40 protein-coding genes and 1 tRNA gene (1 of these 41 running past the window's edge) are annotated in these 50,550 nt (G+C 43.3%); 18 read left to right on the forward strand and 23 right to left on the reverse strand.

Annotation, left to right across the window (positions count from 1 at the left end; genetic code table 11):
• The 7 genes from MR764_RS07685 to MR764_RS07715 form a co-directional block, all read left to right on the forward strand.
• Positions 1-1,012, forward strand: partial view of a putative phage abortive infection protein gene (locus MR764_RS07685; protein ID WP_247978825.1) — the 3' portion only. 308 nt of this gene lie to the left of the window's left edge; 1,012 of the gene's 1,320 nt are visible here — the last part of the coding sequence; its start codon lies beyond the left edge, outside the window; its stop codon occupies positions 1,010-1,012.
• Positions 1,013-1,043: 31 nt separating this feature from the next.
• A complete protein-coding gene (locus tag MR764_RS07690; protein ID WP_247978826.1) occupies positions 1,044-1,913 on the forward strand; it encodes an agmatine deiminase family protein in 870 nt (289 codons plus the stop codon).
• 10 nt (positions 1,914-1,923) lie between these two features.
• Positions 1,924-3,405: a class I SAM-dependent DNA methyltransferase gene (locus tag MR764_RS07695; protein WP_247978827.1), complete on the forward strand. Its 1,482-nt coding sequence runs from the start codon at positions 1,924-1,926 to the stop codon at positions 3,403-3,405.
• Positions 3,406-3,505: 100 nt separating this feature from the next.
• Positions 3,506-3,760 (forward strand): hypothetical protein, encoded by a 255-nt coding sequence (locus MR764_RS07700; protein ID WP_247978828.1) that lies wholly within the window; start codon positions 3,506-3,508, stop codon positions 3,758-3,760.
• Positions 3,761-3,790: 30 nt separating this feature from the next.
• Positions 3,791-4,324, forward strand: coding sequence for a hypothetical protein (locus MR764_RS07705; RefSeq protein WP_247978829.1), 534 nt, complete (start codon positions 3,791-3,793; stop codon positions 4,322-4,324).
• 36 nt (positions 4,325-4,360) lie between these two features.
• A complete protein-coding gene (locus MR764_RS07710; protein WP_247978830.1) occupies positions 4,361-5,242 on the forward strand; it encodes a hypothetical protein in 882 nt (293 codons plus the stop codon).
• Positions 5,229-5,465 carry a hypothetical protein gene (locus tag MR764_RS07715; RefSeq protein ID WP_247978831.1) on the forward strand — a complete coding sequence of 79 codons (237 nt, stop codon included), beginning with the start codon at positions 5,229-5,231 and terminating at the stop codon, positions 5,463-5,465. The genes MR764_RS07710 and MR764_RS07715 overlap by 14 nt, the downstream gene beginning before the upstream one ends.
• Before the next feature lie 118 nt (positions 5,466-5,583).
• Here MR764_RS07715 and MR764_RS07720 read toward each other — a convergent pair.
• Positions 5,584-5,658 (reverse strand) — tRNA-Ile (locus MR764_RS07720).
• A gap of 141 nt (positions 5,659-5,799) precedes the next feature.
• The gene (locus MR764_RS07725) at positions 5,800-7,308 is read right to left on the reverse strand and encodes a Gfo/Idh/MocA family oxidoreductase (protein WP_247978832.1); all 1,509 of its coding nucleotides are present in this window, start codon (positions 7,306-7,308) and stop codon (positions 5,800-5,802) included.
• 324 nt (positions 7,309-7,632) lie between these two features.
• Between MR764_RS07725 and MR764_RS07730 the strand changes: the two genes are divergently transcribed.
• Positions 7,633-8,058, forward strand: a complete 426-nt coding sequence (locus tag MR764_RS07730) for an OsmC family peroxiredoxin (RefSeq protein ID WP_247978833.1) — start codon at positions 7,633-7,635, stop codon at positions 8,056-8,058.
• A gap of 57 nt (positions 8,059-8,115) precedes the next feature.
• Here MR764_RS07730 and MR764_RS07735 read toward each other — a convergent pair whose 3' ends face one another.
• The 4 genes from MR764_RS07735 to MR764_RS07750 all read right to left on the reverse strand — a co-directional run bounded on the left by MR764_RS07735 (position 8,116) and on the right by MR764_RS07750 (position 12,732).
• A complete protein-coding gene (locus MR764_RS07735; protein WP_247978834.1) occupies positions 8,116-8,868 on the reverse strand; it encodes a LytTR family DNA-binding domain-containing protein in 753 nt (250 codons plus the stop codon).
• A complete protein-coding gene (locus MR764_RS07740; RefSeq protein ID WP_247978835.1) occupies positions 8,865-9,917 on the reverse strand; it encodes a histidine kinase in 1,053 nt (350 codons plus the stop codon). Before MR764_RS07740 ends, MR764_RS07735 begins: the two co-directional genes overlap by 4 nt.
• Before the next feature lie 127 nt (positions 9,918-10,044).
• On the reverse strand, positions 10,045-10,863 hold the full coding sequence (locus MR764_RS07745) for a hypothetical protein (RefSeq protein WP_247978836.1): 819 nt from the start codon (positions 10,861-10,863) through the stop codon (positions 10,045-10,047).
• Positions 10,864-11,046: 183 nt separating this feature from the next.
• Positions 11,047-12,732, reverse strand: a complete 1,686-nt coding sequence (locus tag MR764_RS07750; protein WP_247978837.1) for a DEAD/DEAH box helicase — start codon at positions 12,730-12,732, stop codon at positions 11,047-11,049.
• Between the two features lie 217 nt (positions 12,733-12,949).
• Between MR764_RS07750 and MR764_RS07755 the strand changes: the two genes are divergently transcribed.
• From MR764_RS07755 to MR764_RS07780, 6 genes are all read left to right on the forward strand, one after another.
• The gene (locus MR764_RS07755) at positions 12,950-13,780 is read left to right on the forward strand and encodes an outer membrane beta-barrel protein (RefSeq protein WP_247978838.1); all 831 of its coding nucleotides are present in this window, start codon (positions 12,950-12,952) and stop codon (positions 13,778-13,780) included.
• Positions 13,781-13,800: 20 nt separating this feature from the next.
• Positions 13,801-14,565: a creatininase family protein gene (locus tag MR764_RS07760; protein WP_247978839.1), complete on the forward strand. Its 765-nt coding sequence runs from the start codon at positions 13,801-13,803 to the stop codon at positions 14,563-14,565.
• A gap of 228 nt (positions 14,566-14,793) precedes the next feature.
• Complete coding sequence (locus MR764_RS07765; protein ID WP_247978840.1) at positions 14,794-16,950, forward strand: S46 family peptidase; 2,157 nt, start codon at positions 14,794-14,796, stop codon at positions 16,948-16,950.
• 125 nt (positions 16,951-17,075) lie between these two features.
• Positions 17,076-17,537, forward strand: a complete 462-nt coding sequence (gene rnhA / locus MR764_RS07770) for a ribonuclease HI (protein ID WP_247978841.1) — start codon at positions 17,076-17,078, stop codon at positions 17,535-17,537.
• A gap of 79 nt (positions 17,538-17,616) precedes the next feature.
• Positions 17,617-18,510, forward strand: a complete 894-nt coding sequence (locus MR764_RS07775; protein WP_247978842.1) for a phosphatidylserine decarboxylase — start codon at positions 17,617-17,619, stop codon at positions 18,508-18,510.
• A gap of 89 nt (positions 18,511-18,599) precedes the next feature.
• Positions 18,600-20,492 carry a glycoside hydrolase family 97 protein gene (locus MR764_RS07780; RefSeq protein WP_247978843.1) on the forward strand — a complete coding sequence of 631 codons (1,893 nt, stop codon included), beginning with the start codon at positions 18,600-18,602 and terminating at the stop codon, positions 20,490-20,492.
• Between the two features lie 274 nt (positions 20,493-20,766).
• Here the strand turns inward: MR764_RS07780 and MR764_RS07785 are convergent, their stop codons facing one another.
• Together MR764_RS07785 and MR764_RS07790 are read right to left on the reverse strand one after the other, a co-directional pair.
• Complete coding sequence (locus MR764_RS07785; RefSeq protein ID WP_247978844.1) at positions 20,767-21,378, reverse strand: ribonuclease HII; 612 nt, start codon at positions 21,376-21,378, stop codon at positions 20,767-20,769.
• A 481-nt stretch (positions 21,379-21,859) separates the two neighbouring features.
• Positions 21,860-22,984 carry a glycosyltransferase family 1 protein gene (locus MR764_RS07790; protein WP_247978845.1) on the reverse strand — a complete coding sequence of 375 codons (1,125 nt, stop codon included), beginning with the start codon at positions 22,982-22,984 and terminating at the stop codon, positions 21,860-21,862.
• A 124-nt stretch (positions 22,985-23,108) separates the two neighbouring features.
• On the opposite strand from MR764_RS07790, the gene MR764_RS07795 reads away from it, so the two are divergent.
• Positions 23,109-24,551 carry an oligosaccharide flippase family protein gene (locus MR764_RS07795; protein WP_247978846.1) on the forward strand — a complete coding sequence of 481 codons (1,443 nt, stop codon included), beginning with the start codon at positions 23,109-23,111 and terminating at the stop codon, positions 24,549-24,551.
• Positions 24,552-24,553: 2 nt separating this feature from the next.
• The gene (locus MR764_RS07800; RefSeq protein ID WP_247978847.1) at positions 24,554-25,195 is read left to right on the forward strand and encodes a DUF3267 domain-containing protein; all 642 of its coding nucleotides are present in this window, start codon (positions 24,554-24,556) and stop codon (positions 25,193-25,195) included.
• Positions 25,196-25,286: 91 nt separating this feature from the next.
• Here the strand turns inward: MR764_RS07800 and frr are convergent, their stop codons facing one another.
• The 10 genes from frr to MR764_RS07850 all read right to left on the reverse strand — a co-directional run bounded on the left by frr (position 25,287) and on the right by MR764_RS07850 (position 40,029).
• Positions 25,287-25,850 carry a ribosome recycling factor gene (gene frr / locus MR764_RS07805; RefSeq protein ID WP_247978848.1) on the reverse strand — a complete coding sequence of 188 codons (564 nt, stop codon included), beginning with the start codon at positions 25,848-25,850 and terminating at the stop codon, positions 25,287-25,289.
• Between the two features lie 107 nt (positions 25,851-25,957).
• Positions 25,958-26,668: a UMP kinase gene (pyrH, locus tag MR764_RS07810; RefSeq protein ID WP_247978849.1), complete on the reverse strand. Its 711-nt coding sequence runs from the start codon at positions 26,666-26,668 to the stop codon at positions 25,958-25,960.
• A gap of 304 nt (positions 26,669-26,972) precedes the next feature.
• Positions 26,973-28,625, reverse strand: a complete 1,653-nt coding sequence (locus MR764_RS07815) for an AMP-binding protein (RefSeq protein ID WP_247978850.1) — start codon at positions 28,623-28,625, stop codon at positions 26,973-26,975.
• A 19-nt stretch (positions 28,626-28,644) separates the two neighbouring features.
• Complete coding sequence (locus MR764_RS07820; RefSeq protein ID WP_247978851.1) at positions 28,645-29,220, reverse strand: XRE family transcriptional regulator; 576 nt, start codon at positions 29,218-29,220, stop codon at positions 28,645-28,647.
• A 219-nt stretch (positions 29,221-29,439) separates the two neighbouring features.
• The gene (glgP, locus tag MR764_RS07825; protein WP_247978852.1) at positions 29,440-32,016 is read right to left on the reverse strand and encodes an alpha-glucan family phosphorylase; all 2,577 of its coding nucleotides are present in this window, start codon (positions 32,014-32,016) and stop codon (positions 29,440-29,442) included.
• Between the two features lie 61 nt (positions 32,017-32,077).
• Positions 32,078-33,400, reverse strand: coding sequence for a glycoside hydrolase family 57 protein (locus tag MR764_RS07830; protein WP_247978853.1), 1,323 nt, complete (start codon positions 33,398-33,400; stop codon positions 32,078-32,080).
• 111 nt (positions 33,401-33,511) lie between these two features.
• Positions 33,512-34,804: a glycosyltransferase family 4 protein gene (locus tag MR764_RS07835; protein WP_247978854.1), complete on the reverse strand. Its 1,293-nt coding sequence runs from the start codon at positions 34,802-34,804 to the stop codon at positions 33,512-33,514.
• Between the two features lie 145 nt (positions 34,805-34,949).
• On the reverse strand, positions 34,950-36,899 hold the full coding sequence (locus MR764_RS07840; protein WP_247978855.1) for an amylo-alpha-1,6-glucosidase: 1,950 nt from the start codon (positions 36,897-36,899) through the stop codon (positions 34,950-34,952).
• Positions 36,900-36,993: 94 nt separating this feature from the next.
• Positions 36,994-38,010 (reverse strand): GSCFA domain-containing protein, encoded by a 1,017-nt coding sequence (locus MR764_RS07845; protein WP_247978856.1) that lies wholly within the window; start codon positions 38,008-38,010, stop codon positions 36,994-36,996.
• Positions 38,011-40,029 (reverse strand): alpha amylase C-terminal domain-containing protein, encoded by a 2,019-nt coding sequence (locus tag MR764_RS07850; protein ID WP_247978857.1) that lies wholly within the window; start codon positions 40,027-40,029, stop codon positions 38,011-38,013.
• 734 nt (positions 40,030-40,763) lie between these two features.
• Here MR764_RS07850 and MR764_RS20250 point away from each other — a divergent pair.
• The gene (locus MR764_RS20250) at positions 40,764-40,886 is read left to right on the forward strand and encodes a hypothetical protein (RefSeq protein WP_282189161.1); all 123 of its coding nucleotides are present in this window, start codon (positions 40,764-40,766) and stop codon (positions 40,884-40,886) included.
• A gap of 220 nt (positions 40,887-41,106) precedes the next feature.
• Positions 41,107-42,342, forward strand: coding sequence for a PLP-dependent transferase (locus MR764_RS07855; protein WP_247978858.1), 1,236 nt, complete (start codon positions 41,107-41,109; stop codon positions 42,340-42,342).
• A gap of 415 nt (positions 42,343-42,757) precedes the next feature.
• Here MR764_RS07855 and MR764_RS07860 read toward each other — a convergent pair whose 3' ends face one another.
• The 5 genes from MR764_RS07860 to MR764_RS07880 form a co-directional block, all read right to left on the reverse strand.
• On the reverse strand, positions 42,758-44,959 hold the full coding sequence (locus MR764_RS07860) for an Ig-like domain-containing protein (RefSeq protein ID WP_247978859.1): 2,202 nt from the start codon (positions 44,957-44,959) through the stop codon (positions 42,758-42,760).
• 442 nt (positions 44,960-45,401) lie between these two features.
• Positions 45,402-46,130, reverse strand: coding sequence for a hypothetical protein (locus tag MR764_RS07865; protein WP_247978860.1), 729 nt, complete (start codon positions 46,128-46,130; stop codon positions 45,402-45,404).
• Between the two features lie 1,151 nt (positions 46,131-47,281).
• Positions 47,282-48,703: a hypothetical protein gene (locus MR764_RS07870; RefSeq protein ID WP_247978861.1), complete on the reverse strand. Its 1,422-nt coding sequence runs from the start codon at positions 48,701-48,703 to the stop codon at positions 47,282-47,284.
• Between the two features lie 96 nt (positions 48,704-48,799).
• Positions 48,800-49,531: a hypothetical protein gene (locus tag MR764_RS07875; protein WP_247978862.1), complete on the reverse strand. Its 732-nt coding sequence runs from the start codon at positions 49,529-49,531 to the stop codon at positions 48,800-48,802.
• 358 nt (positions 49,532-49,889) lie between these two features.
• Entirely contained in the window at positions 49,890-50,270 is a 381-nt protein-coding gene (locus MR764_RS07880) for an endonuclease domain-containing protein (protein WP_247978863.1), read from the reverse strand.
• Between the last annotated feature and the right edge of the window lie 280 nt (positions 50,271-50,550).

Genomic DNA, 50,550 nt, shown 5'->3' on the forward strand with positions numbered 1-50,550 from the left:
ATTAGTTAAACTTCATAGAGATAACGTTTCTGAATTAACATACAGCCCTTTTAAAAGAGTGCATATTGAAGCCAGTGATGAAGATATTATAAAAGAAGAAAAATTTGAAGGAAGGAAGGTATTTAGAGCTATCGATAAAGAATTCAAGAGTTTGTTTGCAGAGTTAAAACATTTTTTTCAAAACACAAATGAAATAAATATATATGAGGAATATTATTTAAATCAACTAAAGAAAAACAATGAAATTAATTTAAGAAATATAGATTTTGTCACGTTTGCCCAAATTGATATTTTATACAGTATCATTTATTTTGGATTAAGTTTTGAAGGGCAAAAAACGTTAGGGGATTTCTTTAAGGGGAGGTACAAACAATCTTTTTTTGAAAGCATTATTCAATTTGCATCCCTTAAACCCAAAGAGGATTCTGGCTTTTGGAATAAATGGCATTCAATGAATTCTAAAACAACAACAAGAATAAAACATTTTAACCGCCTTATTCAAGATTGGAATAAAAATGTACAAAAAATAGAAGAGCTTAGAGATGAATGGCAGGTGGATGAAGAATTAGAGTATAAATATAAGTACTATAAAAAAGGTAATTACACAAAATACTATGGAGGTCATCAATTCAGATTAGGTCATTACTTTAGGAATCTCTATCAAACAATTACACTTATCAATGATGATAAACGGATAGATTTTGTTCAGAAATATTCAAATATCAAGATATTAAGAGGGCAATTATCAACCTTTGAGCAAACAATCATTTTTTTAAATTCTCTTTCATCTTTAGGGCGTGTTTGGGAGTTTGAGAGCAGAAACAATCCTGAAAAAGCAATTGAAAAGGATAATCAACTAATCACAAAATATAATTTCATTAAGAACATCTTGAATGATGAAATTATTGAAGGTGTGTATGTTTCTCACTTTTATCCATTGGTTGAATTTGAATCTGGAATTAACGAAGAGAAGAAAAAACAAAGAGAATTATTAGAAAAACAATATTCGTAATGAGGAAAATTGACAACCTAAAATGCACAAGATGAGAGTCTATATTTCAGAATATCTCAAAAATACTATCCGGGGTAAGTTGATTACTAATACTCTCAAAGAAATTTTAGGCAAAAAGTTGTCTGAAATTCCCCAAAATAAAAATGAATGGTGTAGGGATTATATGCCTGTCAAGGGTTATGGTGGTCATTTGGTACTGTTTAAATACAGTCCATCCTACATTGTAGGAAGAACTACACTTGAAAAAACTATTCCTGAACAAAAACAAATATGTAATAATCTTGGACTTGAATACACAGAGTCTTCTGTAATTCTGGATGGTGGTGCAATTGATATTTTTGAAGATATTGGAATTGTTTCTGACCGTGTAATTTTTGATAATTGCAGTAGCTGGATGAACCAAGAACCATCAGTTTTAAAAGATATTAAAGAGAGACTGAAACTAAATAAGTTAGTTGTTGTTCCATCTGACCCATGGGATTTTACTGGTCATGTTGATGGAATGGTCAGGTTTATCAATAATAATAAGGTGCTAATAAATGACAGTTCAACTATAGATAATGCAATAAAACTATGCACTAAGAAGGAGCAGGAGAAATACGAAATGTGGAAAAACAACCTTCATCTTTCATTGAAAAATGCTGGATTAGAAATTGAAGTATTACCATGTGCTGTTAGCTCAAATGAAGATGATTCAGATACTGATGCTACTGGCATCTATCTCAATTTTCTTTTACTTGAAGATAAAATTATCATGCCATCTTTTGAGCAATATCCTGATTATAATAAAGCAGCAAAGAAAAAATTGAAAAACCTATATAATAGAGAGGTACTGCCTGTTGAAGCAGGTTTGTTGGCACAGCATGGAGGAATAATTAATTGCGTTACATGGAATTTCTGAAATTTAAAAAATGAATACAAACTCAATAGTATCAAAAGTATGGTCATTCTGCAATCCCCTGCGTGATGTAGGAGTAGGTTATGGTGACTATCTGGAACAACTTACCTATCTGCTGTTTTTAAAAATGGCAGATGAATATAGCAAACCACCACATAATCGTAATCTGAACATTCCCTTAGATTACAATTGGGAAAGTTTGACTGACAAAAAAGGAGCAGAACTTGAAATTCATTATGCCAATCTTTTGCGTGAGCTTAGTTCTCAAAAAGGAATACTTGGTCAGATATTCACCAAAAGCCAGAATAAAATTCAAGACCCTGCCATGCTTGGAAAAGTAATTGAAATGATTGGTTCAGAAAAATGGCTGGTTTTAGGCTCTGATGTAAAAGGAGATATTTATGAAGGATTGCTGGAAAAAAATGCAGAAGATGTTAAAAGTGGAGCAGGGCAATATTTTACACCAAGAGCTTTAATTAAAGCAATGGTTGAATGTGTTCAACCTCAGCCAATGCATACCATTGCAGACCCTGCATGTGGCACAGGTGGCTTCTTTTTGGCTGCTTATGATTATCTGGTATCAAACAACAAACTGGATAAAGAACAAAACAAATTCCTCAAACTTGAAACCTTTTACGGGAATGAAATTGTTGCAGGGACAAGGCGTTTAGCTTTAATGAACATGTTCCTTCACAACATTGGTAACATTGACAGTGATAACTTTATTTCTCCTGCTGATGCCTTGATTGCAGCATCACCAACAACCTATGATTATGTGCTGGCAAATCCACCATTTGGCAAAAAGAGTTCACAGACTTTCACCAATGAAGAAGGAGAATTGGAGAAAGATGATTTAACCTATAACCGTCAGGATTTTTGGGCAACCACAAGCAATAAACAATTAAATTTTGTACAACATATCAGAACCATGCTTAAAACAACAGGCTCAGCAGCAGTTGTTGTGCCAGATAATGTGTTATTTGAAGGTGGTGCTGGTGAAACAGTCAGAAAGAAATTACTGGAAACAACAGATTTGCATACCATTCTGCGTCTGCCAACAGGTATTTTCTATGCTCAGGGCGTAAAAGCCAATGTGATTTTCTTTGATAACAAACCAGCAAGCAAAGACCCATGGACTAAAGAAATATGGGTGTATGATTACCGTACAAATATTCACCATACTTTAAAAAAGAATCCTTTAAAACTGGATGATTTAAAAGATTTTATTTCCTGTTATAATCCTTCAAACAGGTTTAAAAGGAAAGAAACTTACAATGCAGAAACAAATCCTGAAGGAAATTGGAGAAAATTCAGCTACGAAGAAATTATTGCAAGAGATAAAACCAGTCTGGATATTACATGGCTAAAAGATAAGTCATTGGCTGACCTTGATAATCTGCCAGACCCAGAAACCATTGCAGAAGATATTATTGAGAACCTTGAAGCAGGATTAGAAAGCTTTAGGGAGATTATGGTAAAGTTGAATGCCAAATAAAATCAGCCAGCAGCAGAATGAAATGTTATTGCAGCACGGATTGAGAGAGGCTTTAGAACCGGGAAAATCAATCAAATAACAATATCCATAAACACAAACTATGGACGAGAAGAAATTATTTAATGCTTATGAGGGACTAAAAGGATTTGACCCCACAGCAAAAGGGAGTGGTCCAAGACCAATAGATGTACCTATGGATGAATGTATAACACAGACTGAATGGGATGGCTACACCAAGGCAAAGGAAGCATGTGAAAAAAGAGGTGGAAATTGGCAACGTGAAAGAAATGAAAGACACGATAAAATTGCAAGGATGTATGCAACAGGATGTAGAATCGTAGATGATATGTGTTGATGCTTTTGTGGTCAATTAAATCTAAATATTATGGCTAAACTAACCGATTTCCAGTTTTTAGAGAATGTACTTATTTACAGTTCAAGAATTGCAGTCTACACTGAGAAGCTTGATGAAGGAAATTTTCTCAATGACAGAAAAACTGTTGATGCAGTGTTATACTGTGTGCTACAATTTGGTAAAAACGTATCCTCAATATCTGACGGTTTTAAGAAAAATCATACTGAAATTATGGGGATGGATTGGGCAATGTTAGCAATTTTATATTCGGATGACCATTTTGATGAGGAAGAACTTTGGGATATTGTCTATGGAGATGATGTTGGTATTCTGAAATTCTACCCTGTTATTGAATCAATGTATTTGAGAGAAAGGCAGAAACTAGGGAACAGTGAAATTGCAAGAATACCAGCAAGAGCGTTTAAAACAGAAGATACTCTACCTCTAAGAAAAGGGAAGGTGCAAAGTTTTAAGTTTGACGCTTCCATAGATAAAAAGAGAGGTTTTAATCCCATGAATCATATTACATCACATAGTTCAATTTGGACTGTAAAAAAGAGATAAAATAATATCTGTTTAAAAAGTGACAAAACTAAACTAATGAGTACAGATTTAAAGATTAAATATCAAGGACAAGCACACGAAATTGATGCTAATGTCTTTATAAATAGCCTTCTTCACACTACAACATTAATTCAGGAGATTAATAGGGAATTAAATACAGGAGCTAAGATTGAAGTCAAAATAAAAGCTCTTGAAAAGGGTAGTTTTTTAGTTCACATCCAACTGATTGAGACAGTCATAGATTCACTTAAAAACATCTTTACTGCTGAAAACATTGCTGTTGGAGGGACTATAATAGGTGGACTAGTAGGATTAGTTGAATTAAAGAAGTTTTTAAAAGGTGATAAGCCTGAAGTTATAAAAAGAGAGGGAGAAGATGTAACAATAAAAAACGGGAAAGGAGATATTACTGTTTTTAAGAATTTTACCGTAAACATGTATCAAACAAACCAAGTTGCAAGAGATAGTCTTGAACAAGGTTTTGAAACATTAAACAATGATCCCTCTATTGATGGTATTGAGTTCACTGATGTTAATGAAAAACCACTTCTTACTGTAAATAGGGATGATTTTGGTGATTTGATAACAAGAAGTGAGGAAATATTGAATGGAGATAAAATAACCACCAAAAGTGCAAAGTTGAATATTGTACGATTATCATTTGATGAAAATCTCAATTGGGAATTTTATTATCATGGGAATAAGATTGGTGCAAGAATAAAAGACCCAAGTTTTTTTGAAAAAATTAATAACGGAGAAACCTTTGCCAAAGGTGACACTCTTGAAGTTGAACTACAAATCAGACAGAAATTTGATTCAACAGTAAACACATATATAAATAAGTCATATCAAGTCAATCGTATAATAAATCATTTTCCAAGGGATGAGCAACAGAAATTGGATTTTGAACGAAATTGAAAGAAAATATGTTTTTTCTTTTGGCTTTTCACTTCAAAAGGTTAATCAACAAGACACAACACCTAAAAAAGTATTTGTCCTTGGAGTCTATGCCAGTGCTGTTCATGCTAAGTGGATAGATGCAGCAGGCAAAGTAAAGGTCAATGCCTTAGCAGTAACTAGTGAGCCAGAGATATTCTGGAAAGGAGAAGGTGCTCAGCAGATTATTGATGAAATCATTTGACAAGATAGTCTTCTTTTAGTTGCTCTCTGTTACTATTTATCTCTTAATTTGTATGTATCTGGTATGTATCAAATAAAAAAAGCAGCTAAGAAATGTTCTTAACTGCTTGATTTTTAAGTGGGCCCAACTGGGCTTGAACCAGTGACCCCCTGATTATGAGTCAGGTGCTGCTAACCAACTGAGCTATGGGCCCTAAATGAAAATCGAATGTTACTTATGATTTTCGGAGTGCAAGTTTACAACTTTGCCCGAAAATACGCAAGTTTTTTTACCTTTTTAAAGATAAGAAAAGGGTGTCTTCTACAGACACCCTTCGCTATCCAAAAATCTTTTATTATGCAGGCATATCTGGCAAGCTCCAAGGCTTACGATAAGTATGCTTAATCAATTCAGCTGCAAATTCTTTCGCCGGAACCGGATCTGTCCATGTTTTGTGGAATGTTGGGTGACCGTCGTGAATTTCAAAACCATCTTTGATAACTGTTTTGATTTTTTCGTCATCAGTAAGGTTCGTGAATTCCATTTTTTCACCATCCCAATCCAGTTCTTTATTCAACGACTGCAAACGAACACCTAAAACACCCATTACAACCATTTCGTTGAATGGACCAGCTTCGCTAAAGTCAGAAGCAGTTTTTACACGGTTTTCAGGACTTTCTTTACAAGCGCGTACCCAATCCATTTCGTGGCTGGTTTCTACCCTGCGACGGAATTTAGGAGCATCAGGTTTACGACCTGAAAGCAACCATGGATTAACGCCATAGCAACCACAAATCAGTTTGTCTTTTGTTCCGTGGAAAATTACACCACCGCCGCTATCATTTGGATTTTTACCATCTGGCCATCCTTCCGGTAACATCGGCTTAATACCACCATCATACCAATACACATCAACCTGAGGAAGCGTGTTTTTCTTCAAGCCTTTCCATGGTTTCTCGGCATTTGCCTTACGGGCCGGATAAGTCAGTTTTACCGATTGAGCGGTTGGGGCACAATCTTGTAAAAGAAGGGTTGAATTACCCTGAGTATGAATTGGGTAACCCAAATCGAGACCAACAAATACCGGATGAAGAATATGACAAGCCATATCGCCAAGAGCACCTGTACCGTAGTCCCACCAGCCACGCCAGTTCCATGGGTGATACACCTGGTTAAACGGACGCATTTTTGCAGGACCTGTAAATAAATCCCAGTCTAATGTTTCCGGAACCCAGTCTCCTCTTTCAGGAGTGTTCAAACCTTGCGGCCAAATTGGACGGTCGGTGAAAGCTTCCACTTTTGTAACTTCACCAATTTCGCCATTTGCCAACCATTCAGTGGTCAGGTTTACACCTTCGCCAGAAGAACCCTGGTTACCCATCTGAGTGGCCACTTTGTATTTGGCGGCGAGTTTTGTTAATAAACGTGATTCATAAACGGTGTGAGTCAAAGGCTTTTGAACATACACATGTTTGCCCATTGCAATCGCGTGGGCAGCAATAATAGCATGCGTATGGTCGGCAGTTGCCACAACAACGCCATCAATGTTCTTGCCTAATTCATCGTACATCTTACGCCAGTCTTTGTACATTTTGGCGTTCGGATGCGCTTTGAACACCGGATCAGCGTATTTCCAGTCAACGTCGCAAAGTGCATAGATGTTCTCAGAAGCAAGATTTTTAATGTTAGCGTTACCCATTCCACCAATACCTACGGCAGCAATATTGAGCTTGTCGCTGGGGGCTTTATGCCCCAATCCGGCCACGGCGTGACGCGGAACGATAGTAAGTCCGGCAGCGGCAACCGCTGTAGTACCCAGGAAGGCTCTTCTCGAGACCATTCCACTGTTTTCTTTTTCTTTCATGATAAATGTAGTTTTAATCGGATAGGTTTTAATACTAAAACTTTTAAAAAAACTGTTAAATATAGCGATATTCACAGGACACACAACCCAACATGCTGTTAAATAGTTAAACCTCCCCATTATTTTTTTGACGCATCGCACAACAATAACGGAATCATTTCATCTCCACAAGCCTGACTATTAGATAGTTACTACAAGCATTATAGCTGAATTCTATTTTGGTTCAAGAAAATCGATTTGACTGGAGGCAGATGAAAGACTAAATTTGTTTGTCGTCGGGAAACCGGACAAGTTTTTAAAAAACCAAAAGAAAAATTACAAGTCATGACAGTAAGAAAAGTAAAATCAGTATGGAATGGCACTTTGAAAAAAGGTGCAGGTAAAATGGATATAACCGGGTACAGTGGCCCGTTCACTTTCGCATCTCGTTTTGAAAACGGAAAAGGAACAAATCCGGAAGAACTTGTGGGCGCAGCTCATTCAGGCTGTTACTCCATGTTTCTTTCAGCATTGATCAGCGGTGAAGGACTGACACCTGAAAGCATTGAAACCGAAGCATCGGTTACGTTGGGCGAACTCGACGGAGGACCGGCAATTACCAACATTACGCTCGATTGCCTTGTTAAATGCGAAGGACTCGCACAAGACAAATTCGACGAGCTGGCGTTGGCAGCAAAAGCCAAATGCCCGATCTCAAGACTTTATGCAGGCGGAACAGCAACCATTGAACTAAATGCGAAACTGGTATAGTAAAATATTTTTTTACACTAAAAAACACAACAAACAGGAGCTCTCAAGGCTCCTTTTTTATTTATCCATCCAGCGTTTAAAATCCGTTACTTTATCGCGGCTGACGATAATGCCCTCTTCAAAATCTTTTTCAAGTTTAAGTTTTAACCGGTTTGTTGAATAACTGACTACCTCTACAATACAATTAATATTCACCAGAAAATTCCGGTTGACTCTGAAAAACTGCTCCGGATCGACCAGCGACTGGAGTTGATCCAGCGATTGATCCAGATCGTAAATTTTTCCTTCCGCCGTCTTTAGAAAAGTATTCCGCTCTTCAACAAAAAAGCAGCAAATCCGCGATACCGGTACCGATTGAAAGCGCATTCCTATTTTTATAAAAAACCGTGACTTGTAGCGGTTGGAAACATTTTCGATAACACGCCGAACTTTCAACTCAAAATCGAGTTGCTCGTTGTATTTTTTTTTGAACTTCAAAAGAGCCCCGGCAAGTTCTTCCCTATTAATTGGTTTTAACAGATAATCGACACTGTTTACTTTGAACGCGCGAATGGCATATTCGTCGAAAGCGGTAGTGAAGATAACAGGTGCCTCTATTTTTACCTCATCAAAAATCTCGAATGAAATCCCGTCTTCAAGCTGAATATCCATAAAAACAAGATCAGGCGACGAATGGGAAGAAAACCAGTTAACAGCCTCTTCCACCGACTCAAGCACTTTCAATACTTTAATTTGCTGATCGACGGCCTGCAGTATATCAGCTAAACGTTCTGCGGCCAGTCGTTCGTCTTCAACAATTACTACATTCATGATAATTCGGTTTTTACAGGAACTTTCACCACAAATTCTTCCATTGTCTTTTGAATTTCAATTTCCCTTCCTAAAATAAGCCGGCATCTTTCATTCAGGTTTTTAAGCCCAATTTCTGAACTCGCTTTTAGTTGATTACGGGGCTGCAGATTATTTCGCACGGTTAGTTTGTCCAATCCTTCAAAATGAATCGTAATCAACAAGGGCTCTTTTCGTGATGCGACATTGTGCTTCAACGCGTTTTCAACCAGCATCTGAAGCGAAACAGGCATTATCAGCGCATTCTCAGGCCCGTTACGTTCAATCTTCAACTCGATTTTCTCCTGATCGCGAACCTGTTGCAACGCAAAATAGTCGCGCACAAAAGAAAGCTCCGAAGAAACCGGAACAAGGTCCTTTTCCTGGTTTTCCAGTACATAACGGTAAACGGAAGATAGCTTCTGAATAAATTTTTCAGACTGCTCGGGATCTTTGCCAACCAACGAAGATAAAGTATTCAGGCTGTTGAAAAGAAAATGCGGATTTACCTGGCTTTTCAGCGTTTCGTATTGGAAAATCAGTTTTTCCTCCCGCAACTTTTGCATGCTTTTTACAACATCGGTCCACTGTGTATAAAAGAAAAACAGAGCCCCAAACGCAAAGCCGATAAGTGTTGCAAGCAAAAACGTTTTTAATTCGGGGTACATAAGGCCTGGAACAAATTCAGAAAAACCGGCACCCGAACGAATAAAATAAAAAAGATAAAGTGTCAGAAACAAAGTGAAAGCGATCAACAATACACTTACATAAAAAAGCGCCAGCCTGAGTATGGTTTTCTGAACGAACTTTGGACTTTCGGGTTTGATGGACCGAAAGAAAAGATGCCCCAGCCAAAGGAACAACTCGAGCTGCAAAAAAGTGAGGAGCAACATATTGTCCAATCCGGCATGAAATATTCGTTGGAAAAGAACCAAACTAAAAATAGTGGAAATAAAAACTGCTCCGGCTGCCACTTTTAGGTGATAGACAATTTTTCGGGTTATCGTTTTATGGATTTCTGCCTGTAACATGTTGACGATTTGAAAATAATAAAAGTCTGTATTCGAACAGTTTGTTTTTTAATCGATGATGAGATATTATTTTACTCCTGACAAAAAGAGGAAAGTTTGGAAAAATCCAAACCTCGCTGTACAACCATTAAAGCAGCTTTTTCATCGTTATCTCGCGTGTGATATTGAGTGCTTGTTTCTGTGTCTGCTCCGGGAGGATCATTTCCATGATCACATCTTCGTACAACACGGCGTGTTCAATCTCTTTGTCTTCCAGCGACACCCAAATGGTTCCCCAATAATGGCTCCTTCCTTTCATATTCATACCTTCGGCTGTTACTTCCAGTGGGTTTCTGAAAGTACGATAGTTGATTACGGCACACGTTTCTCCGTTACGTTCCGAAATTCCGGTCCAGGTTAACCGAACGTCCTTATTTTCAAAAAAGCCTTCTCCGGCCAAATCGATTTTCCCGTTAAAATCTTTTGCCGCATAATCTTCATTTAACTTCAGGCTGCCAAAATTGCTCCACGCGAAACCTTCGATTGCGAGCATATCCCACACCAGGTTCTTGGTAAAGGCACTGTACTCTTTAAAGGTTACAAACTTATCGGCCTTAATCATGTCCTCTCCCGGGAAATAGGTGAAATCTTCCATGTACGAAATTGGTGTTCCCTGTGAGAATTCTGCGTTCTCCGCCATCGACATTGCCACCGATACATTGTTCCATTTCACCTCTCCTCCGTCCAAACCACGGGTATATTCACCCTTCACACGCATTTTATTAATAAAATGGCAGAAGATATCGCTGGTGAAATGGTCGGTAATTACTTCGTACTTCTGAATCTCATTTTTTAGCTGAAGATCCTTTGGAAGCGTTTTCATTTCTTCCAACGAAAAGCTGTTTTGGGCGCTTGCGAATGAAGAGATGGTCATCGCAACCAGCAGGTAAATTGTTTTTGTTTTCATGACTTTGAGTTTTTATTGATTTATGAATCAAAACTCGTAAGTCGGACCAACAATTGAAAAAAAGAAATGCTGAGTGGGGTATTTTTTACTACGAACCGGAGAAAAGCTTTCTGAAAATTTTGGAGGATAGAAGAAAAATAAAAAAAGCTGCCGGAACCCGACAGCTTTTGTATAGCGTAATTTCTATTTCTTTTTGTTCGCTAACTCGATATTCACTTTCTGACCTTTAAAACGCGCATTTTTAAAGGCTTTTACAATATCCCTTTCATAACGGTTGTCGAGTTCAAAAAATGAAAAACCTTTCAGTACCTCAATACTTCCGATCTCCACACTTTTACCCGGCATTTGCTGGTTGATCATATCGATAATCGAACGCTTGCTGATGCCGTTCTTTTTTCCCATGCTAAAAAAGAAGCGGGAGTATTGATAATCGCCGCGACGACCTTTGCCGCCTCTTTCCGGCCGTCCCCTCTCACCTCTCTCAGAGCGGCCACGGGCATTCCGGTCTTTCCGGTCTTCCTTCCGTTCGTCGTACCCGTGTTCATCCACGTTGATATCCTGTGCCCCTTCGTAATACGTAAGGAAACGATTGAATTCTACCGAAACAAAATGTTTGATCAACTCTTCACGATCGAGCCACGCCAGTTTTTTATAAATAACGGGCATGTATTGTTCAATCTCATCCTCATTCACTTCAACTTTTTCTACCTTATCAATCAGGTTAAAAAGCTGCTTCTCACATATTTCTCTTCCTTGCGGAACATCTTGTTTTTCAAACTTCCTGCCCAATTTGCGCTCTACATCTCTCAGCTTTCCCTTTTCACGCATGTGAATCAGAGTAATGGAAATACCCTTTTTCCCGGCTCGTCCGGTTCGTCCACTCCGGTGAATATATACTTCAGGATCGTCGGGCAAGTTGTAATTGATAACATGGGTAAGATTATTTACATCCAGCCCACGTGCTGCCACGTCGGTAGCAACCAGCATTTGCAAATGTCCGGAACGAAAACGAGCCATTACATGGTCGCGCTGTGCCTGTGAAAGATCACCGTGAAGCGCATCGGCATTGTACCCGTCCTGCATCAGTTTATCGGCCACTTCCTTGGTTTCCATACGGGTGCGGCAGAAAATAATGCTGTAAATATTCGGATTAATGTCGGCTACCCGTTTTAACGCCAGGTAACGGTCTTTGGCATGCACCAGGTAATAATGGTGTTCCACGTTTTCAGAACCGGTATTCTTCTTCCCTACAGAAATTTCGTGCGGATTGTCCATATATTTACTGGCAATCGAAACAATTTCTGCAGGCATGGTTGCCGAAAATAAAAGCGTTTGTTTTTCGGCCGGCGTATCTTTCAGAATTCCATCCAGGTCGTCTTTAAAACCCATGGAAAGCATCTCGTCAGCTTCGTCTAAAACCAGCCATTTTATTTCATTCACCCGCAACTTGCCGCGCTTGATCAAGTCGAGTGTTCTCCCTGGAGTTCCAACTACAATCTGTGCACCCTTTTCCAACGAATTGATCTGCGCTCTAATATCAGCACCCCCATATAACACCGCAATATTAAATTTGCTCATGTTCTTTGAAAAGGTGTTCAGATCGTTCGCAATCTGCATCGCCAACTCACGGGTTGGGCTCAGAATCAAAGCCTGTGGAGCTTTTAAGGTGTTATCTATCTGCTGAATAATGGGCAGGCCAAAAGCTGCTGTTTTCCCGGTTCCGGTTTGTGCCAATGCTACCATATCCTGGTCGCTCTCCAGTAAAAACGGAACTGCTTTTTCCTGTATCGGCGTGGGCTGTTCAAATCCTAGCTCCTGAATAGCGCTCAAAATTTCGGACCGTAAACCCATTGATTCAAATAAACTCATTATCTAATTTTATAAAGTGGGCGCAAAGGTATTTCTTTTATTTGTATTTCAGCTATTTATGGCACTCATTCCATCAAATTTAACGTTCTTTCCCACATGAAAACGAATTGTTCATTTTCCATACAATATTCGATTTCAATTTAACGCGGCATTCCTTCCCCTTATTTCGCTGATTCCCTTAAATTTGCAAAACCAAATTCATTCAAAAATTATGTGTATGAATGGGCACACTTCATCAAAAGCGAAACAAAACCTCACCCGGTTTTTTCTGATTATTTTTCTACTTGTATTCTCCTGTACCAGTATTTTAGCGCAGGATCAGGATACAGTTCCGGCATCTGTCTACAAACCGGAGAAAGCGTTAAAGCGAATTCACATCCGTCAGCTTACCAAAAACGGATTCAAATTCTGGCAAGACGATTTTTCAGGACATTGGGCAGGAATCGATTTTGGATTTAACCTGCTTCTTAATCCAGATTACAAGGATTACAACTCCGAATTTATGGACATTGACGAGCTGCGGTCGAATTCGGCCTACTTCAATGTTTTGCAACAAAGCATCGGTCTGCAGTGCAACCGCAATAAAATAGGCCTGGTCACCGGTCTCGGACTTCACCTTCAGGGATACAGGCTAAACGACAACATCACCATTTTTCGCGACGGGAACAGCGTTATCCAACCCGAATCGCTGGTGGCAAATGACAATCAGAAATCAAAACTCGCACTGATCTCTTTTATGGTGCCGGTATTGCTCGAATTTCAGATTCCGGTAAATCACTACGACAACCGGATCTATTTTTCGGCAGGCCCCTACGGCGAGGTTAAACTAAACAGTCATACCAAAGTAAAATACAAAACCGACCAAAAGGAAAAGTTAAAAGTGGGGGATCACTTTTCGCTGCGCGACTTTCGCTATGGTTTAATGGTACGAACCGGCTACCGAAGCATCAACTTTTTTGCTACCTGCGATCTGGTTCCTTTGTTTCGCGATGAAAGAGGGCCAGAATTAACACCTTTTACGGTTGGGATTACATTGATCAGATTTTAATACAATAAATATAAACTAGCATGAAACCATTTATTCTGGAACAAACCAACTGGAAACAAATCAAAAACACCCAATACGATATCGCCATATTGCCCTGGGGCGCTACCGAGCCGCACAACTATCACCTGCCTTATGGTACCGACTCGCTGGAAACCAGCAAAGTTTCGCAGGAGTCGGCAGCCAAAGCCTGGGCAAACGGAACAAAAGTTATGGTACTACCGGTTATTCCGCTGGGCAGCCAGAATCCCGGGCAGATCGATATGCCGTTTTGTTTGCATACGCCGCCTTCTACCCAGCTGATGATATTAAAAGACATCGTAAGAGCACTCAACCGTCAGGGAATAAAAAAACTGGTGATTATTAACGGACACGGAGGCAACGATTTCAAGCCGATGATTCGCGAACTTTTGCCCCAATTCCCCGAAATGTTTCTTTCGCTGGTCGAATGGTTCAAAATCACAACCAGCGTTAACTATTTTGAAGAAGCCGGAGATCATGCCGACGAAATGGAAACCAGTGTTGTAATGCATTATTACCCCGAACTGGTACTGCCGCTCGACGAAGCCGGGGAAGGAACAGCCAAAAAGCATAAACTAAAAGCTTTCCGCGAAAAAACCGCATGGTCACCCCGCCCCTGGGATAAAGTGACGGAAGACACCGGCATTGGAAACCCCAAAAAAGCTACGGCAGAAAAAGGAAAAAGGTTTGTGGAAGAAGTAACGAACAAAATTGCCGCCTACCTAACCGAATTGGCGCTTTGCGACGTTAACGACCTTTACGAATAGCCCACTTTGACTCTTTTAAAATAAAAAGTTTGCAGTGTGTAATATTTATGCTGCAGGTGATACTTATGGGTGAAACCTGACCAGTATAAAACCTGATTTCTTCCGGCTAACCGCCAGTTAGAGAATTAATTTTGTATTTGTACGGTTCGAATAAACACGATAAATATCACTACAGAAAATGTAGGAAAAATTATATTTGCAAACTTTATTAAATTGAAACGATTAACAATGATTAGAAAAATTAAACTCCTGCTGCTACTCAGCGTATTTGCGATTGGCACCGCAGTGGCCGATGAAGGAATGTGGCTGCCCTCGCTCATTCACAAACTGAACATTAATACAATGCAGCAAATGGGTTGCGAGCTTAGCGCCGACGACATTTACAGCATCAACCATTCGAGCCTGAAAGATGCTATTGTGGCACTCGATCACGGAAGCTGTACGGCCGAAGTAGTTTCAAAAGATGGATTATTATTAACCAACCACCATTGTGGTTTTGGCGAAATACAACAACATTCGAGCGTTGAACACGATTACCTCGAAGATGGTTTCTGGGCCATGAGCCGCGAAGAAGAACTTCCGAATCCGGGCAAAACCGTAACCTTCCTGATCAGCGTAGAAGATGTAACCGCTAAGGTTCTCGAAAATGTTAACGACGACATGACAGAGGAAGAAAGAAACAAAGCGGTACGCAAAACACTCGACCAGCTCACAAAAGAAGCAAAAGGCGATTCGCATTACGAAGTGTATGCCCGCGACTTCTTCAATTCTAACCAATACTTTGTTTTTGTTACCGAAACCTTCAGAGATGTGCGTTTGGTAGGCGCTCCTCCACAGGCACTCGGTAAATTTGGCGGCGACACCGACAACTGGATGTGGCCCCGTCATACCAACGATTTCTCGATGTTCCGTATCTATTGCGGCCCCGATGGCTTGCCTGCCGACTACTCGAAAGACAATGTACCTTACCAGCCAAAACATTCTTTGCCCATTTCGTTAAAAGGCGTAAAAGAAGGTGATTTTGCGATGGTCTTTGGCTATCCGGGAAGTACTTCCAGGTACAAAACATCTTATGGTATTGATTACACCATGAAAGTAACCAACACCGCACGTGTTGAAGTTCGCGAGAAAAAGCTCGACATTATTTCAGAATATATGGCATCGAGCCAAAAAGCAAAAATCCAGTACGCTTCAAAACATGCCCGTAGCGCCAACTACTACAAAAATGCCATTGGCATGAACGAAGCCTTGACGAAACTAAAAGTTATCGATCAGAAAAAAGCGCTGGAAGACGAGTTTACAGCCTGGGTAAATGCCGATCAGGCCAGAAAAGCCAAATACGGTGAAGCCCTCGGGTTGATCGAAAACTACTACTCGGATGTAGAAAACGACAAAGCCCGCGAGTTCATGACCGAAGCTTTGCTGCGCGGCCCCGAAATTTTCACTTTCGCCTACCGGGTAAAACCAATGGTTGAAATGCTGAAAGACCCGGAAAGCAACAAAGACAGGATTGAACGTTATGCTGAATTCCTGAAAATAATGGCTGACGATTTTTTCAAAGATTACGATGCCAGTACCGACGAAAAGGTGTCGGCCGCATTGATGAAAATTTATGCACAGGAAACTAAACCTGCGCTCCAGCCAACTTGCTACCAGGAAATTCAGAAGAAATACAAAGGCGACTACGAAAAATTTGCCGCCCAGATGTTCAACAAAACGGTTTTTGACAACAAGGAAGAATACCTCGCCTTTTTGGACAACCCAAGCCCGAAAGTACTCGAAAAAGACCTGGCTTTCCAAACAGCGGTTCAGATCTACGAGAAATACAACGAAATCAGGAATTTGGTGGATGCCCGCAGCGATATCCTGGAAAAAGGCGAACGCCTGTTTGTTGCCGGTTTAATGGAAATGCAGCCCAACAAAAAATTCTATCCCGATGCCAATTCCACCATGCGTTTAACCTACGGCAAAGTATTGGATTACGATCCGCGCGATGGTGTAACTTACAAGTACTACACCACTACCGACGGTTACCTGGAAAAAGAAATTCCGGGCGATTATGAATTCAATGTACCCGCCCGTATGAAAGAACTGCTGCTGGCAAAAGATTTCGGACAATATGCCGATGCTGACGGTAAATTGCACGCTTGTTTTATTACCAACAACGACATTACCGGAGGAAACTCGGGAAGCCCGGTTATCAACGGCAAAGGTGAACTGATCGGTGTTGCCTTCGACGGCAACTGGGAAGCCATGAGTGGCGACCTGGCCTTCGAAGAAAACCTGCAACGCTGTATCAATGTCGATATCCGCTTTGTACTGTGGGTAATCGATGTATATGCCGGTGCCGATCACCTCATCGACGAAATGCAGATCATCAGATAAGCTTCAAAAAAGATATATAAGTAAGACCTCGTCAGTTTGGCGGGGTTTTATTTTTATGAGCAAATTAATTCTTGTTTATTTCAACGATTACTCACTACTTTGCACTGAAAACTTACAACGAAAAGATGGCTCGACCGCAAATTACCATATATACCGACGGGGCAGCCCGAGGAAACCCGGGACCTGGAGGATACGGCGCTGTGCTGCTTTCGGGGCCACACCGGAAAGAACTCTCGGAAGGCTACAAATTAACCACCAACAACCGCATGGAGTTGCTGGCTGTTATTGTTGCGCTTGAATCGCTAAAAATCGAAGGCTGCGATGTTACCGTTTACACCGATTCGAAATATGTGGCCGATGCGGTTGAAAAAGGGTGGGTGTTTAATTGGGTGAAAAAACGTTTTAAAGACAAAAAAAACCCTGACCTTTGGATGCGTTTTCTGGAGATTTACAAAAAGCATCTGGTCAAATTTATTTGGGTGAAGGGACACGCCAACAACCCACTCAACGAACGTTGCGATGAACTTGCAGTTGAAGCCTCGTTCAAACCCAATCTTTTGGAGGATGTGGGATACAAACCTGAATAAGTAAATGAAATATCGATGTTGGGCACTTCTTCTTTTGGCATTGATTGCATGCCGTAGGGAAGGTGAAGCGGATAAAAAAATGGAGACCATAAAATACATAGAAAGAGCAAGTGGGGAAACAAAAACAGAGAATGTACCCAGCGAAGGAATGCTAAAATGGTTGTATTCATCTGCATCAGGAAAGGCCACCCTGCATTTGCTGTTTAAACGTAAAATTGTTTCTGCTCTTGGTGGCTGGTACATGAATACCGGCTGGTCGGCCAAACGAATTCCGGGTTTTATACAAGAGCACAGCATCGATCTCAACGAATACGAAATTTCGAATATCGAAGAATATAAAACATTTAATGAGTTCTTTTACAGAAAGCTGAAAGCAGGTGCACGGTCAATCGGAGAAGACATTGTTTCTCCGGCCGATGGAAAGATCCTGGTTTTTCCTACTCTTAAGGATGTTTCTTCCTTTTTTGTAAAAGGATCGGAATTTACGCTGAACAGCTTTCTGCGTAACGAAGAACTTGCAAAAAAATACGCCAACGGTTCCATGACCATTGTACGACTGGCTCCGCCCGACTATCACCGCTATCATTTCCCTGCATCGGGCACAGCTTCCGAATCGATGAAAATCAAAGGACATTATTACTCGGTTTCGCCTCTGGCCTTGCGCGGCAGCCTCGAAATCTTCTGCGAAAACAAACGCGAATACTGCACACTTACTACTGCTGATTACGGCGACATTCTGATCATGGATGTGGGCGCCACCATGGTGGGCAGCATTATTCAAACCTATTCCCCGGGACAGGTGAAAAAAGGCGACGAAAAAGGTTATTTTGCTTTTGGAGGCTCAACGCTCGTGCTGCTTTTCGAAGAAGGGAAAATCCATTTCAATCCCGATTTGATTGACAACACCCAAAAGAAACTGGAGACTACCGTGAAGATGGGAGAAACCATTGCGTCTCCGATAAATCCCGTCTAAAGTACTGTTTCACTCCGCACGTTTTTTTGAAAACTCCCTTACATTCTCGCCAACAATTGTGATATTTGGGTAATTAACGGAACTAAACCATGAAAAACCTAAGTCTCCTTATTCTTGCGCTTGTCTTTTTTGCCTGTAATCCCTCCCACTCTGTTGTTCTTCAAAGTCCCGATGGAAAGCTCCGGGTAACCGTCACCGCCAGCGATACAACTTTTGTTGTTTATTCTGTTGAATCCGAAGAAACTCCGCTGATTCAAAATTCAAAATTGGGCTTTACATTTGAAGATGCACCGGTTTTGGGCCGAAACATGGAAATTGTTTCCTCCTCCGAATTGCAGGTCAGCCAAAACTGGAAACCGGTTTATGGCGAACGCGCTGAAATTCCGGATGTGTATCACCAAACCGTCATTCATCTGAAAGAAACCATTGAACCGAAGCGCGAAATGGAACTCACGGTTCGCGCCTACAACGAAGGCATTGCCTTTCAATATACTTTGCTTTCACCTGCCAATACATCTCCGTTAACGATTCAGCAGGAACTCACCGAATTCTGTTTTCATAAAAATTACAATTGTTGGATGTCTGATCGGGCACAATCGGAATACAGGAAAGTTCCGATCAGCGAAATCACCGGTCCGGCCGAACGTCCGCTGGTGGTGGAAGCCGGTGAGAAGTATGTGGCACTTGGAGAGGCAAAACTTGTCGATTTCCCGCGCATGAAACTACAGGCCGGCGGGCAAGCCAACACGCTGGTCGCTATGTTGCACGATAGCCCCACCGTGAACCTGCCCTACACCACTCCCTGGCGAACCATCATGGTTGGAAATTCTCCGGGAGAATTACTGGAGCACAACTACTTTCTTCAAAATTTAAATGATCCGTGTGCGATTGAAGATGTTTCGTGGATTAAACCTGGGAAAGTGATTCGCGAGGTTACGCTCACTACCCGGGGCGGAATGGCCTGTGTGGATTTCGCAGCTGCCAACGGGCTGCAATACATTGAATTTGATGCCGGATGGTACGGTTTTGAGTACGACGACAATTCAGACGCAACAACCATCACTGTTGACCCGAAACGTTCACCCGGTCCGTTGGATCTGCAAAAAGTAATCGATTATGCCAACAGCAAAAACATCGGAATTATTCTATATGTGAACCGGCGGGCGCTGGAAAAACAGCTTGACGAAATACTTCCGCTGTACAAATCGTGGGGCGTGAAAGGCGTAAAATATGGTTTTGTGAACGTGGGTTCGCAGGAATGGACCACGTGGTTGCACGAGGCCGTAAGAAAAGCAGCCGAAAACCAGCTGATGGTCGATATTCACGACGAATACCGCCCCACCGGCTTTTCGCGCACTTACCCCAACCTGATGACACAGGAAGGCATCCGCGGCGATGAGGAAAGCCCGACGAATCAGCATACGCTTACGACACTTTTTACGCGAATGCTTGCCGGCGCAGGTGATAATACCATCTGCTATTATGCGCCTCGCGTTACTGAAAAAATGGGAGGACATGTTTCGCAACTGGCAAAAGCGGTGATGATGTACAGCCCCTGGCAATTTCTGTTCTGGTACGACCGGCCACCCAATTCGTCGGATGTGATTGGAGGCGTTCCCGGAGCCAAAGATTTTATCGTAAAAACTCCGGAACTCGAATTCTTCAAAAACATGCCCACGGTTTGGGACGAAACCAAAGTTCTGGAAGGAAAGATTGGTGAATATGCAACCCTGGCAAGGAAAACCGGTAACGATTGGTTTTTGGGTTCATTAACAGGAGAAAATCCGCGTACCGTTCAGCTAAAGTTGTCGTTTCTTGATCCGGGGAAAAAATATGAGGCAATTATTTACTCGAACGATCCGGAAGCAGAAGTACCTACGAAAGTGCGAATCGATCAAAGAGAAGTGAGTTCAGACTCAGAATTGAGTTTTGATATGGCTGCGAATTCGGGCTTGGCCATTCATTTCAAACCAACGTATTAAGTACACTGCTCCCCTTTTTAATGGGTCGACAAACGTACTGACTACGTTCCCTCACTTTTCAGTTGGCGGACAAACGTTATGGTAACGTTGCTCCACTTTTCAATCGGGGAACAAATGTTATGGTAACATTACTTCACTTATCGCTTGGACAGCGAATGTTATGGTAACGTTGCTTCACTTGTCGCCTGGGGAGGGAATGTTATGGTAACATTGCTCCAATTTTCGTTTGGGCAGCGAATGTTATGGTGATTCTTCCCCGCCATTGTTTCGCGTTTCAGAGATCAAGCACCAGCTGTTCATCCAGCAGGCGAAACGACATTCGGTGGTATTTTGTCGGTCCGTATTCTTTAATAGCTGCGCGGTGTTTTTTGGTGGGGTAACCTTTGTTTTTGCCCCAGTCGTAGTGCGGAAATTCCCTGTGAATGTTGAGCATATAATCGTCGCGGTAGGTTTTGGCCAGCACCGATGCCGCCGCAATCGAATAAAAACGCCCGTCGCCTTTTACCATGCAGGTGTAGGGAATATCGCTTTTCGTGCGAAAACGGTTGCCGTCGATCAGCAGATGTTCCGGTTTTAGTTTGAGTTGCTCCACTGCCCGGTTCATAGCCAGAAACGAGGCATTCAGAATATTCACCTCATCAATTTCATGATTATCGACAGCAACAACCGCCCATGCCAGCGCCTGCTCTTCGATTACCGGGCGAAGCTGATAACGCTGCTTTTCGGTAAGCTGCTTCGAATCGTTCAGCAAGTCGTTTTCAAAACCGGCAGGCAAAATTACGGCCGCGGCAAATACCGGCCCGGCCAAACATCCGCGCCCGGCTTCATCGCAACCGGCCTCTACCTGGTTCTCCTGAAAATAGGGTAATAGCTTTTGCTTTTTCATACTAAATTGAGCTTACTGATATAATTGTTAAATTGCTAAATTGTCAAACTGAATACTGAGACTGTAAACTGCAACTGTTCACTGCGACTGCTCACTGAATACTTCTTCAATCATAAATCGTTAATCATCATTCGTTAATCAATTGTGCTTGCCCAACTGCGAAATTGTAAAATTGTAGTTTTATTTCCAACATTTAACCACTCACGTCCGGTCTTGCTCCAAAGAACCATTTCACATCGATGAAAGCCAGAGCATGGAGCGCGGGCTTGTTTGCGTCATTCCCCCAGGGCGTTGCCACGGGCTATCAAACCACGCCCTTTCAGGGCTTCTCCTGTAACTGTAAAACTGACAAATTGTGAAATTGCTAAACTGTGAAATTGCTAAACTGTTAAATTGCTAAATTGTAAAACTGAAAACTGCGACTGTAAACTGCGACTGTTCTCTGAACTCTAAACTCTGAACCTTGAACTCTAACCTCCTCTCACTGCAACGCTTTCTCCACACTCATCCACAGCAGTCGTGCGGTTTCGTCCCAGCTAAATTTATTTTTCTGAATAAATCCTTTTTCAACCAGCGATTGACGCAGTTCAGCATCCTGGTGAATCCGTATCATGGCATCGGCAATCTGGTCTATTTTTAAGGGATCGGCATACATCACTGCTGCCCCGCCCACTTCGGGAATCGAAGTCGTGTTGGAACAAATCACGGGTATGCCGGCACTCATTGCCTCCACAACCGGAATTCCGAAACCTTCGAAAAACGGAACAAAAGTCAGGGCCAGTGCGCCTCCAAATATATCGTGCAGTTCTTTGCTCGACACCCGTCCGGTAAAAACCACATCGTCGCGGTAGCGCATATTTTCGTAAGTCTCGTGTATTTCGCCGGTTTTATGCATTTCACCTCCCACAATCACCATTTTGGTGTCATCTCCATTCACACTTTTAAAGGCATCGAACGCATTTAGCAGTCCGCACACATTTTTCCGCGGATGCAGGGCGCCAACAAATAAAAAGTAATCGGCCCCTCCGGTGTAACGTTTTTTTACCGCCACTTTCTCGTCGTCCGAAATGGGCTCAAAAATCTGGTTAATCCCGTCGTACACCACGTCAATTTTATCGTAATCGACCTTGTACGACCGCGTAATGTCTTCTTTCGAGTAAAACGAAACCGTCGCAATTCGTTTGGCAATTCGTGCAAACTTTGCGAAAAAGTGGTTGTAGTACTTTGCCTTTAACCACGGCAAATCGTCGGGGCGGTGCACAAAATTGATATCGTGAATCACGCCCAGTTGGGGCACTTTTGTCCGCAGCGAAAGATACCCGTCGGGCGACAAAAACAGGTCGGCTTTGTATTTTTTCAGGATGGGGGGAATCCGGTATTCAAACCACAAATACCACAGTAGCGGGTGTCGTGTCGGAGGCCCAACGACCACCGGTTTAACATTTTCGGCAAAAACATAATCGGGGCTGTACGGCCGGTCGAAAATAAAAATGAACTCATGTTCCGGATGATTCAGCGTCATCCGCTTCAAGGTTTCATAGGTAAACCATCCGATTCCTTCCAGTTTCCCCTTGATCAGTAAACGCGTGTTTACGGCAATAATCATGCTGTCGTTTTCTAATTTCCGTAAATGTACAAAGATTGTGGTGATTAATCGAGCCTGCTTATCTTCAATATTTCTTACTTTTAAGCCTTTAAACACAGCGAAACATCCACCTAATACCGGTAGTTTGAAACGAAAATTTGTAACCAACCTGCTGCTCCTCCTTTTTCTGAATCTGCTGATCAAGCCATTTTGGATATTTGGCATCGACCGCACGGTTCAGAACACGGTTGGCGACGAAAACTACGGCTTGTATTTTGCGCTGTTCAACTTTTCGATGCTGCTGAATATTTTGCTCGATGTGGGGATCACCAACTACAACAACCGCAATATTTCGCGTTACAGTTTCTTGCTGCCCAAGCACCTTTCGCACATCATCGGGCTAAAATTGATGCTCGCCTTTGTGTACGCGCTGTTTACCTTGGGTGTCGCCGGCATCATCGGGTATAACAACTTGCAGTTTCATTTGCTGGCTTTTCTGATTCTGAACCAGTTTTTGATTTCGTTCACGCTGTATCTTCGATCCAACATCAGCGCACTGCAGCTGTTTCGCACCGACAGCCTTATCTCGGTACTCGACCGCAGCCTGATGATCATCATCTGCTGCCTGTTGCTTTTTACTAACATATTTCGGATCGAATTTACCATCAACTGGTTTGTTTACGCCCAAACTTTGGCTTACGGCCTCACTTTGCTGATTACATTACTGATCGTTCTGAAGAAATCGGGCCGAATAAAAATCCAGTTTGATCCGGTCTTTTTCAAGGTGTTTTTGAAGAAATCGTATCCGTATGCCTTGTTGATTTTGCTGATGTCGTTTTACAACCGCATCGATTCGGTGATGCTCGAACGCCTGCTGCCCGCCCCTATCGGGAAGGAACAGGCAGGAATCTACGCCCAGGCTTTCCGCCTGCTCGATGCCGTTTCGATGTTTGGAGTTTTGTTTGCCGGGTTGCTGCTCCCCATTTTTTCAAGAATGCTCAAGCAAAAAGAAAACGTGGAACAGATGGTCAAACTTTCGTTTACACTGCTGATCGTTCCTGCCATAGTGATTGCAGTTTCCAGCATTTATTACAACAGCGAAATCATGGCCCTGCTGTACCATGCGAACACCGAGGACTCTTCCTCCATTCTGGGAATACTGATGACCGGCTTTATTGGCATTGCAACGACCTATATTTTTGGCACTCTGCTTACCGCCAACGGCAGTATGAAACAGCTTAACATCATGGCTTTTGCAGGAATGATTCTGAACATTACACTGAATATTATACTGATTCCCAACTATCAGGCACAGGGCTCAGCCTGGGCAAGTCTCGCCACGCAACTCTTTACCGGCGGAATACAACTGGTGCTGGCACTGGTGATATTTCGCTTACATCCGGGGATAAGATACATTTTCCAACTGCTCCTTTTTGTTGGGCTCGTGCTGGTGCTGGCCACGCTTTCAAAGAAATTCGACAACTGGATGTTGGGCTACGCTTTCCTGGTTGCCACATCGGTGATTTCTGCTGTAGTGCTTAAACTTTTTAACCTGAAAAACCTTTATGAAATTATCAGAACCGAATAAATATGGAGAATCCTACCATTCAGGAATTACAAGACCCGGAAAGCTTTGAGCTGATTGCTGAGCTTAGTCACGACAACATCAAATCGTTTGTATTAAATCAGCTGGCACAAGGGGGTAAAATAATAGTGACGTTTATGACTTACCAGACATTGATGATCATTCTGGCCATCTTTTTACTGATAAAATCCATCGTCCTCACGTTACAACATACTCCTGAAAATCTATATTTTTCGATTGCAGCTTTGCTTTTTTGCTTTACTGTGCTTATTCCGATTCACGAGCTTTTACACGGCCTGGCAATTAAACTAAGCGGAGCACCCCATGTGCATTACGGAGCCTATTTCCGAAAATTTATATTTTTTGCTGAGGCTGACCGGCATGTGATCAACCGTGTGCAGTTTACCTGGATTGCTCTGACACCTTTACTCGTGGTTAAAGGTATCGCATTGATCTTAACTCTGCTGTTTTGGGGTACGCCCTGGGTCTACTCGTTCCTGTTGATAATGGCGATACACAGTCTCTTTTGCGCGGGCGACATTGGTTTGCTTTCTGTTTTTTACCGACACCGGAATGAAGTGATTTATACTTTTGATGTACAGAAGGAGAAGAAAAGTTACTATTATCAAAAAAGAAAAATGGCTTAGAAAAAACGCAAAAAAAAGGCAGCTTCTACAAGCTGCCTCAAAGCCATGAAAACAATTAAACAATGTTCAGAAAACAGAAAACTAGAAACAATTAAATAGTCATTATATCTTTTTCCTTAGCTTCCACTAAAGAATCGATCATCTTAGTATACTTGTCAGTCATCTTTTGCACTTCCGCTTCAGCATCTTTCTCGACATCTTCCGACAAACCGTCTTTTTGCAGTTTCTTAAGACTGTCGTTGGCATCTTTTCGGGCAGAACGGACACTGATCTTGGCATTTTCGCCTTCGTTATTTGCTTGTTTTACCAAACCTTTCCTTCTTTCCTCCGTCAAGACCGGTATGTTAATTCGGATGATTTCTCCGTTGTTATCCGGATTAAGACCCAAATTAGCCGCCATAATTGCCTTTTCAATTTCAGGGATCATCTTCTTCTCCCATGGCTGAATCGCAATTGTTCTTGCATCTGGTGTACTGACATTTGACACTTGACTCAGCGGTGTCAAACTTCCATAATATTCAACATGAACGCCATCCAACATTGCCGGAGAAGCTTTTCCTGCCCTAATGTGAACCAACTCCTTTTCGAGGTGCAAAACTGCTCCTCCCATCTTCTCTTTACATACGTCTAAAACGAATTGTACTTCCTCTTGCATTAGTTAAAACACTGTATTACCAACCTTGGATTGTTAGCAAATATAGAAAAAATATATAAACTCGAAAATTTTTTAAATAATTTATTCCCAATTCAAATAAATCAGGCTTAGTTATGCACAATCGTTCCAATTGATTCGCCGTCCATAACTCTTTGCAGGTTACCTTTTTGATCCATATTGAAAACCAGAATAGGCAAATTGTTTTCTTTACATAAAGTGGTTGCCGTCAAATCCATTATGCGCAAATTGCGCGCATAAATTTCATCGAAGGTAATGCGTTCGAATTTGGTTGCTGAAGGATCTTTCTCGGGATCGGCAGAATAGATTCCATCCACCCGTGTTCCTTTTAACATAACCTCAGCCTCGATTTCAATACCTCTTAATGCACTTGCAGTATCGGTGGTAAAGTAAGGATTACCGGTACCTGCCGAAATAATCACCACTTCTCCGTTTGACAATGCCTCTACCGCTTTCTCTTTGGAATAAAACTCTCCGATCGGCTCCATACGAATAGCGGTCATCGTTCTGGAGCGAACACCTGCGTTAATCAGGGCGGAATTCAGCGCCAGACTGTTAATCACTGTCGCCAGCATTCCCATTTGATCCCCCTTCACGCGATCGAATCCCTTGGCTGCACCACTTAACCCGCGAAATATGTTTCCGCCTCCGATTACAATTCCAACTTCAATTCCACTTTTTACCAAAGCAGCTATTTGTTCAGCATAATCGTTTAAGCGGGTCTGATCAATGCCATACTGCTGATCTCCCATCAATGATTCACCACTAAGTTTAAGTAGAATACGCTTGTATTTAGCCATGTGTCCTGTTTTTATTGCCCGACAAAGTTAAAATAGTTTTCCTTTTCTGACACAAAAAACCAGCTGTCTTCCGGCAGCTGGTCCGACACACAAGGTGTCAATTCACTATTACCCTTCGCGTAATAGATATCTTTATTGAATCGTGCTTCAATGCATGCTTAACTTTCGTTAGCGAAATTGTTATTTTTTACCTCTGAAAAACATGAGGAATATCAGGTATGCAAGGGGCTTATTGCTCCAACCAGTCCTCCAGCCTTGATTATTCCAAGCCTGACATAATTCAAAAAAGTAAAACGATGGCAAGCTAAATGACCTCTATCCCTTTCTTCCTGCACAATTCCAGCGACAACTCGCTCAGTTTGTATTTTTGAATTTTGCCACTGGCAGTCATGGGAAACTCATCGACAAAGAAAATATAGCGGGGAATTTTGAAGCGCGAGATCTTTCCTCTGCAAAAGTCAACCACTTCCTCCTCAGACAGCTGCTGGCCTTTTTTTACTTTAATAAAAGCGCCCACTTCCTCGCCGTATTTTTCACTGGGAACTCCAGCAACTTCTACCGCTTCAACCTGAGGTATCTGGAATAGATAATTTTCGATTTCCCGGGGGTAAATGTTTTCACCGCCGCGAATAATCATATCCTTGATCCGACCTGTGATCCGATAAAAACCGTCTTCCGTTTTGACTGCCAAATCACCCGAATGCAACCAGCCTTCCTTATCGATCACATTAGCGGTTTCTTTTGGGTTATTGTAGTATCCTTTCATCACGTTGTAGCCCCGGCAGCAAATCTCACCCTGTTCTCCCTGTTTACACCGCTCTCCGGTTTCAGGATTCACAATCTTCACCTCCACATTCGGGTATTCAAAGCCAACCGTGGTGGCGCGCACTTCAGCGGAATTGTGTGTGCGGGTTGCCGTCATTCCCGGGGAAGATTCGGTGAGGCCGTAAACTACGATGATGTCTTTCATGTGCATTTTATCCATCACCTGCCGCATCGTTTCAATCGGGCATAGGGCTCCCGCCATAATCCCGGTACGCAACGACGACAAATCGAACATATCAAACATAGGGTGATTCAATTCGGCAATAAACATGGTAGGCACGCCATACAAAGCGGTACATTTTTCTTTCTGAATTGAAGCCATTACCAGAAGCGGATCGAAATCTTCGGTAAACACCATCGTTGCTCCGTGAGTAATGATCGAACATACCGCCAAAACACATCCAAAACAATGGAATAGCGGCACACAAACCAGCAAGCGATCGTTTTGTGTATATTTCATGCACTCTCCCGTCGCAAATCCGTTGTTCAGAATATTATAATGTGATAACATTACTCCCTTGGGGAAACCCGTTGTTCCGGAGGTGTACTGCATATTCACCACATCCTGACAAGTCACCGTTTCTTTTACACTCTCCAGTTCCAGATCGTCGATATGGTTTCCCAGAAGAATAAGCTCTGAGGTATTGTACATACCGCGGTGTTTCTGCTGCCCGACAAAGCCCACGTTTCGCAGCTTTGGAAATTTTTCGCTTCGAAGTTCTCCACGCGCCTGGGTTTTTAATTCGGGAACCAGATCAAAAATCATCTGCACGTAATCACTGTCGCGGTATCCGTCTACCAGGAAAAGCGTATGCAGATCTGCATTTTGAATCAGGTACTCAATCTCCGACAGCTTATAATTGGTATTCACTGTTACGAGAACCGCGCCGATCTTGGCAGTGGCAAACATCAGCGTTGTCCAGTCCGGTACATTTTTGGCCCAGATCCCCACTTTGTCGCCGGGCCGGATACCAATAAACAAAAGACCCTTGGCCAGCTGATCTACCCGTTCGTTAAATTGTTTGTATGAAAAACGTAAATCGCGATCAGGATATACAATAAAATCATGGTCGGGAGTTTCGTAGGCCCACTTCTCCAGCATTTGGCCCAAAGTATAGTCGAGTAGCTGCATATTTCGAAATTTAAAAAAATTATACCGGCGTGTAAATCACTGCCAGTAACTTTGCATTCTGGTTTCCTGCAGCATGAACATTATGCGCTACAATAGAATCGAGGTAAATACTATCTCCCTGCTGCAGCAGATAGACTTCTTTCCCATAATTGATTTCCACACTCCCCTCTAAAATGTAAATAAATTCCTCTCCCTCGTGTGATGACAATTTATAATCCGATTCGTTGTTTTGTTCAATTTCCACCACAAAAGGCTCCATATGCCGGTCGGCTTTCGCCTGGGCCAGCGAGAAAAAATTGAGATGCTCGCGGGGAGTGGTATCTTTGGTCGAAAAACTAAGACTTACTTTTTCCTCACCGGACTTAACAACTGCCGGACCGATTTTATCCTGATCGTCGAGAAAGGTACCGATTCGCACTCCAAGCGCCCGCGAAATTTTGATGAGATGTCCCAACGACGGAACACTCCCCTCTTCCTCGATCAATCCGAGTTGCGATTCATCCAGGTTTGCTTTCAGCGCCAAATCTTCACGTGATATATTACGGAACTCGCGAAATGCCTTTATCTTCTTTCCTATTTTTTTTTGATTCTTCATGGTTTGATTTATTTATCGGCAACAGTACCAAAATCTGAAACAAATTCAAATCCGCACGTCAATAATAACTTTTATTATCGTGCAAAAATAACGGTTTGAATGTAATGAAAAAAGAATCACATAGCTATATCCACGTTCAAACTTTACCTTGCTTTGATTTATTGTAGTAAAAACAAAAGGTGCCCTTAAGCACCTTCCTGTTTTGTATTATTCAAAGAATTAAATCCATTTGAGGTATTTGAAATCCTGCCGGTGAGGCAGATTCCCGTTTTTAGGGAACAGTCTGAAACTGTAATTAAAAGCTCCGGGGTGAACAGGCCGCACTACGTATCTGTACGTACAAATCTTGCTGTTGCAATCCTCGGGTTCAAACTCACGGATATCAAACATTTCGAGGTTTCCGTTTTCGCCACCTTCAGTAATCACCAACTCCAGTCCAACGTCTTTTGCTGTCAGACCGTTTAAATCTACTTTAACGTAAACCGGATACTCCCGTCCCATCACCAGACGGTTGGTAAATCCTTCTATCATTTCCATGTTGACGACTTTAACACCGTCCCATTTCGAACTGACAAAAGCTTTCCAGGCTGCCAGTTCCTTGGCCAGTTTGTAATCGTCGGCTTTTACTTTTGACGACCGCTCAAACTGTGGATTGTAATATCGATCCTGGTAGTCTTTGATCATTCTACCGGTAGTAAAATCGGGAGCTACCTGTGCAATAGTATTTTTTACGAACTCTACCCATTTTTCAGGCACATCTTCGTGGTTCCGGCTATAGAAGGCAGGCACCACCTCTTCTTCCAGAATATTGTAGATGGTTTCAGCATCCAGTTCATCCTGAAAATCCTGAACATCGTAGGCCCTTTCGGCAGGCAGCGCCCAGCCGGCATTTTTCCGGTATCCTTCTACCCACCAGCCATCGAGCACCGAGAAGTGCAAGGTTCCGTTCATCACACCTTTTTCACCGCTGGTACCTGAAGCTTCCAACGGACGGGTCGGAGTGTTCATCCACACATCCACTCCCTGAAGCAGTTTCTTGGCCAGGTTGATATCGTAATTCTGAACAAATAGTATCTTTCCTCTGAATTCGGGACGTTTTGAAACCTCAACGATGTATTTGATCAGGTCCTGCCCCGCTTTATCGGCTGGGTGTGCTTTCCCTGCAAAGATAAACTGTACCGGTCGTTCCGGGTTATTTACAATCTTTGCCAAACGGTCCAGGTTCCGAAACAGAAGATGGGCCCTCTTGTAGGTGGCAAAACGGCGAGCAAAACCAATCGTGAGAACGTTGGGATTGAGTTTTCCCATTACTTCGGTAACAATCTTTGGATTTTCGTGACGCTTGATCCAGTTATTGGCAAAACGCTGTTTAATGTAGTTGATCAACTTCAGTCGCAACGTTTTGCGCAGTTCCCATATCTCGCTGTCCGGTACATTGTAGATATTTTTCCAGACATCAAAATCAAGTTGATTTTCAGGAAAATCGGGGCCAAAATATTTTTTATGAAGCGCTTTCCATTCCGGAGCTGTCCACGAGGGGTAATGCACACCATTCGTCACATAACCGATTTCCAGCTCTTCTACCATATAACCTTTGTACAGGTTTTTAAGAACTTCCTTGCTAACGTCGCCATGCAGCATACTTACCCCGTTAATTCCCTGTGAGAGGTTGCAAGCCAGGTAACTCATATTAAAGTGATCTTCCTGCGGGCCGGCTTTACCCAATGCATCAAACTCTTCCCAACTTAGTCCCATCCGCCCCGGGAAAATGTGCATATAACGGCGGAACAAATCGTTGTGAAATGAATCGTGCCCGGCCGGAACCGGAGTATGCGTCGTAAATATGGTCGATGCTGTCACCACTTCCTTGGCTTCGGCAAATGTGAGTCCACGTTCGTTAACCAGGTCCATGGTTCTCTCAATACCAATAAACGCAGCATGTCCTTCGTTACAATGGTAAATATCGGATTGATATCCCAGTTTTTTCAAAGCTTTGATACCTCCAAGCCCCAGCAACATTTCCTGTTTCAGGCGATTCTCGTTGTCGCCACCGTATAAGTGATGGGTTACGAAACGATCCTGATCACTGTTCTCTTCATGGTCAGAATCAAGCAAAAACAGTTTTACAGCGCCTACGTTTACCTGCCAAACACGCGCGATCAGTTTACGGTCGGGATATTCGACTTCAACGGCCACCCAGTTGCCATCCTTGTCCATTGCCGGCTGAACCGGAATTTTGGTAAACTGCTGCGCTTCATAGTTAGCCATCTGCTCTCCGTGCAGGTTAAGCGTTTGCTTGAAGTACCCATACCGATAGAGCAATCCAACGGCTACCAGATTTACTTTAGAGTCGCTGGCTTCTTTCAAATAATCGCCTGCCAGAATTCCCAGCCCTCCGGAAAAAATCTTCAGGCTGTCGTGCAAGCCGTATTCCATGCTAAAATAGGCTACTTCAGGTCCTGTCAGTTCTTTTCTCGCATCCAGATACGCATTGAAATCGGCATATACCCGATGCATTCTGTCCAGAAATATCTCATCGTTTGTCAGGTCAATAAACCGGCTGTAGACCACCTTGTCTAGTAAAAGAATCGGGTTGTGTTCGCATTCTTCCCATATTTCGGCATCGATGTAATTAAAGATCTCGCGGGCCTCGTTATTCCAGACCCACCAAAGGTTTTTCGAAAGCACCCTCAGCGGTTCCAGATCTGCCGGCAAATCTGATTCCACACTGATTTTCTTCCAAACCGGTTCTGCAATTACCGGCGTTTGTATATATCTTACTTTGTTTGTCTCCATTTTTTAAAATTTTACGTTTATCCCTTGCATCGGAGAGCGTTTATCCCTCCCAATTACTTTTTTATTTTCTCAGCGTCGTCTTTGTTTTTTTTGTTTTTTGAAGACGGCGCAAATCGGCTTCCAGTTTTTTCAATTTTTCATCCTTCTCATCAATAATCCGCTGAAGAACGGCAATCTCACTTTCGGTTTCATTCTCCGGCACCACGGCATTCAGCCTGATCTTAAAATCGCTTAAGATGTTCATATAGTTGATAAATGCCCCATACGGCGAATCAAAAGGATTTTCTGATCGATTAACGCTACCGTTAGAAGAATGTTTAGTTGACATATAGTAAAAATGGTCACTCACCTGCAGGTAGTTCCAGTCTTTTATCAAATCTTGATCGGTACAACGCTGCATGCGTTTTCCCAACTCATAAAGCTTTGTAAACGCTTCTTTTTGGAGGTTGTTTCCCAACCAGGCGGTAAGGTCTCTTTCTTCGTCGGCCCAGGAAATGGCTTCGGGCACATGAACCGCAGAAACCGGCTGTAACTGTTCTACAACCTGTGTTGGCGTAGCAAAGCGCATCTGTGTATTTTGCACCACCTTTTCCACAAAACTTTCCAGGAAATTGAAGATTCCGCTTTCTGCCTTTTGGCGCTCGCCAAACGATTCGTAACTCAGAAATAAATTCACCACTTCTTCCCTGGCCTCCAGCTTTTCCAACCAGGCGATGAACTTTTCAGCGGTCAGCGGAAATTCCGACCAGTTCCCATTCGAAAACCGGAAGGCAATATCGTCGCTCAGTTTAAAATTGCGCATCAACACCTTCATTCTCGGATTAATGGCATTTACATACACAAAATTCGGACTTTTCCAGCCAAGCACCTGCTTTGCGCCTTCGGTGAGAATTCCATGAAAACCCATTCCGGCGATTTGGGCGCCAATTTCATCCGAGTAAATCATTTCGGTATTCCGAAAGATGCGTGGTTTTTGCCCAAACAAGCCAAAGATACGCTCGTCGTGTAAACGAATCTGTTCTTTAAAAATTTCCGGATCTTTTAGCGACGACAAGGAATGCGAATAGGTTTCGGATAAAAACTCGACACAACCTGTTTTTGCCAGTTTCCGGAACGAATCGATGACCTCGGGCGCATATAATTCAAATTGTTCGAGGGCAGTTCCGGTAATCGAAAAGGCAACTTTAAATTTCCCTTCCGTCCGGTCGATTAAATCGAGAAGGAGTTTATTGGCCGGCAAATAGCACTTATCGGCTATTTTGCGCATTATTGTATCGTTTGAATAATCGTCGTAATAATAGTGGTCGTTACCGATATCAAAGAACCGGTAGCGCCGGTGCCTGAACGGCTGATGGACCTGAAAAAACAAACAAACTGATTTCATTGTATTAAAGTTGTTTATTCGTTATGGTAAGCATGAAACGTATATCTTATCATTATCCTTTATCACGTTCCGTTTACGGGCGGACACTGTTCGTTTCATTCTCTCTATCTCTTAATTCCGGGATACGACACTATCGTATACCTTTTTCACATCCACGGCAGAATTAATCCATTTTAGTTCTCCTACCTCGTGGCGCCCTTCTTTCCTGAAGTGGGCCGACAACGAAGGATAGCTCAAAATGCCATGGATGGAATCTGCCATCGCAAATATGTCCCAGAAATCAATTTTTATCACATTCTCCAACACTTCGGCAACACCCGACTGATTGGAAATTATAACCGGAACATTCAGCTGCATGGCTTCCAGCGGAACAATTCCAAAGGGCTCGGAAACCGAAGGCATCACAAAAACATCGGTCATCCGAAAGAGCTTGCTTACATCGTTACCTTTTAGGAAGCCGGTGAAATGAAAACGGTCGGCAATTCCCAACTGTGCCGTACGGGCAATCATGGCGTCAAGCATATCGCCGCTTCCGGCCATTACAAAACGCACATTTTTCATTTTTCGCAACACCAGGCTCGCGGCTTCGATAAAATATTCCGGGCCTTTTTGCATGGTAACCCGCCCCAAAAAAGTAACCACTTTTTCATTCACTCCTTTTTGCGGGAGTGTTCCGGGATTGTCATCCACGGGTTCGACTGCGTTGTAAACCGTTACCACTTTATCAGGCGAGATTCCGTATTTTTCGATGACGGTATCGCGGGTAAGGTTACTTACCGCTATAATTTTGTCGGCAGCCTCCATTCCTTCGCGCTCCACCGAATAAACCCCGGGATTCACATTTCCTCCACTCCGGTCGAAATCGGTAGCGTGCACATGCACCACCAAAGGCTTTCCGCTGATTCGCTTGGCCGCCATTCCGGCCGGATAAGCCAGCCAGTCGTGGGCATGAATAATATCAAAATCATTTTCCCGGGCGATAAACCCGGCCACCAATGCATAGTTTTTGATCTCCTGCATCAATCCCGCGCCGTAACTCCCGCTAAATTCAATTTTCAATCCATCGCCGGTTTCCACCAGGCGGGAATTTCGCGGAAGTTTTTGGTTCTTGAGTTTCCAGAATTCATCTTCACTTACATAGGGAACGATTAGAGAATCCACCTCGAGATAACTCATTGTTTTGTCGGTCTCCTCAAAATGAAAGTCTTTTGTTGCAATGGGCACAGTATTGGCACCGATCAGTTTCATCACCGACTGATCCTCGTCGCCAAAAGCCTTTGGAACGACAAAGGTTACCTCCACATCGTCAATTCCGGCCAATCCTTTGGTTAATCCGTAACATGCGGTTCCCAATCCTCCTGAAATATGTGGTGGAAATTCCCATCCAAACATCAGTACTTTCATGTGTAACGCTTTTTTTGGTTTTCAATATCTCCCGGGTTTTACAACCCTTGATCTTGTACTTTACGTTTTAACAATTCTGCCCGTTACATCTCACTGTCCTTTCCGATCCTTAAACTCCCGAACCGTATTGTTTTCTTTTTCTGTTTTATTTCTCGTGATAGTTCTGAATCAGTTTCATGGCAGCCGACACACCGGCCACACTCCAGGCCTGCGATATCGCTCCTTTTCCCGGGTGTGGCGGGATTCCGTTGTACATCTCCGACACCGTTCCCACGCAATTTTGTGTCATTTCTTCTTCAAAACTTTCCAGAATTTGTTTTACAAAAGGTAATCCTCCTTTTTTATGGATTTTCAGATACCCTTCCACAAAAAACGGGAACAACCAGGGCCAAACTGCCCCCATATGTATCTTCGACTCCCGCTCCTGCGCATTTCCCGTTAAATTTCCCTTGTAGCGCAGATGATCGGGCGACAGGGATCTCAATCCGCGAGTCGTCAGTAATTTTTTCTTGGCAACACTCAACACCTGTTTCTGCTGCTCTTTATTAAGTGGCGTGTAATCGAGCGCAACGGCAATCACCATATTGGGCCGAACCGACCAGTCGGGCACACCGTTTTTCACCACATCGGCCAGAAAGCCATGGCTCTCACTCCAAAACGTATCTAAAAATGAATGCGCCACTTTTTCCACCATCTCTTTCCATTCCGCAATAAATTCATGGTCGCCGGCCATATCTGCCAAATCGAGGGCAAAACAAATGGCATTAAACCACAGCGCATTTACTTCTACGGCCATGCCTGCGCGTTGAACCACCGGGATTCCGTTCACATAAGAATCCATCCACGTAAGTGCAATGTTTTCTTTTTCCGCCTCAATCAAACCCTGCTTGTTCATGCCAATGTAGCCCATCCTCGATTCTTTATAGGCTGTAAGAATCCGTTTAATCGCAGGGCCATAGGTTTTCCAGGTTAGGGCAGGCTTACCCTTTTTCTTGTAGCAATGCTGTACCACCCAGATAAACCACAAAGATGTATCAGCTGAATGATAGGTCAGTTCCTTGTTGCCGATATGATCGGGGAAAAAACCATCGTTAAAATATTTCAGGTAGGAATCGAGTATGGTCGCACACAACTTTTCTTCTTTCAGCGACAAACACAGCCCGGGCAAGGCAATAAACGTTTGGCGGGTGATGCTGCCGTACCAGGGAAAGCCGGCAATAATTTCAGCCGTATTTTTTTTATGAACCACAAATTGTTTTGCCGCGTGCTCCAGGGCACTGGCGAAGGTTTCCTTGTCGGTTCTTTTTCTGGATTCGCGGGTAAAACGTTGCTTTAATCCCAGTGGATTTGAAGCTGTCAATCCGGCCGCAAACACTATTGATTCCCCTTTTTCCATTGGGAATTCGAAGTAACCCGGAACAAAAAGATCTTCGAGGTAATCGTATCCCCGGTTCAGCTCTTTGAGGTATTCTACATTATAGTACCAATCGGGAACCGGAACAAAATCGGCCGGCTTGTTTAATTGAAGGTAAAGATTCGGATATCCGTCGTACAGGCGGGTTGCAATTCCGTTTTCAACATTTTCGAACTTGGTATTTACAAACATGTTCGCCTTGCTCAATGCATGAATATTGCGAAAGGCCAAAAAGGGCTTTAAGCGCAAGGTGGTTGCCGAGCGTGCCTCTTCCAGCGTGTAGCGGATCAACACCTGTTCTTCTTTTTCAACCAGTAATCGCTCTTTTGTGATGACGACACCACCCACCCGGTAAGTGATTTTCGGAACGTTCCCAAAACTGTAGTTCCGCATATATTTGTGTCCCTTCGGCTCATAACTTCCTCCGCGGTAGCGATGAATGCCAAGGTTAAACTCTGCATCGTTTTGAATGATCGTTTCGTCAAGCGACGAAAGCAACACATGTTTTTCTCCTCCGAAATTTTCGATGGGACTCACCAGTAATCCGTGATATTTCCGGGTGTTACAGCCACTCAGGGTCGTACACAAATACGATCCGGCTTTGTTGGTTCGAAGTATTTCCCTGTCTAAAGAATACTCCAGATTTATAAGTTGCTCCTGATCAAAACTAAGATAATGCATAACAAAACTTAATAACGATTTGAGATTTATTGGTTTAGAAAGTTATAGAGAATGAGCGAACACTCATATTCAAATGTACATGATTTAAATCACTTTATCTGCCGTTTTCGTTCAATTCCTCCAAATGGCGGATAAAATATTCTTTTTCTAACTTTAAGTTAAGATAGGAATATTCCGTTTCCAGTTCTTCGGTCATTTTTAGGAACTTGTTCAGGAAAACAGCAAATTCTTGTGAGCGTTTGTTCAACGGACGATGATGCATTGCATTTACAACTTTTTGAATTTTCAGCGCTGTTTTTCTGCTTTCACCGTCAATCAGGCTTTCCTCAAACACCGACCAGATATGATCCACTGCCACATCGGTAAGGTGCAACATATCTTCGGCATAAAAGCGGTAATCACGCAATTCATCCATCACAATTTCGTAGGACGGGAAATAGTAACACTTCTCCGGAAACCGTTTTACCAGCTCGTCGATTGCCAGAATCAACGCTGCCTTGCTCCGTTGGTTTTCGATGGCGCCATCTTTCCAATGGCGTATGGGACTTACGGTAAACACAATCTTAATTCCAGGGTTTTGTTCCCACAGCCGCGGCAGCAGGTCCGTGTACACATCAACAATCTCTTTCACCGACAAGCGTTCGCGCACAAACTTCGATGCCGGAACTTTATGGCAATTGGCCACCACCTCCCCGGTTTCGCTGAAGCGGTATATCCACGAGGTTCCAAAGGTCAGAAAAAGAAAACCGGCCTCCCGCAACCAGTGGGACGAATAAGCGATTCGCGTATTGATCTGCTCCAGTACCTCTTCCTGATCAACCGACGAAAACCGACCGTGATGCATAAAACTATGCCAGATGTCGTTGTGCTGAAACAGCTCATTTCCGCCATACTTTTTCGCGTCGAGCAGCTCCTGCAGCGCTTTTGCCACCGAAGAGGGATTGTAAAGAATGCCGAACGGATTGATATCTACCGGGTATTTTAGCGCCAGCATCCTGTTTCCCACATTTTCGGTAAAACAGGAGCCGATAAAAACACTTTTCTTCCGGTACCCCGCTTTATATGGATAATGGGGTAGGTCTACGTATGTTTGAAATTTTGCTCCCCGCATTTATTTTGCTTTCGGAATATCTACTTTTTTCAACACCAGCGCACTTCGGGCCGGCAAATAAAGTTTTAAAAAATGCTGACTGTTCACTCCTCCATTGGGTAAAGTATAATAGCTGATGTCTTCATCTACAAGATCGTTGCCACCAAATCTTCCGGAATCGGTGTTCAACACAATCCGGTATTTTCCGGTACCAAGCGGAATACCGTAATCGGTATAGGAATGCTGAGGATTGAAATTAAACACAAACAAAAACAGGCCGCGATGAAAAGCCAGCACGTTATCCGGTTTGTTTTCCAGCACCAAATCAACCGAAGGAATAGTCAGCAGCTTGTTTTCGTTGATCAGCGCAATCATCTCCTTGTCGAAATCGTACAGCCAGTGGAACTTGAGTTCAGCATCGTCGGCAATACTCCAAATCCGGCGGGCGTGTTTAAACGACCAGTTATTGCCCTCGCGCGGAAAATCGATCCATTCGGGATGTCCGAATTCATTTCCCATGAAATTCAGGTAAGCGCCGCCAGCTGAACTGGCAGTAGCCAGGCGGATCATTTTATGCAGCGCTATTCCGCGTTCGACCATTAAATTCGGCTGGTCTTTCCGCATGCTGAAATACATTTCCTTGTCGATCAACCTAAAAATAATGGTTTTATCGCCCACCAAAGCCTGGTCGTGCGATTCGGCATAGCTCACCACTTTTTCGTCGAGCCTTTTTGAAGTAAGCTGGTAAAAAATATCGCCCACATCCCACTGTTCATCCGACTTTTCCTTGATGATCCTGATCCAGAAATCGGGCATTCCCATGGCCATCCGAAAATCAAAACCCAGTCCGCCGTGAGCAACAGGTGCAGCCAGTCCCGGCATACCACTCATGTCCTCGGCAATCGAAAGCGATTTTGGATTTATTTCTTTTATCAGTTTATTGGCAAGCTTAAAATAGGTCACGGCATCGTAATCTACGTTGGCGCCAAAATAATCGGCGTAGTTGGTAAAAGCAATGTCCAGTCCGTGGTTGAAGTAGAGCATGCTGGTAACGCCGTCGAAACGATAGCCATCGAATTTAAATTCGTCGAGCCAGTACTTGATGTTCGACAACAGAAAATGAACGACCTGGCTTTTCCCGTAATTAAAACAATACGAATCCCAGGCCGGGTGCTCGCCTTTGGCCCCGTCGTGGAAAAACTGGAAGCGGGTTCCATCGTAATTTCCCAAACCTTCCACTTCATTTTTCACGGCGTGAGAATGCACCAGGTCCATAATCACCGCCAGTCCCATTCCGTGCGCCTCATCAATGAGTTGCTTTAATTCGTCAGGTGTTCCAAAGCGCGACGAGGGTGCAAAAAAGCTCGACACGTGATAGCCAAAACTTCCGTAATAGGGATGTTCCGGAATCGCCATCAGCTGAATGGTATTGTATCCGTTGGCTTTGATACGCGGCAGCATCAGTTCACGAAACTCGTTGTAGGTGTGAACCCGTGGCTCCTCTCCCGCCATTCCAACATGAGCTTCGTAAATCAGCGGCGGCTCATCGCTTCGTTCAAATTCAGCATATTGCCACTGATAGGGTGACTCAGGCGCCCAAACCTGTGCATTAAAAATGTGCGTATCCTTATCCTGAACCACATATCTGGCCCAGGCCGGCACACGTTTCCCTGAATTCAGCGCCCAGTGAATTTGAAGCGCATATAAATCTCCGTGATGCAGTGCCTCGCCATCCAATACCAGTTCCCAAACTCCTTCCCCGATGTGCGTAAACGAAAATTCTGCCTGTTCGCTCCAGGCGTTAAAAGTGCCCACTAGGTAAATACAGGTTGCATTGGGCGCCCATTCACGAATTACCCAGCCACCGGCTGTTTTGTGAAGCCCAAAATAAAGATGACCGGAAGCAAATTCGAATAAACTCTTCCCCCCGGTTATTTCATTTTGTCTTCTTTCCGCAACAATCATCCGATCAAAAATCACCGAAGAATACGGTTCCAACCAGGGATCGTCCTGAACAAGCTTAGGCAAATATTTTTTCATTAATCGTGTTTTATACGTTGTGTCCGCCAAATTAAATAACCCTGAAAAAGATTCTTTCCCTTCTCCGCCAGCTGGCAGATTCACCCGGAATAACAAGTAGGTTCGTTTTCTTAACGCTACAAAATCCTGTCATTCTGAGGTGTAGCGAGGAATCTATTCTAAGTTATCCGGACACTCCTGATTTTTCATAAAGATATGTAAACGTAAAAGAATGCTTCTCAAAAAAATAAAAAATATCGGAACTGAGAAAAAACCGCTATGCGACACCTCTGCCTATATTAACCTGAAAATTTTTGAATCACCCGCAAAGGTAGGTGGAGTAAAAATTGATTACCCAGAAGTTTTAATATTGAATAAAAGCTACCAAGTACAAGCAACATTCTTTTGGCTTATCAGCCTGATTCTACTTTTTGGTTTAGCCCAAAGAGTAGACAGAAAACCCAAGGCTGCGTCCGCTTCCCTCGGAAAAGCTACGCGATGTCGACTAAAATTACTGAACTCCCCCGAGTACTCGGGGTCAAACAGCAGTAATTTTTCAACGTCGTCACCGCTTGCTTTCCGGCTCACCGGCCGAGGCCAGTCTCCGATGTAGCGGCGTTGCATAAGTGGACGGCCTCTTTTGTTCGTTGCCCCGAGTTGAGAAAAAACCTTAGTAAGAGCGGGAAGCTCTTCCGAGAATTCGGGAAGGAGATCACGCCTGCCTACGGGCAGGCAGGCGTCCGAACTTGGGTTTTATGAAAACGCAGGTAATGACCCAAAGCAGCCCTGCGCTCGAAAATGCCTTCCTCGTGCTTCGTTTTTGTGGTAAGATAAAAATGAAGGCCGCCGGCGGGCATGAAATAATAGTCAATTTCTAAATTAATCCACCTTATTTTACGGGTGATCCTAATTTTGAAAAACGATGTGGATAGGAAAGAGAAAGACCATGACGGGGGGCGCCATGGTCTTATAAGGTCAATAAATGCTGTTTAATTATTATTAAAACCTGCGCAGATTAAACAAATATCAGGCCAAAATCAAGTCCTGTTTGAAAAACTTTTAGTTTATTGATTTGTTTTTTTTGATAAAATGCAGAAAATGAAACGAACCGGCTTTACAACCACCTCACTGAATGTACCTTACCCCAAATCTGATCCTCACAAAGCGCTGCAGATGCCGCTTTACGAAGCAGTAGCCTTTGAATTTGACTCGGCAGAACAAATCGAAGCCAATTTCAAAGGGGAATATATTGCTCACGTATATTCCCGTACATCGAGCCCAACCGTTGAGTATTTCGAGTTAAAACTAAAAGCGCTAACGGGCAGCAACGGAGTAATTGCCGTCAGCTCGGGAATGGCTGCTATTTCAAATACCATTCTGGCGCTTACCAAGGCCGGAGATAACATCATCAGCGGAAGCCGTTTGTTTGGGCACACTTATGCGCTCTTTCACCAGACCCTTCCCGAATTTGGATTGGACTGCCGCTTTTCCACTCTTCGCGATGAGACGGAAATTGAGGCTTTGATCGACAAAAACACCCGTGCGATCTATTTTGAAACCGTAACCAATCCTCAGTTGGAAATAGCCGACATTGAAATGCTGGCACGAATTGCCCAACGACATCATATTTTGCTGATTGCAGACAGCACCGTAACTCCGCCAAATGTTTTTCGTGCTGCAGATTTTGGAATCAACATCGAGGTCATCTCCACTACCAAACACATCTCAGGGGGAGCCACCTCGTTTGGGGGCGCTATTATTGACCACGGGAATTTTGAGTGGAAACTGAACCCCAACCTGGCGAACTACATCGAAAAATTTGGGAAAAATGCTTTGATTGCAAAAATCAGAAAAAACATATACCGAAACACCGGCGGAAGTATGTCGCCCCAGACCGCCCGTTTTATGAGCCAGGGGCTCGACATGCTGGAGCTGCGCGTGGAAAAATGTTACAACAACTGCCTGGCACTGGGTAATTACCTACGCTCAGAACCTAAGGTGAAAGCCGTTGGATACCCCGGTCTTGAAGGCGATCCCGGCTACGAAGCGTCGGAAAAATATTTTGGAGGCGTTCCCGGAACCATTCTTTCCTTCGATCTGGAATCGAAAGAGGCCTGTTACCGTTTTATGAATCAGTTAAAAGTGGTACGACGGGCCACCAATCTGAGCGATAATAAAACACTGATTATTCATCCGCATTCTACGATATATGCCGAGTTTTCGAACGAAGAAAGGGCTGCTGCCAATATTCGCGATACCATGATGCGTCTTTCTGTAGGAATAGAAAATGTAGAAGATCTGATCGACGACATAAAACAAGCATTGGAGGTATAATTCCGAAAGGTTGCAAATCTTTTAATACGAGTAAGATTAATCGGAAGTGAATCTTCTCACATGACCAGCCAGAAGGTAATTTAAAAGAAAGATAATCAATAAATAAGCTGAGGGTGTCTAAAAGTAAAAACAAAAAGAATGAAACTTACATTAAAAAACTAATGGAACACAGATAACGCAGATTCAACTGATTTGCGCCGATTTTATCTGTGATTATTTGCAAAATCGGTGTCATCAGTGTTCTGTTTTTATAAACTAACTTTCAATCTGTAAGCCAAAAATATTTTCATTTAGATTTTTAGACACCCTCATTTCGCAAAACAAACCAGGTTGTTTCTGAAGGGCTCTATCCTATTTCTCAAATAATATCGCGAAGTTGTTTCGGGCTAACGGGAAACAAGAATGCCAGCCTGCATTAGTAAGCCACCATCACTGTTCCGTTTCGAACACCACCCAGTCCGTCATTTAACAGAAGTACGTAGATGTAGTTTCCGGCCGGTAATCCACCCGATCTGCCGATCACAAAACGGCTGTCGGTTGTACCCCACCACCAGGCATCGTTCCATCCCCAAATGTCGTAGTTACCATAGTGTTCTTTTTCCCACAATTTTTGTCCATTGCGGTTAAAGATCATCATCTTCGCATTCGGATATCTTGGATAGATACACAAGATCTGGAAGAAGTCGTGAATGCCATCATCGTTCGGAGAGAAACCTTCCGGAATAAAGAGATCACAATTCATTTCGGTATCGAGGTACTCCGGATGTCCGTCGAGGTCGAGGTCGTCGTTACTGTAGTCGCCGTCGCCATTTATATCCTCATTTTCGGTCAGGTACTCATCGTCTTCATCGTTGGTATCGCGCCAGTCGCGCCATCCGTCGCCGTCAAAATCCTGCAGCGGTGCGTTGTGTGCAATCTCATTGTCAATATCGTTGCCCCAGGTATCCACCCACATGTCGTAGGCATCGTCCAAGCCGTCGCCATCCGAGTCAATAAACAGGCGGGTAACATCCGGGATACCATCGGCATTGGCGTCGTGTCCCTCGATAAAGTCGAGCACGTGGTCGTTGTCGGAGTCAATATCGATGTAGTCGGGCTGGCCGTCCTGATCGTGGTCGTTCAGCGCCAGGTCGAACGGATAACCGCCGTAATTCGGATCGTAACGATCGTCCCAGCCGTCGTTGTTTTCATCCCGCCATCCATCGGGCGAGATATAATCGTGTTCTCCCTGACCTTCGATATTGTCCACAATACCATCGTTGTCAGAATCAATATCCAGGTAATCCGGAATACCATCGTGATCCGAATCAATGGAAAGTTCAGGGAAATCAGGATTAAATCCTTCATTCACGTCGCGGATACCATCGTTGTCGTCGTCGATATCGTCCACATCGGCCACTCCGTCGCAATCGGCATCGGCCACGCGCGTAATGTATACCCAGGCAGCATCCCGTATTCCGGGAGCCCCCTCGTACCATATTTCGTACTCGAAGCTGTCGATACCTTCCTCGAAATCGAAGAATGGCTCGTATTCGAAATGCCCGTCGTCATACAGTGTAAGTATTCCATTTACCGGAGGTGTAAGCGTAACCGGGTTCACCACAATATTATCAACTTCCGGGTCCATGTCATTTAAGGCAACATTTCCGGTCAGGTTACCGCACGGCAAGTCGTAATAATCGTCAAAAGCAGCAGGCCCCAAACCGTAAGAACGAACCGTTACATACACCATGGCAGGCCGGCATTTGGGTTCACAAGGAATACCGTCGTCGCAAACCGCATATTGGAACGAATCGATGCCCACGAATCCCGGATCCGGAGTATACAAAACAATTCCGGTCTGGAGATCAGTTGTAACAGCTCCGTTTCTTGGATTATGCTGAATCGTCAACGAGAAGGTATCCACATCGGTTTTGAGCCCCACATCGCTATCGTTGTCGATGACCGGAATGTAAACCGGCACATCCACATAAGTTACGGCAGTATCATTTACAACATTAGGCGGAAGATTTTCATAGAGGCGGAAGGTAACCGAATCAACGGCGGGCGTACAGGTTCCGTTGTCGGCCAGGCCTTCGGCGGTAAGCACCAGTGTTACCTGGCCCGCTGCAATGTCGCCGGGTCCGGGATAATAAGTGGGATGGAGATTGTATTCACCGGTAAATGTTCCGTCGCCGTTGGGGGCCGTCCAGTACAGTACGCTGTAGTTCCAGGCGGTGTCGCCGAAAAGGGTAATTTCATTCAGGTCGCAAAGGTCCCTGTCTTCTCCGGCATAGGATTCGGGCAAGGGGAATACCTTTACCGTTCCCTGTTCGAGGGTATCGCAACCATGTTCGGATGTTACGTACACCACAATATCGAACGCGCCCTCGGTATCCCAAAGGTGTGCGATCTCGTTTCCCCAGGTAGTATCCAAACCGTTTACCTCCTTAAAGTCAACTCCGGGGATATTACTGGTGTCGGAGATTTGGCGGTCAATCAGCTCCCAATAGTAAGAATAACCGGCCTCGCCATCGCGGCGATAGGTGCGATCGGCTCCCACGCATACCGAGTCGATGACATAGGTTTCCTGGGCGAGCAGATTTGCCGCCATCAGCAGGAAGAATACTATGTACATCAACTTTTTCATTTCTTATTGAGCTGCGGGCCCCGAACTATGAGTCGCGAGCCAAGAGCTTTGAATCATTATTTTTTATTTTTCAACTTCTGTAGTTCTCTGTGGTTTTACTTCTTTTTACCACAGAGGACCACTGAGTTTTTCACAGAGGATCACAGAGTTGTTTTACTTTTCATAAATCAGTATTCGTTTATTACTCTTCAATCCGCGGCTACCCCTAACCCCCTGTGCTTTTCTCTGTGTTCTCTGTGGTTTTTCTTCTTTTTACCACAGAGGACCACTGAGTTTTTCACAGAGGATCACAGAGTTGTTTTATTTTTCATAAACCGGTATTCGCTTCCGGGCTGATACCTTCGCCCACTGTAGCTTTTCTTCGCCTGTGCCTCAGCCTTTGCCTTCCTCATTTTTTCAGTTCTAATTTACAATATAACTTTTCCATACGCTAATCATTCTCTTTTAGGTAGATCGGTTGTTTTGTTGGTTTCGGATAAATCAGGATACCGGTACCGGGTCGTTCTTCCGGAGCCACTTCTTCGTAACTGTATACTTTACAATTGTCAGTAACCTTCATTACCCAAAATTTGGTTTCGCCCACCGGAAGCAACCGCGTAATCGGGATGATAATCTCCGGATCTGCTTCGGTTCCTACCAGGTTGATCACACTGGGCGTTAATTCATCGCCTATCACATACTGAATTTCATAAGGGCCTACACCGGTAAAGCGAATATACACATTGGTTGCCTCACCAATACAAACCGAATCGGCATAGATCTTCATATCGAGCGTAGATTCGATGACCTCCATTACATACATCTCGATGTTATCGGTACAGCTTATCTCATCCCACACATGAATGCGTACATAATATTTCCCGGGTTCCAGTCCGGTGACCTTTACCGATCTTCCCACTCCGCTGGCATACATGCCATCGACAAAATATAATGCCGGATCGAGTGTTCCTGCCGGATCGAGTACATCTTTTGGTTGACTGGATGCGGTATAAATACCCCAGACAAAATTCAGATCATTAATACCCGGACGACTGTCGACGCTAAATGTCATGGTCTCACATTCCTCCACAACGATCTGGGCCGAAGCCTGAGCCACGGTCAGCAGTACCAGGAGAAATCCCGGAATCCATCGGATGATATGTGCGATTCTTTTCGTCATGAGCTACGAGCCGTAAGCTGTTAGCTTGTTTCCTTTATATTTTGTATTTGTCTTTTCATTTAATGTCACTGGTCATTGGGCATTGGGCCGATACTGAAACATCCTTCGACTCCGCTCAGGATGACCTGCCGGATACATGAACCACAACAGGCACACACGACACAAAGCCGAATCGCTGCTCAGGCCCTAAAATATGCTTCAACTCTTTGCGTCCTCTGTAACTTCTCTGTGTTCTCCGTGGTTTTCGTCGGATGACGATCATTTTTTACCACAAAGCGCACAGAGAAGCACAAAGATAATATTAGCTGCGAGCTACGAGCCACGAGCCACGAGCTGTTAATTACTATTAGCTGCAAGCTGCGAGCTGCGAGTTGCGAACTGCGAGCCGTCTCCCGTTTGCTTTCGCATTCCGGACAGAGGGAAGGCCCAATACATTCTACAGGTCCGATGTCCAAATAAAGCAGCGGCCCTCCCCTGAATGTCAGGCATCGAGCGTAGTGCATGGCGTATAGTGCGCTTTGCCCTTTGCCCTTTGCCCTTTGCTTCAGGTACGGTGTACCCCTTGCCAGGGGAGGCGCATTGCTTGTTTTTATGTAGTTACTTTTGTTCACATTTTTACATGTTGTTAAGTGTAAATAAGCTGCAAGCCTCAGTAGATTCATCCATTGCCAAACTGTTAAATTGTCAAATTGTTCGACTCCATCAAAGGCTGTTCACTTTCTTTGTGTTCTCCGTGACTTCTCCGTGAGCGCTGTGGTTTCTTTTTTTTAACACAGAGGACACAGAGATCTTCACAAAGAGCCCCAAAGATCTGTTTCGTAATTCCTCCGGCACACGGCCGTTGGATTTTTCCGGAGCAGCAAGTCATTGGTCACTGGTCATCAGACATTAGTCATTAGACTTCAATTACCTCGACTTATTTTCTTCTTTCCTCTTTTCATAACCTTGTTAGCAGCAAGCCCCGAGTTATTAGCTACAAGTAAAAACTACTTTGAACTTTTAACCCTGAACTTTCAACTCCATCTGCCCAGGGCGGGGAGCAAAGGGCATGGCGCCCCTGCTCGTTGCCGCTGAACTACTTGTCAGTCTCCCGACTGATATCTTGTCCGTCTCCCGACGGTTAGGTTATGAAAAAGCAAAGTTTGTTCATGTTATGGATTTAAACCATTATTAGGATCATTTGGTGTACCACTGGTATTGTCTCCACTGTTAAGTTCGAAATACTGAAGTCCTTGCGTTGCATGGGTCGTAGATGTTTCTATCTGCGGTCTTGGTGTCAAAATATAATTCACCCAATCGTTTTCAAACTGATCTGCATTACAAATACCATCAGGAGTAGTATCTGAATCTGGTCCTAAATCTGCTAAAGTGCCGTTTGCATATGTATCTGCAGCAACCGTTGCATTTGCATCATACATTACACCATCAACAGCCAGCTTAAAAGTACGATCATTAGGTTCTGCATTTTCATTAAGCGTGCCGTGATCAATTCGAACTCTAACAACGATACATTCACCTGTTCCATCATCCGCACCAATAACTACTGGAGTTGCCGTATCATCATTATCAGGGTGTTCTACGGGAACATCTGTTCCACTAACGCCCCCAAGAGTTGTCAACGCCCCGGAATTAGCAGTACCAACAGTGGTCCATGTTCCAGTTGCCGCTCCAGTAGTTGCATCACTTAAGACGGCTTGATCAGGATATGCCCATGATACCGTAATTCCATCAGGACCAACGCCACCAGAATATTCTGTTTGAAATGAAGGTAACCAAGAATGAGTGAAATTAGTTGCAGTTACGGTGAAAAATAAGTAGTTCTCACCATAATCAACTGTTAATGTTCCATCAGTAGCATCAGCACCGGGGACATAAGTTGCAGATTCAATAGGGGAAACACATTCTTCTGCTGTACTTGTTTGCATTGCTCCAATGATAGCACCGGCATCATTAATTGCAGCAATATCGAGAGTAAACTTGAATTGTGGCATAATGCGATATACCTCAATATTATCAGTACACCCAGTTCCATCAACTGCATAAGCTACCAAAAGAACAACGTTAGAAGCTCCGTCAAAAGATTTCCAGGTAATATCAATCGAGTTTGCGGTTTGAGTTGGAGTATTGTAAACTCCACCAGTAGCAATATTACTTAGTATGAAGTCACCCGTTCCATCACCTATATCAATTATTCCATTAAGATTATCGATATCATTGATTGGATCAATAATGCCGGCAGGAGCTGTAAGATCATTGTAATTTATTACAAACCAATGAATTCTATCTTGTGTTGGATTACCCCCTGCATCCAGCGCTGCATCTGAAGTTGTAACAGTATAAGTATATGTTTCTCCAGCTAAAGGGTGCAAGTGATCTGTAACTACAGTTGTTAAACACGGCAATACTTCTTGTACTGCACATGATACATTTGCCGGATCATTATCCGTTACAGTCAAAAAACTTACATAAGGATTTGGTGTTCCTTCTGCTATTATTGGAGTTTGCCCAAAGGCACTGTTCCCGGCAAAAATAGCCGTGACAAAAAACGTTAGAAATAAAATTTGCTTTTTCATAATTTAAAATTTTTGTGGCCTAACCCCCTTCCCTTCGGGCATTCCCCCAAATGGGGAAATCTCCGTGGTTACAGGAAACCTAAGCCGGTTAAATAATTAAGTATTTGTTTTAAATTCTGTTGTAATTAAGAGCTTCTCGCCACCCCTCCCAATAAGGGGAGTAAAGACAGCCCGGTTTATTTTTTTGTTATTTGTTTTACGTATCGGCCTCCAGGCACTAAGCATAGCGCTAAGGGCATGGGGCAAAGAGCTAAGAGCCAAGAGCAAAGAGCTAAGGGCCGAGAGCATAGAGCTAAGAGCAAAAAGCCAAGAGCATGGAGCTAAGAGCTCGGAGCAAAGGGCAAAGTGCACGGAGCCGGGTGCTGTTGGCAAAGGAAGATTACTCTCCCTCATTCCCTCTCTATGCATAGAGAGGGACGATTGGAACGCAGTTTCAATCAGGGTGAGTGGTTTTAAATGCAACTTCTTGCGCTTTTTATCAGCATTTCGTTGCCTTCTGTTAGAACCACTCTCCCTCTCTTCGCGAAGAGAGGGACGATCCGTCAGCTGACGGATCAGGGTGAGTTTCATTTCGGGTGTCTCACCTTCCTTAAGTTTTGACTCATTCCTATTACAGATGTCTGTTAATTCACTAAATCTTGAAATAACAGCATCTTTTTGCTGCTCTTTTTTCGGGTCAGTCAGGTTCATTTTGCAAAAACTTTTTCCATAGGCATTGAGGTATTGCGGACTAAGACCCCCTCCGGCTCCCCCCAGGGGGGAGAGTCTATTTGGTACTGAGTACTCACTACCCGTTACCAATAGGTGATGTAATCCGTTGTTCGACATTTGTTTTATTTTATCTCTTTTTATTAGTAGGTCTTTTTTTACTCTCCCTCTTCTCCCTCTCTTCGCGAAGAGAGGGACGATACGTCTGCTGAAGGATCAGGGTGAGTAGTTTTAAAATTCAACTTCTTGCGCCTTTTATCATCATTTCATTGCCTTCTTTTAGAACCACTCTCCCTCTTCTCCCTCTCTTCGCGAAGAGAGGGACGATACGTCTGCTGACGGATCAGGGTGAGTAGTTTTAATTCAACTTCTTGCGCCTTTTATCATCATTTCATTGCCTCCTTTTAGAACCACTCTCCCTCATTCCCTCTCTATGCATAGAGAGGGACGATTGTGTCCGTCAGCTGACGGATCACGATCAGGGTGAGTTTTCCAATATAAAAGCCTCAATTTTCTTTAAAACTGTGAATACATCATTTTCAATTTCTTCATTTTTAATTCGCAGAATACATAGTCCTGCTCCGTTTAGAATCTCCTCCCTCTTCCGATCTCTTCCTTTCTGAAACTCATGAATCTTACCATCAACTTCAATCACAAGCTTTTTTTCAGCACAATAAAAATCAGGAATGAAATATTTTGGCTCGTTGTTAATCCTATCATAAATAATCGGATGTTGACGTAGAAATTTCAATCCAAGAAACTTTCGACCTCTCAGTTTCTGCCATAGAATAAGCTCTTCTTCCGTCATTTCACGACGAAGCTTTCTAGCTCGACTAATTGGTGTATGATTGTTACTCATCGTTTCAAATTATCCATTCATGTTTTTTACTCTCCCTCTTCTCCCTCTCTATGCATAGAGAGGGACGATACGTCTGCTGACGGATCAGGGTGAGTAGTTTTAATTCAACTTCTTGCGCCTTTTATCATCATTTCATTGCCTTCTTTTAGAACCACTCTCCCTCTTCTCCCTCTCTATGCATAGAGAGGGACGATACGTCTGCTGACGGATCAGGGTGAGTAGTTTTAATTCAACTTCTTGCGCCTTTTATCATCATTTCATTGCCTTCTTTTAGAACCAC

It is taken from the genome of Maribellus sp. YY47 (assembly GCF_023111095.1).
In the GTDB taxonomy this organism is placed as follows: domain Bacteria; phylum Bacteroidota; class Bacteroidia; order Bacteroidales; family Prolixibacteraceae; genus Draconibacterium.

Bases quoted from the DNA above. Each gene is read 5' to 3' on its own strand.
- MR764_RS07690 (WP_247978826.1), top strand. From the start codon at position 1,044: ATGAGAGTCTATATTTCAGAATATCTCAAAAATACTATCCGGGGTAAG.
- MR764_RS07695 (WP_247978827.1), top strand. From the start codon at position 1,924: ATGAATACAAACTCAATAGTATCAAAAGTATGGTCATTCTGCAATCCC.
- MR764_RS07700 (WP_247978828.1), top strand. From the start codon at position 3,506: ATGGACGAGAAGAAATTATTTAATGCTTATGAGGGACTAAAAGGATTT.
- MR764_RS07705 (WP_247978829.1), top strand. From the start codon at position 3,791: ATGGCTAAACTAACCGATTTCCAGTTTTTAGAGAATGTACTTATTTAC.
- MR764_RS07710 (WP_247978830.1), top strand. From the start codon at position 4,361: ATGAGTACAGATTTAAAGATTAAATATCAAGGACAAGCACACGAAATT.
- MR764_RS07725 (WP_247978832.1), bottom strand. From the start codon at position 7,308: ATGAAAGAAAAAGAAAACAGTGGAATGGTCTCGAGAAGAGCCTTCCTG.
- MR764_RS07730 (WP_247978833.1), top strand. From the start codon at position 7,633: ATGACAGTAAGAAAAGTAAAATCAGTATGGAATGGCACTTTGAAAAAA.
- MR764_RS07735 (WP_247978834.1), bottom strand. From the start codon at position 8,868: ATGAATGTAGTAATTGTTGAAGACGAACGACTGGCCGCAGAACGTTTA.
- MR764_RS07740 (WP_247978835.1), bottom strand. From the start codon at position 9,917: ATGTTACAGGCAGAAATCCATAAAACGATAACCCGAAAAATTGTCTAT.
- MR764_RS07745 (WP_247978836.1), bottom strand. From the start codon at position 10,863: ATGAAAACAAAAACAATTTACCTGCTGGTTGCGATGACCATCTCTTCA.
- MR764_RS07750 (WP_247978837.1), bottom strand. From the start codon at position 12,732: ATGAGTTTATTTGAATCAATGGGTTTACGGTCCGAAATTTTGAGCGCT.
- MR764_RS07755 (WP_247978838.1), top strand. From the start codon at position 12,950: ATGAATGGGCACACTTCATCAAAAGCGAAACAAAACCTCACCCGGTTT.
- MR764_RS07760 (WP_247978839.1), top strand. From the start codon at position 13,801: ATGAAACCATTTATTCTGGAACAAACCAACTGGAAACAAATCAAAAAC.
- MR764_RS07765 (WP_247978840.1), top strand. From the start codon at position 14,794: ATGATTAGAAAAATTAAACTCCTGCTGCTACTCAGCGTATTTGCGATT.
- rnhA (WP_247978841.1), top strand. From the start codon at position 17,076: ATGGCTCGACCGCAAATTACCATATATACCGACGGGGCAGCCCGAGGA.
- MR764_RS07775 (WP_247978842.1), top strand. From the start codon at position 17,617: ATGGAGACCATAAAATACATAGAAAGAGCAAGTGGGGAAACAAAAACA.
- MR764_RS07780 (WP_247978843.1), top strand. From the start codon at position 18,600: ATGAAAAACCTAAGTCTCCTTATTCTTGCGCTTGTCTTTTTTGCCTGT.
- MR764_RS07785 (WP_247978844.1), bottom strand. From the start codon at position 21,378: ATGAAAAAGCAAAAGCTATTACCCTATTTTCAGGAGAACCAGGTAGAG.
- MR764_RS07790 (WP_247978845.1), bottom strand. From the start codon at position 22,984: ATGATTATTGCCGTAAACACGCGTTTACTGATCAAGGGGAAACTGGAA.
- MR764_RS07800 (WP_247978847.1), top strand. From the start codon at position 24,554: ATGGAGAATCCTACCATTCAGGAATTACAAGACCCGGAAAGCTTTGAG.
- frr (WP_247978848.1), bottom strand. From the start codon at position 25,850: ATGCAAGAGGAAGTACAATTCGTTTTAGACGTATGTAAAGAGAAGATG.
- pyrH (WP_247978849.1), bottom strand. From the start codon at position 26,668: ATGGCTAAATACAAGCGTATTCTACTTAAACTTAGTGGTGAATCATTG.
- MR764_RS07815 (WP_247978850.1), bottom strand. From the start codon at position 28,625: ATGCAGCTACTCGACTATACTTTGGGCCAAATGCTGGAGAAGTGGGCC.
- MR764_RS07820 (WP_247978851.1), bottom strand. From the start codon at position 29,220: ATGAAGAATCAAAAAAAAATAGGAAAGAAGATAAAGGCATTTCGCGAG.
- glgP (WP_247978852.1), bottom strand. From the start codon at position 32,016: ATGGAGACAAACAAAGTAAGATATATACAAACGCCGGTAATTGCAGAA.
- MR764_RS07830 (WP_247978853.1), bottom strand. From the start codon at position 33,400: ATGAAATCAGTTTGTTTGTTTTTTCAGGTCCATCAGCCGTTCAGGCAC.
- MR764_RS07835 (WP_247978854.1), bottom strand. From the start codon at position 34,804: ATGAAAGTACTGATGTTTGGATGGGAATTTCCACCACATATTTCAGGA.
- MR764_RS07840 (WP_247978855.1), bottom strand. From the start codon at position 36,899: ATGCATTATCTTAGTTTTGATCAGGAGCAACTTATAAATCTGGAGTAT.
- MR764_RS07845 (WP_247978856.1), bottom strand. From the start codon at position 38,010: ATGCGGGGAGCAAAATTTCAAACATACGTAGACCTACCCCATTATCCA.
- MR764_RS07850 (WP_247978857.1), bottom strand. From the start codon at position 40,029: ATGAAAAAATATTTGCCTAAGCTTGTTCAGGACGATCCCTGGTTGGAA.
- MR764_RS20250 (WP_282189161.1), top strand. From the start codon at position 40,764: ATGAAAACGCAGGTAATGACCCAAAGCAGCCCTGCGCTCGAAAATGCC.
- MR764_RS07855 (WP_247978858.1), top strand. From the start codon at position 41,107: ATGAAACGAACCGGCTTTACAACCACCTCACTGAATGTACCTTACCCC.
- MR764_RS07860 (WP_247978859.1), bottom strand. From the start codon at position 44,959: ATGTACATAGTATTCTTCCTGCTGATGGCGGCAAATCTGCTCGCCCAG.
- MR764_RS07865 (WP_247978860.1), bottom strand. From the start codon at position 46,130: ATGACGAAAAGAATCGCACATATCATCCGATGGATTCCGGGATTTCTC.
- MR764_RS07870 (WP_247978861.1), bottom strand. From the start codon at position 48,703: ATGAAAAAGCAAATTTTATTTCTAACGTTTTTTGTCACGGCTATTTTT.
- MR764_RS07875 (WP_247978862.1), bottom strand. From the start codon at position 49,531: ATGTCGAACAACGGATTACATCACCTATTGGTAACGGGTAGTGAGTAC.
- MR764_RS07880 (WP_247978863.1), bottom strand. From the start codon at position 50,270: ATGAGTAACAATCATACACCAATTAGTCGAGCTAGAAAGCTTCGTCGT.